We start from the raw sequence: 57671 nt of genomic DNA, 5'->3' as shown, positions 1-57671 counted from the left end.
GATGCAGAGTCGGGATTGGTTCATCACGTCCATGGTACCGCCGCCAATGTGGCCGATGTCACACAGGTCGCCGAGTTACTGCATGGCGAAGAAAACGCGGTTTATGCGGACGCTGGATACACCGGTGTCGAGAAGCGTGAAGAGCATGAAAATCGTGAAGTGATCTGGCAAATCGCAGCGCGCCGCAGCACCTATTCCAAGTTGAATAAACGCAGCCTGCTGTACAAAGCCAAGCGCAAGATCGAGTACTGCAAAGCTCAGACACGGGCCAAGGTTGAACATCCGTTTCGGGTGATCAAGCGGCAGTTTGGTTACGTTAAAGTGCGCTTTCGTGGATTGATGAAAAACACAGCTCAGTTGACCACGCTGTTCGCCCTGTCAAACCTGTGGATGGCTCGAAAACAGCTGATGGGTATGGACGAGTTGCGTGCTTAACACGGAAGACCAGACGAAATAGCCCTCAATACACGAAGCATCGGTCGTTTTTTGGCAAATAGCGGTGCGTCCCGAGGAAATTTCGACTTGCCGCCGCCGTGCGGCAAGTTGATCGGAGCATCCCTAGCGCCCGCTCAGGCCGAGCAGAAACTTAACGTCGTGTCCGGAATTAGTTGACCACTACAGAGTAGTCCAACTACGAGTAGTTTTATCAAAGCTTAGCTTTACCGCTCCGCCATTAGCTTTTGGACCATTAACTCACAGAAATAAAGCCCAAACCCTCACTAATCATTATTTCTTCTGGGATCTCGCCATAGACAAAAAGCTCATCCCCTAAATTTAAAATGGATAGGCGCGCGCCGTTATCAAATGAGAGCGCAATGCCTATCACTGCATCCTCCGCCGAGGACTGTACAAGCGAAGCTGAAACCAATCTCCTTCCCACAATATTGGAAAAACAAGGCTCATCAGAGATACGAAAAACATCTTGCCTACCGTATTCACCTAAGTCGCAACCAACAATAGGATCCAAAGAAAAACATAGCGAAGCTCCATCGCTCCCACAATAGAGCTTCCCAAGCTCCGCAACATTAAATTGAAGGCCAACCTCTTGAGGAGAAGAATCCCTCTCTGAAGCAAAGATATGGAATAGAGCATTTACTGAAAGCAGTTTCGTCCCCAGCACTGTCAGCAACCAGGAAATCATCAGCTCAGGAAGCCTCATTATCTGCCGCCTCCCTTCAGTGCGTTCTGCACAGATGTATTCTGAGTCACTCCATCCTTCAGGATCGTAACGAACGTCCCATCAGGTTTAGTAACAACTACATCATTACCCTTAATCCTGAAGAACACATCACCCCGTGCGCCATTTGCTCCTTGCCCTGCAAAAGTTCCAGGAATGACCTTTTCAGGGCTATTACCAACATCATGAATTTTATCGAGCACCATTTTACGGTCTGTAGGGCTGCCTGCATTGCCCCCAAAATCCTCAACGTGCTTACCAAGCTTCTTACCTAACTGCTTCGAGTCAACCTTAAATGAATAATAGGGGACAGACCACGTTTAATTCAAAATCCCAGCTAGAAAAACGTGGTCTGTCCCCTATTTACGCTCAGTAAGATTTGGAGCACTTACTGCTGCTTTTGCACCATCAAACCTTCGGCACTATTGAAAACAAGGCTCCACTCATTGAGTAACTGCCTATATAGCTCCTTGCCTTCTCTGAACTTCTTTTCAAGAAGGCAGAGTCCAACTCTCCAGGCTCTTGATCGCAATACCAATTGTCATAGGTCTGTTCGGGATACTCGTCAACCAGTTGATATACATCCCCTCCGAGCACTGGGAATCCTAAAGCTTCAAGCTCGTTAATGGCACGTACGGCTTCATCACGCTCCAAGGCCCAGTTCTTTACTCCCACACAACTCAGAGAAACCCCACAGTTTAGGATGGAGTCAATCTGCTCTGACCATATAACACTCATAGCTCACTGCCCCGGATTCGGCTTAAACAGACGATGATTAATTGTTCCATCCGGCTCCTTTATGAACTCAACAATAGGGGACAGACCACGTTTTAATCTAAACCCTGAGTGCGTCTCGGCCTACCAGGCTTTCCGGCAACCACCCTCCTCCCCAAAGCATTCGCCACTTCTGCCGCAAATCTTGGACTGCCTAGCGCATAATTACTATTCGTAGTGAAATAATAGGGGACAGACCACATTTAATCCAAAATCTCAGCCAGAAAACGTGGTCTTTACTCTATTCCCTTATGCCGACTGCCTCAGGCACCTGTAGCGATGCTCAAAGCGGCACTAGTGCCTGCGCACAACACGGGCGTCAAACAGGCTAAACTGCGCGTCCCTGCATTCAGTTAATAGTTTGCCCATGCGCCTATCTCGCTTTTTTATCGATGCCCCGCTCTCCATTGGCCAGCATGCGCTGCCTGAGGCGCAGGCTCATTACATCAGCCGCGTGCTGCGCCATGGCGTTGGCGATGCGGTGCAATTGTTCGATGGCAGCGGCAATGAGTTTCTTGGCGAGTTGATCGAGGTGGGCAAAAAGGCCGTCAGTGTTGAGCTGCGCCAGTGCATCGCAGGTCAGCCGGAGTCGCCGCTGAGCATTCATCTGGGTCAGGGGTTGTCCCGTGGCGAGCGAATGGATTGGGCGATCCAGAAAGCCACGGAGCTGGGTGCAACCGAGATCAGCCCGATCGTCAGCGAGCGGTGTGAAGTCAGGCTCAAGGATGAACGTGCTGACAAGCGCATGGCGCATTGGCGGCAAGTGGCGATTAGCGCTTGTGAGCAGTGCGGTCGCTCGGTGGTGCCGCTGATCCATCCACCCATCAGCCTGAATGACTGGCTGGCGCAGATAGATGCACAGCTGAAACTGGTGCTGCACCCGGTTGCAGAACCGCTGGAAAGCCACGCCAAGCCCCAGTCGCTGGCATTCCTGATCGGCCCTGAAGGCGGCTTGAACGACGCCGAGGTCGAGCAGGCTAAAGCCCAGGGCTTCCATGCGGCGCGTTTAGGTCCACGGGTATTGCGCACTGAAACGGCGCCTGTGGTGGCACTGAGTGTGGCGCAGCAATTGTGGGGCGATTTTTAAGCCCAGCGGCCCCAACGCAAAACGCCAGCTTGCGCTGGCGCCTGCAACGACCACTCAACCTAGATCAGGCCTGCGTCTTCCAGTAACTGCTCAAGTGCAATCAGGTCGGGGATCTTCAGCACATCATCGCCAATTTGCACCGCATCCAACTCCAGCGTGGCCAGGCTGGCGCCGGGCACTGTCACCAGGTCGTTGGCGACCTTTACCGAGCGCGGAATCCCCTGCACCAGCAGGGCGATAAACTTAACCTTGTCCCGGCCGCCGGCTGCGTTGATCACAGCCACCCGGGCGTTGCCGCCGATTTGCGCCTGGCCGTCACTGGCCGCTTCGAATGACAACAGCGGCAGACGCAGATCCCGCCAGTTGATCTGCCCCAAGAACCATGCTGGCATGCCTGCGCTGGTTTGGGGTGCGCGATAGGGGATCAACTCGGCAACCACTACGTTAGGCAATAGCAGCGTGCGGTCTGCCAGCGGGATAGCCAGGCATGTGAGGCTGGCGATGCTGTTTTCGATGGTTTGGCTCATGGATAGGTCCTGATCAGGCATTCGAATGGCGGCACTGCTCTGCCAGATGATTAACCAGCCCGAGCGCTAGTTCGCGCGGGTCGGCGCTGTAGTCGCTATACCCTCCCTCACGCAGGCTATCGGGCATGCTTGGGCACAGGCAAGTGTCGGCGCGCTGGGTCCAGACAAGTGCATTCTGGCGCTTGACGTATGCAGCGGCTGCACTGCCGTCGCTGCCCATGCCGCTAAAGACGATCACGCCGCACTGGTTGCCAAACTGCTGGGCCAGATTCAACATCATCTGGTCAATCGAAGGGCTGTAAGGCTCGGGCCAGGCACGCTGGGTAATGTGCATGGCGCCGTCGCCATCAAACTCAAGTTCACGGCTGATCGGCACAACTATCACTTCCCCGCAACGCACAGTGTCACCGTCCCGTGCCGGGTTGACATGCCATTGGCTGTGCTCCGTGGGGGTGGCCCCGCCCACCCGCCTGCGGCAATACCGACTCAAAACTGGCATCGATGTGCTGTGCGTATATGAATCCAATTGGCAAGCCGCCGGGTAGCGCATCCAGAAAAGCCTTCACCGCTGCCGGGCCACCCATTGATGCAGCCAACAGCCAGACCTGCCGCGCAGGCTCGCCAACAACCAGTTGCGTATTTGCCAGCGCTTGCGGCAGTTCCAGGCGTGTTGGACGCTGCGCCTCGGCCAGTAGCGCCTCAAGCGTAGGCCCGACCGCTTTTGACGGATCGCCCACCAGCTTCTTGAGCTTGGCAAACAGGCTGCGCTCCCAGCGCGGATAGTTCTCGGAGTGGCGCTCAGGCGCATGGCCTTCCCCAAACAGCACCGGAGCAGAGGTGGTTTCGAGCAGGTTATCGACCAATGGCGAGTCGTCCGACTGGGCCAGGTCCACCAGCCACAGGTCAGCCTCGCAGGCCTGCAACGCCTCTTCGTCAAGGCGCGCTGGATCACTGTTCATCACCACTTCATAGCCACTGCCCGCCAGCGCCTGCTGCAGCACATGGCGCTGCAGGGATGTATCGGCAATAACGGCGATGCGAGCGGTGGCTTTCTCGGGCATGTGCGCTTAACCAGCTGATTGATGCCAATAACGGCGATGCGAGCGGTGGCTTTCTCGGTCATGTGCGCTTAACCAGCTGATTGATGCTCTCAAGCAAGAGCGACTCTTGGTAAGGCTTGCCCAAGTACTCGTTGACCCCGATGCTCAGTGCCCGCTCACGGTGTTTTTCACCGGTACGCGAGGTGATCATGATGATCGGCAAGTCCTTGAGACGTGAGTCGTGGCGGACCAGGGTCGCCACCTCAAAACCATCCATGCGCGGCATTTCGATATCCAGCAGCATGATGTCCGGCTTGTGCTCTTGCAGCAGCGAGATGGCATCGACACCATCCTTGGCGGTCAGCACGTTCATACCGTTACGCTCAAGCAAGCGGCTGGTTACTTTACGCACGGTTACCGAGTCATCGACCACCATCACCAGCGTTGGCCGATCAGCTTCAATCTCCGCCTCGCTGGCTTTGTGGCTGACCAGGCGAGGTTGCATCTGGTTAAGCAGGTGGGCGTGCAACACACGGATGGTGGCCAGCAGGTCGAGAATAACCACCACGCGGCCGTCCCCAAGGATGGTCGCACCGGAAATACCGTGAACACCGGCAAATTGCGGACCGAGGCTTTTCACCACGATCTCACGGGAACCGGCCAGCGAATCAACCTGCACCGCGACCGTATGCTCGCTGGAGCGCACCAGGATCACCGGCAGCGGCAGGCTTTGCCCAACCAGTTTGGGTTGCTGGCCGTTGTTGAGCAGGTCACCGAGATAACGCAATTCGTAAGCCTGGCCCGCGTACTCGAAGCGTGGTGCATCCGGTGCGTAATAGGCCTCAAGTTCGTATGGCGAAACGCGCACGATACCTTCGATGGTGTTCAGCGGAATCGCGTAGAGATCCTCGCCGGAATACACCATCAATGCACGGTTGACCGACACGGTAAATGGCAGGCGAATCAGGAAGCTGGTGCCCACGCCCGGCGTCGAGTCGATACTCATCGAACCGCCGAGTTGCTTGACCTCCGAATGCACCACATCCATGCCGACGCCACGACCCGAGACTTGCGTAACCTTCTCAGCGGTGGAGAAACCCGCCTCGAGGATGAACTGCAAGACTTCGTAATCGCTAAGGTCGGAATCCGCATCCATCAGGCCGCGTTCGATGGCCTTACGACGCACCGCGTCGCGGTTGATCCCGCCACCATCATCGGTCAGGGTCAAGGCGATATCACCGCCTTCACGGCCCAGGTTCAGGCGAATGGTGCCTTGCGCGGGCTTGCCAGCTGCGCGGCGCGCATCGGCTGACTCGATACCGTGGTCCACGGCGTTACGCAACATGTGCTCAAGCGGCGCGACAATGCGTTCGAGAACGGTACGGTCCATCTCGCCATCGGCATTACCGACCACGAACTCAACCTGCTTGCCCAACTCGCCCGCTACCTGACGAACGATCCGCCGCAGACGCGGTATCAAGCGCTCGAATGGCACCATGCGCGTACGCATCAGGCCTTCTTGGAGCTCGGTATTGACCCGTGCCTGTTGCAGCAGCAGTGTCTCTGCGTCGCGGTTACGGGCGGCCAGGGTTTCTTTGAGGTCAAGCAAGTCAGACGCCGACTCGAACAAGGCACGCGACAAGGTTTGCAGCTGTGAGTGACGGTCCATTTCCAGCGGGTCGAAATCCTCGTAGCCGGAACGCTCAGCCTCGGCCTGATAACTGCTGAGGATTTGCGCCTGGGTTTCGGTATCCAGACGTCGCAACTGGTCACGCACCCGGTCAATGGTCGCTTCCATCTCGCTGAGGGTGAAACCAAAGTCACTGACCTGCTGCTCTACCCGGCCACGGAAAATCGAGGTCTCACCCGCCAGGTTAACCAGCCCCTCAAGCAGCTCGGCTGGCACCTTGACCAACTCCTGCGGAGCACGACGCGATGCGGCCTCCTGCGCAGCTTCCTGGGCGCGGCGAACAAAAGGCAAGACCTTGTTCACCAGTTCCTGGGCCGGCATGGCACTGGCAGCGACAATAGGCGCGGACAGGTTTGCCTGGTAATCCGCCACAGGTGCAGACGGCGCAGCCTCAACCGGAGCATCAAGGTGCTCATTGGCCAGGCGCTCACGCAACAGCTCGACTTCGTTGACCAGCCCTTCGTAACCCGACTGCACATCGAGGAAAATACTTTCTGGCCAAGGCGCAGGTTGTTGTTGCGCTTCGCTCAGATGCTGCTCGAGGTCGTGCGCCTGGTCGCCCAAGCGCTTCTGGCCCGCCAGGCGAGCACCGCCCTTGAGGGTGTGCAGGACACGCAGGATGTCATCAATGGCGCTGGAATCGTCACGGTTGACATCCCAATGGCCCACTGCAACTTCCATGGCTTCGAGCAGGTCGTCGGCTTCCTCGAGGAAGATATCGAGGATGTCCGACTCCTCTGCGGCATCGCTGGAGTCCTCAACCGCCTGCAGGTGAACGCTGGACGGCATGCTCAGCTGTTGGCCCGGATTGTTGCGGAACTGCTTGATGGCCTCGATCAACGCCTCGCCATTGGGCACGGGGCGCTGATCACGAACCGCTTCAAGCATGGCCGCCAGGCTGTCGTGGGCAAGTTGCAGCAAGGCAAATAGCTCAGGGCTCGCACGCAGGCGCCCGTCGCTCAGGCCTTCATAAAGAAATTCAAGCTCATGGGCAAGATCACCAACCTCTGCAATCTCGGACATCCGCGCGCCCCCCTTGAGGGTGTGCAGATCGCGCTGCAGAGATTCCAGCTCAAGGCTGTTATCGACATCGTTGATCCAACGCTGAAAGGCCGCAGCCGAACTGTCGAGCAGATCAAAACCTTCCTCAAGGAAAATCTCGACCAGCTCCTGGTCACGTTCGTCATTGAGCGGTGTTGGCAACACGGGCTCAGCGACGGGCTCGGCTGACATGCTCAGTTCAGGTAGCGGCTCGCCTTCATCCGGCACGGCATCAAGTGCTTCGAAATCCGCTTGTTCAGCCGCGACGTCCTCGCCTTGCGGCACTTGAGCATCAACTGGCTCGGCGTCGAGGGCCTGCTCAAGTGCTGGAGCTTCATCTTCTGGCTGATCGATCGCAGGCTGTTCAAACTCTTCGTCAAGTTCAGCCAACGGCATTTCGTTTTCAGGCTCGGCAGCTTCGCGGTCGTCGCCCACAGGCTCATCGAGCGGCTGGTTATCCGCGTTCGCCTGGTCACCACGAATAAAGGCGGCAATGGCAGCAATCAAGTCATCAGCCGGAGCGATATTGGCTCGGGCTTGCATTTGTTCGACTTGCACGGCCAACCGGTCGTGACTTTGCTGGAGCAAGCCGGTGAGTTCCGGTGCAACATCCAGCCGACCATCGAGCAGACGCTCATAAAGGGTCTCAAGCTCATGACCAAGATCGCCCACCGGCTTGATATTGGCCATGCGCGCGCCACCCTTGAGGGTATGCAGGTCACGATATAGCGCTTGCAGCGGCGTCTTGTCCTCAGGATTGGCCAGCCACTGGTCGAGCGAAACACTGGCGCTCTCCAGCAGGTCGACCGCTTCCTCCAGGAAGATCTCGACCATTTCACTGTCCAGGGCCTCATAGGCATTGGCATCGGCTGATTGCTCATCAAGCTCCTGCCCGGACGCTGTTTCAGCTGTGCTTGCAGGCAACTCGGTGTCTTCCGCCGGGTCGACAAAGCCGTCTTCAGCCGCGGCCTCATCTGCCTGCGACTGCAGCGCGGCAGTGGCGGCATCCAGTTCGACAATATCAATACCGTTGTTATCGGGGCTCGACAACAATGCCAGCTTGGACGGGTCTAGCGCCTCGCCAAGCAGGAGCCGCAGGGCTTCGACACGTTGCGGCTCGGCACTGACCTGCAATCCCGCTGCAACCTGGTCCATCATTCCGATCAGCGCTTCATGGGCAAGTTCTGCCTCGCTGAAGAAACGCTCGCTAACCGCCAGGCTGCCTTCCTCGACTGCGCCATACAGATCAAGCAATGCCTCGCACAGCTCATCGATTTGCGGCAACTCGGCCATTTCAGCGCCACGCCCGAGCATGGTCAGCTCATCAAGCAAGGCGCTGAGCTCCTGACGCTCGAACGGATGCTCGCGCCAGTTGCGCAACAGCTTCTCGGCATCGAGCAGGATGTCCATGCCTTCAGCCAGGAAAATGCTGATCAACTGGGGATCGCGCACCTCGCCCAACTCACTTTTGCGATTGCTTTCGGCCGTATCCAGGCGTTCCTGGTGCAGCTTTTGTACATCGTCGAGAAAGGCTTGCGCACCCGGCAGCACCGCCAGCGGATGTTCTTCAAGCTGGGCAAGCGCGAGGCGGAACAACTGTTCGGCGCGACGCAACAGGTCTGCCTCGGAGATATCCAGGGCGATCAGGTTGGTCTTGAATTCCTTGACCAGCTTTTCCAGCGGCGCTGCGATCTCGGCGACCGGCAAAATGCCCGCCATGTAGGCGCTGCCTTTAAGCGTGTGCAAGGCTCGCTGCAAATCATCGGTAACCGGCTGCGGCAACTCGCGCTCGCAATCCGCCAGGAAACGCAGCAAGGTCTCGAGGTGGGTTTCAGCTTCGCTGCGGAAGATATCCAGCAACTGCGGGTCGAGCATCTCATCGCGCTCGCCCGAGGCCGGCAGGACATCCGCTGCTGCAACGGATTCAGCGGGAGCCGTGGCCACGGACGGGCTAATACGTTGCCCCTTGGCCAGGGCATGGGCAGTCATTGCCAGCAGGTCGACATCATCACGCTGGCGCTGCGCCTTATTGGCATATTCGCTGACCAGTTCGGGGATCAGCTTGATCACCTCGCTGATTACCTGCTGCACATCCGCATCGGCTTCGATGCTGCCGTCCAACACTCGATTGAGCAGGTTTTCTACCGACCAGGCCAACTCGCCAATCACCAGAGCACGGACCATCCGGCCACTGCCCTTGAGCGTGTGAAAGGCCCGGCGAACCTCAATCAGGGCTTCCTTGTTCTGTGTATCGGCGCACCATTGCGGATAATACTCGGCGATGGTTTCGAGCACTTCACCGGTTTCTTCAATGAAGACTTCAGCCAGCTCGTCATCGAATGGCTCTTCATCGGCAGGTGGCGGCAACAAGCTCGGCGGCACATCGTGCGCAGGCGGATTAACCACCTGTGCGGGAGCTGCCATGACATCCGCGATGGACAGCGGTTTTTCAGCCTCGTCGCCTGAGGCTTGTTCAGGCTCGCTCAGGCTCGGCAGCTCAACGTCCGGCAGGCCCAATGCGGCGATATCTTCATCATTCCAGCTGGCTTGCGGCTCCAGGGAGTCGAGACTAAAGGCCTCAAGCTGCAAGTCTGGGTCATCCAGTGAAAATGCCGGGCTTTCATCCAACTGCATTGTTGGCAGTTGTTCATCGGCAGGCGCATCGGCTGGTTCGAACTCCAGCTCGCCAAAGTCAAAGTCGACCAACTCGATATCGTTTTCGCTGTTGTCCTCGACCGGCGTGATCTCGGCCAGGTCGAAGTTCAGCTCATCATTACTGGCCGATTCGAGATCAGCAAAGTCAGCATTCAAGTCGTCAGGCGCTGGCTCAGACTTTGGCGTTTCGGCATCGAGTTGCTGCTCGAGCGCCGTCTCGAAGCTGTCACTCGACAGGTCGATATCCAAGGGCACGTCTGGCTCGGCAATCGAATCAGCGCTGATTACCTCGATATCGTCCAGCGGGTTGGCCAAGGGCTCGAAATCAGTTTCGCCAAGGTCCAGGTCAAAATTTGGCAACGCGGATTGCGGGTCGGCTTCAGTGCTGGCATCGAGTTCAGGTGATGCTTGTGACTCGGGTTCTGCAAACGCCTGCGGCGCATCAGCCTCCTGAGGCTGGTCAAGAATCGACGCCTTTTCGTGCAGCGGATAACCCAGGCTCTCAAGGCTTTCTTCAGCCACGTCGAGAATCAAGTTGCCCTGGCTGGCGTGATCATCGCCCAAGCGCTCAAGGTAGTACTCGACGCTGGTAATCGCATCGGCCAAGGTGTCGAGGCTTTGCCAGTTAGGTACGGCCTTGCGCGCCAGCAGTTGTTCCTGAATGTAGCGGTTGCAGGCATTGAGCAGTTGCGCGGCGCGCTCCAGTGGAATCATCGCCAAGCCGCCGCGCACTTGCGTCAGCAGCTCAGGCACGCGGGCCAGGTGATCGTGATTCCACTGCGAGGCAATGAATTCGATAATCGCATCCTTGGCTTGCTCGAGGCCGGTACGCGCCTCCTTGATCACCAACTGGTGGATTTGCCCAACGTCGGTCGTTGGAAAATGGTTTTCTTCACTGGTGCCCTCTTCCGAGGGGCCAACCATGCCGGCCAGCGTCGCCTCGACATAGAGCAGCGCGCCCGCCACATCCATCAACACGGCATCGCTCGGCTCGCGCAAGCCTTGGGCCAAGCCTTGCACCACGGCAATCTGGTCGATAATGACCTTGCGCGGCTGGGCAAAGCCCAACACCGCCAAGGTGTCCGAGATCTGCTTGAGCGGCGCAAGCAGGGATTCCAGCTCGACAATTTGTACGCGGTCGCTGCGCACAAACAGATCAAGACTGTCTTTGACCCGAACCAACTCCTCACACAGCGCACCGACTACCGAACGCATGGCATTGCGATCCGGTCCTGCCAGGTTGGCACGTTCGGCGTCTACCGTTTCATCGTCTGGCAAGGCTTCATCCAGGCGATATTGTTCCTTCAACGCGGCTATGCGCGGGGTCTGGTTGTTGGCCTTGGCGACGTAGAACAGCAGGTTCTTGATCAACTCATCCGGCGCAGGCTGGTTGAACCCCTCCGCGCCCTGGCTCATCAAGCGCTTGAGTTCTTTATCGACCTCACGCAACAGGCCGCGTACCGAACTGCCATTGGCGATACTGCCGCTGGCCAGGCCTTCAACGACACCCGAAGCGGTCTGCCACAACGCGCCGAGCGGGGCGTCCTTGCACAAGGCTTCGAGGCGGGCAAATACCCGCGCCATGTAACCCAGGTTGGTTGGCAGGTCTTGGTTACGCAGCACCCCCACCAAGGCCATCTGCAGCATTTGCCGCAGCTTGCGCAGCAGGCCCGGCAACTCGGCGTTGTAGCGCTGGGCCAGCGACTCAATCGACAGCGCAGGCGCCCGCGAGGACATGTCCGGGGTGAACAGGCTGGTTTCCGAGAGCAGCTTTTCACCGCGCGCCGAACGCAGGTCATTGAGCAGAGGCAGCACGACCATTGGCAGGTCGCGACGCGCAGTCTGGATTCGGTCCAGATAAACCGGCATTTGCAAGATAGCCTGCATCAGCACTTCCAGGGCTTCACCCTGGTTGCCGACACGACCTTCCATCAACGCTTGCGAGAGGTGTTCCATCTCTTCCGCGAGCAGAGCCGCGCCGTGGAATTCAACCATCTGCAAGGTACCGTGCACCTGATGCACGTAGGTCAAGCAAAACCGCATGCGCGTTGGGTCTTGAGGGTTCTCTACGAACGACTCAAGCGCCTGACGTGCCTGCTTCAGGGTTTCTGCTACTTCGCCTTTGACCCACTCCAGGGCGACATAGTCGTGCCGATCACCCATAGTCACTCCGCTCATAACTTGCCCTTACGGGTAAACGCCAGAACTCGCTCGTCGGCGACCGGTATCAAATCCGGATGCTGCCAACCCGCCACTTCGCCAACTCCAATAACCAGCAGACCACCCGGTGCAAGGCGCTCTGCCAGGCAATTGAGGATCTCACGGCGACGCCAGCGACGAAAATAAATCAACAAGTTCTGACAAAAAATAACGTCCATACCGGCCATTGGCCCCTTTTCCAACTCCAGTACATTGAGCTTGGCGCAACATACTTGCGACGCCAGTTCCGGTAATACCTTGAAGCCGCCATCGGGCTCAGCGGAAAAATAACGCTGAGCTATATGCGCCTCTAACTGCTCAAGCTTGCGCGCCGCAAAACGCCCTTCACGGGCCTTGCTCAACGCGTTGAGGCTGATATCGGTGCCGGTCACCGCATAATGTGCAGGCAATCCGGCATCCTCCAGCACCTGGGCGGCAGTGATGGCCAATGAATACGGCTCCTCACCACTGGAGCAACCCCCGCTCCACAATTCCCATGGCTTCTTCAGCGGCTGCTGCAACCGAGATTGCAGGTAACGCTCAAGCACATCAAATGAGGCACGATGACGAAAAAACCGGGTCTCCTGAACCGTTAACCGATCCAGCAGCACAGACCACTCAACCGCGCCACGCGGGCCATCAGTCACCTGACGATAGTAGTCGGCGTATTCATTGACACCCAGCTCCCGCATGCGCGAACTCAGGTTGGTCTGCAAAAACGCCTTGCGCTGCTCCTGAATCACGACACCAGTACGATCTTCGAGCAGAACCTGCCAGCTGTGGAATTCGTCGTTAGACATTTCCAGGACTGGCTGCAAGGCCCACGCACCATGCGGGTTGTCGTGACGTTCGGTCATAATCCTGGGACTCCGGGCAGCGACCTTTGCAAGCCGCTGCGCAGCCATCGATTAAGCCTGCTCCCCTTCCGGCAAGGTAAAGCCGGATACCGACTTACGCATCTCACTGGCCATTTTCGCCAAGTTACCAATGCTCTTGGCGGTTGCGGTAGTACCGGACGACGTTTGCGAGGTGATCTCCTGAATCACGTTCATGGTGTTGGAGATGTGGCCGGCAGACGATGCCTGTTGGCGTGCGGCGTTGGAGATGTTCTGGATCAAGGCCGCGAGGGTCTTGGATACTTTCTCGATCTCTTCCAGTGCAACCCCGGCGTCCTGCGCCAGGCGTGCACCGCGCACCACTTCAGAGGTGGTCTGTTCCATCGAAATAACAGCTTCGTTGGTGTCAGTCTGAATCGTCTTAACCAGCGCCTCGATCTGCTTGGTTGCAGCAGATGAACGTTCTGCCAGACGCTGTACCTCGTCCGCTACCACGGCGAAGCCTCGGCCTGCGTCACCAGCCATGGAGGCCTGGATTGCAGCGTTAAGGGCGAGGATGTTGGTCTGGTCGGCAATGTCGTTAATCAGGCTAACGATGTCACCAATCTCCTGGGACGACTCACCAAGGCGCTTGATCCGCTTCGAGGTGTCCTGGATCTGCTCACGGATGTTATCCATGCCGGTGATGGTGTTGTGCACCACCTCGTTACCCTTGTTGGCAATGGCTACAGAAAGCTCCGCTACCGCAGAGGATTCAGAGGCGTTCGCCGATACCTGGTCAATCGACACCGCCATTTCGTTGATGGCCGCCGAAGCACCGGCAATTTCTTGCGCCTTGTGCTCGGAAGCCTCGGCCAGGTGCATTGCCGTTGCCTGGGTTTCCTGGGCCGCGCCTGCCACCTGTACGGCGGTCAGGTTAATGGTCGCAACCAGGTCACGCAGTTGGTCGATGGAGTAGTTGATGGAGTCAGCAATCGCACCGGTGAAGTCCTCGGTTACCGTTGCCGCCACCGTCAAGTCACCGTCGGCGAGGTCGGCAATTTCGTCGAGCAGTCGCAAAATCGCCGTTTGGTTACGATCATTCTTTTCAGCCGTTTCAGCCAGTCGGCGGTTGGTCGAACGGACCATCACGATACCAATCAGGATGATCGAAGCCAGTACCAGCAAACCCAGTACATAGCCCACCAGGGTATTGACCTGGCGGCTGTCGGCCAGGCCTTCAAAACCCAGAGACAGGTCCGAGGCTTTGTCGAGCAGGGTTTGCGAAACCGTAAAGATGGAGTTGGCCGACTCACGAACCTGGAACAGCTCTGGCGAGGTCTCGAGAATCTCGTCCACCGAACCCGATACGAATTCGAACAGCTCGGAAATCTCACCCAGACGATCCAGAGCTTCGCTGTCTTCCACCTTGGTGATTTCCATGGCGGCGTTGCCTTCGAGCATCGCATTCAATACGCGACCGAAGAGGCTGGCGTCACGACCGAAGGTGTCGGCGGCCTGCACCGAGTCCGTGTCACCGGCAAGTACCTTGTTCACCGAACCCAGGATACGTTCTGCCAACAGAGACTGGCGCTGGGCAACCGAAACCTGAGCAGCGGGCGCGCCACTTTCCAACAGGATGTCGACGACTTCTTCGTACTCGACCTGCAACTGTGGAATGGTTTCAGCCAGAGTCGCAGCTACCTGGTGCAGCGACAGAACCGTTTGCTCGCTGGCCAGGATGGAGTCGGTGTTTTTACGCAAGCTGTCCCAGTCCTTCTGCACAGCCGCCATTTGCGGCTGCACCAGCTCTGGAGCGGATGGCAAACCGCTTTCAGGGTTGCCATCGGTCAGGATTGCCCAGCGCTTCTGGAAGTCGTTGCGTGCATCACGCAACAAACCAAAGGCCTCGGGCGTACCCGTTGCTGCTTCCGTGGCGTTTTTCGCAATACGCTGGGACAGAACACGCAGCTCACCGGAGTGGCTGATGTATTCAGTATCGTAGTTGGACTGGGTGTTGATATAAGCAAAGTTAGCGAACAGCAATAAAACTGACACGATCAGGACGATAAACAGCCCCAAAATCAGTGTACTGCTCCGCGTACCCGCGAATAATTTGCCTGCATTTAGTTTTTTCATTATCTGGCCCCCGCCTGGACCGACCGCACTACGGTTCCCATATAACGCCAAAAGGCCGGCAAAGCCGACCCAACCGAAAATCTTATTAAAATGCTACCGCTAGAAAGTCTGGGTTCTGTGCCAGCGCAAATGGGCTGAACACCAACCAAGCTTGCTCACGTTGAAAGACGCCATGAATAAACGGCGCTACCGATGTTTCCAGTGGAGGCAGATCTTCGGAGAATGTATCCACCGAAAAGTGCTGCATACCAAAGACTTCATCGACCGTCAGGCCGGCAAAGATCTCTTGATGGTCCACCACCAACACCCGCCGCTGCTTGCGCAGTGGCGACAACTCATTACCCAGGAAACCACACAGGTCCATGACCGGAAGCAAGCGACCACGCACGTTTGCCACACCCTTGACCCAGCTCTTCACGCCTGGCAACAAGGTATAACGTGGTTCATGCAATACCTCACCGACCTCACCCATCGGTGCCACGAACAAACGCTCCCCCATCCGGAACCCGATACCACTCCACGTCTGCTGCGCGGTTTGCTGCATAGGCAAGCCAGCCGCAAGCGCACGACAGCGCTGGTCGATCTCGAGAAGTTTTTCAAAGGGTGTTTGTGCGTCGGACATGCCCACTGCAGCCTTTTGGTTAGAGTTTGCCTACTGGCGCGGAATTAACCGGCCAGCACAGCGTTCAGCGTTTTCAGCAGCGTGTCTTCATCAATCGGCTTGGTCAGGTAGTCTTTAGCGCCTTGGCGCTTACCCCAGACCTTGTCAGTTTCCTGATCCTTGGTGGTGACGATGATCACTGGAATGTGATTGGTGTCCGCATCCTTGGTCAATTGACGTGTCGCCTGGAAGCCGTTCAGCCCGGGCATCACGATATCCATCAATACCGCGTCTGGTTTTTCCTGGCGAGCCAGGGCAACGCCATCGGCGCCATTTTCCGCCTTCAATACTTCATGACCGTGCTTTTCCAGCATTGCGGTCAGCTTGTACATCTCGGTCGGCGAGTCATCAACAATCAGAATTCGAGCCATGGTGCGTCTCACTACTTAAAGGACATCGGTACGTATACGGATGTCAGGATGCTTGTTCCACCGGCATAAAGTCAGGCACATGGTTTTTGATCGCACCGAGCAACTCTTCCTTACTGAAGGGTTTGGTCAGGTATTGATCGGAGCCCACGATTCGCCCTTTGGCTTTATCGAACAGCCCATCCTTCGAGGACAGCATGATCACCGGCGTGGATTTGAAAGCGCTATTATTCTTGATCAGGGCGCACGTCTGATAACCATCAAGACGCGGCATCATGATATCGACAAAAATAATGTTCGGATGGGTATCGGCAATTTTTGCCAAGGCATCGAAACCATCTACTGCAGTAATTACATCGCAACCCACTTTCTTGAGCAGGGTTTCTGCGGTTCGACGAATCGTTTTCGAATCGTCAATGACCATTACTCTCAAACCCTCGGAATGCTGTTCCATGTTTGCCCTACCATCGCCTCGGTGAGTCATTATTTTTTCTGCTGGAGCCAGTTCAGCTCGACCGCCCATCTAATGATGTCGCGTCAAAACACAATAATCTTCAACCGCCCCGTCACCCTGATTTTGTCGGTGCCAGGCGGTTTATCGCGTGTGAGCAGTGCGGACACAGCCTTTGAACAGGCTCCTTAGATTGACGCCTGAACATCTGACGCCAATAGATTGTTACCCTGATCATTCGGCCTTTTTAGCACACTCTCCAGATGCAAGCTATAAGCTACCGACGCCTAAGGTTTTTTCCTTGAACGACTACACAATCAGCGCCAATTAAAGGCTCGTGTATAGTCTCCAACATCTTATTAACAGCTCACATTGTGACTTTACGGAGAAAAATACATGACCGTTCGTGTCGGCATCGTCATGGATCCTATCGCGCAGATATCTTTCAAGAAGGACAGCTCCCTGGCCATGCTCCTCGCAGCCCAGGCCCGTGACTGGTCGCTGTTCTACATGGAGGTCAAGGATCTGTACCAGGCCAAAGGCCAGGCCCGCGCCCGTGTTTGCCCGCTCAAGGTGTTTTACGACCCCGAGCACTGGTTTGAACTCGGCGCGGAACAAGACATGCTGCTGTCGGACCTGGATTTAATCCTGATGCGAAGGGACCCGCCGTTCGACAATGAATTCGTCTATGCGACCTATCTGCTGGAACAGGCCGAGAATGCTGGCAGCCTGGTGGTAAACCGCCCGCAAAGCCTGCGCGACTGCAACGAAAAGCTCTTTGCCACCCAATTCCCGCAGTTCACCCCGGAAACCATCGTCAGCCGGCGCGCCGACATCCTGCGCGAGTTTGCCCGCGAACAAGGCGACGTCATCCTCAAGCCCCTCGACGGCATGGGCGGCTCGATGATTTTCCGTCATCGCCAGGGCGACCCAAACCTGTCGGTAATCCTGGAAACGCTGACCGCACACGACACCCAGCAAATCATGGCGCAAGGCTATCTGCCTGCCATTGTCGATGGTGACAAGCGCATTCTGATGATCGACGGCGAACCGGTGCCCTACTGCCTGGCGCGAATTCCCGCAGCGGGCGAAACCCGTGGCAACCTGGCCGCAGGTGGACGCGGCGAGGCGCGCCCATTGAGCGCACGGGACCTGGAAATTGCCCAGGGCATCGGCCCTACCTTGCGTGAAAAAGGCTTGCTGTTCGTGGGCCTGGATGTAATTGGCGACAACCTGACCGAAATCAACGTCACCAGTCCAACCTGCATCCGTGAAATCGATGCAGCCTATGACACCAAGATCGCTGAACGGCTAATGGATGTCATTTCCGACAAACTCAAGGCCGGCAAATAACTTGAGCAACAAGCCCTGAATCGACGCACGCACCACCAGGATTCAGGGCTTGGGGGCCTTTTGGCACTGCCTCGCCTAGGCGTAAATTAAGTAGCACCAGCCAGGACACAAGTTTGAAGCAGGTAGCAGCTTTGCACTTGAAACTTGCAGGCCATGGCCTCTAGTCGGCAGACTGCGCGGCATTCCGAGCTGAACCTTATTTCATGAAATCACCAGCCAAGACCACAAACACACCTTCTTCTGCAGTCAAGCCAGCAGATCGACTGGGCTTCACGCTGTTCCTGGCAGCCGTGCTGCATATCGCGTTGATTCTTGGCTTGAGCTTCAGCCTGGCTGACCCGGTAACCATCAGCAAGACCCTGGAAATCACCCTGTCGACCTTCAAAAGTGAAGAAAAGCCCAAAGAGGCGGACTTCCTGGCCCAGGACAATCAGCAGGGCAGCGGCACGCTCGACCACAAGGCGGCACCGAAAACCACCGAACAGGCCCCCTTCCAGGACACCCAAGTCAAGCACGTGACACCCCCAGCGGCACCACAACCACCCCCAGTGCCCAAGCAAGAACCGAAAAAGGTCGTGGCCACCAAGAAGCCACAACCGCAGAAGGTCCAGGCCAAGCAGGAAAAGGTCAAGCAAGTCGAACCCACCCGCGAGGCGCCGACCTTCGACCGCGAGCAACTGAGCAGCGAAATCGCCAGCCTTGAAGCCGAGCTGGCACAAGAAGTCCAGCAATATGCCAAGCGACCCAAGATTGTGCGCCTCAACGCAGCCTCGACCATGCGCGACAAGGGTGCCTGGTACAAGGACGAGTGGCGCAAGAAGGTTGAACGCATCGGCAACCTCAACTACCCGGACGACGCCCGGCGCAAGCAAATCTACGGCAGCCTGCGCATGCTGGTATCGATCAACCGTGACGGCAGCCTGCATGAAGTGCTGGTACTGGAGTCGTCCGGCCAGCCACTGCTCGACAAAGCGGCGCTGCGAATTGTGCGACTGGCAGCGCCCTATGCGCCCTTCAGCGGTGACCTGGCAGATGTCGACCGCCTGGAAATCATCCGCACCTGGCGCTTTGAGCGCGGCGACCGTTTGTCGAGCAACTAGCCCTGGCAGGACTATTTACTCCATCTGCTGGTTTTTTATCGCCAGCCCATTGAGTAAATCCCTGTTTTGGCTTCCCGGCTCAGGTCGCAGGCTTTAAGCTAGCGCTCATGAAAGATGCCAGCCCTAGCTACCTCAAACATCAGTTGCTCATTGCCATGCCGCACATGGCCGATGAGCACTTTGCACAAACCGTCACCTATATCGTTGATCACAACGAGCAAGGCGCCATGGGCTTGGTGATAAACCGCCCAAATGGCCTTAACCTGGCGGACGTCCTCGAACAACTCAGCGAAGACAGCGAGCCACCGGCTATCTGCGAGAGCCTGCCGATCTTCAGCGGCGGCCCGGTACAGACTGACCGCGGTTTTGTCCTGCATCCTGCTGGCGACAGCTACCAAGCCACCCTTGAGCTTGGCGAACTGGGCCTGACCACTTCACAGGATGTGCTTTTTGCAATCGCCGCCGGTACCGGCCCTGACAAATACCTGATCACCCTCGGCTATGCCGGCTGGGATGCAGGCCAACTGGAAGCTGAAATCGCCGATAACGCCTGGCTGACCTGCCCGGCGACGCAGAACATCCTGTTCGACCTGCCCTATGACCAGCGCCTCAATGCCGCCGCATCGCAGCTTGGCATCAATTTGAGCCTGCTGACCTCACAAGCAGGCCATGCTTGATGGAGCCAACCTGTGACTAGCCCGAACGCGCTGCGTTTATTACTCGGTTTCGATTACGGCACCAAGCAGATTGGTGTGGCTGTCGGCCAGGTAGTTACTGGCCAGGCCCGCGAATTGTGCATTCTCAAGGCACAGAACGGCGTACCCGACTGGCAAAAAGTCGAAGCCCTGGTACGCGAATGGCAGCCCGATGCAATAGTGGTCGGCTTGCCACTGAACATGGATGGCAGCCCGAGCGACATGAGCGAGCGTGCTCAGAAGTTCGCGCGCCGCCTCCATGGTCGCTTTAATCTGCCGGTCCACACCCACGACGAACGCCTGACGACCTATGCGGCCAAGGGCGAACGCTTGCAGCAAGGCCAAAATAGCGGTTACCGCGAGCGCCCAGTGGATGCATTGGCGGCGGCACTGCTGCTCGAAGGATGGCTGCAAGAACATATTTCAGGCTGAGCCCGGCTCAGTGTCCAAGGAGCTTGTGATGAACCTACCCGATCCCGCCCAACTGCTGCCCGAAATGGCCAGCGCGCTAATCAGCCACCTGAATAAACGGCAGATCAGCACACCGCGCTTCATTGGTATCCGCACTGGCGGCGTGTGGGTTGCGCAGGCATTGCTTGAAACCCTCGGCAATGAAGAGCCACTGGGCATTCTTGATGTTTCGTTCTACCGCGACGATTTCACCCAGAACGGCCTGCATCCACAGGTCCAGCCTTCTGAGCTACCGTTTGAGATCGAAGGCCAGCACATTGTGTTGATAGACGACGTGCTGATGAGCGGGCGGACCATGCGCGCCGCCATGAACGAGCTGTTCGACTACGGTCGCCCGGCCAGTATCAGCCTGGTCAGCCTGCTCGACCTGGATGCTCGCGACTTGCCGATTCGCCCGGATGTGGTCGGCGCAACCCTGTCACTGCCTGGCGAGCAACGGGTAAAATTATCAGGACCGACTCCGCTCACTCTTGAGCTGCAAACGCTCACAAACTGAGACCCCTACCGCGATGACGCCGACAGAAGCCAAACGACCTCTGCAACTCAATGACCAAGGTCAGTTGCGCCATTTTCTTTCGCTTGATGACCTACCGCGTGAGCTACTGACCGAGATCCTCGACACCGCCGACTCATTCCTCGAAGTCGGTGCCAGGGCGGTGAAGAAAGTCCCACTGCTGCGCGGCAAGACCGTGTGCAACGTATTCTTCGAGAACTCCACACGCACCCGCACCACCTTCGAACTGGCGGCGCAGCGCCTGTCCGCTGACGTCATTACCCTGAACGTCTCGACTTCCTCGACCAGCAAGGGCGAGTCACTGTTCGACACCTTGCGCAACCTTGAAGCCATGGCTGCGGACATGTTCGTGGTGCGCCACGGTGACTCAGGCGCGGCGCACTTCATCGCCGAGCACGTGTGCCCGGACGTGGCCATTATCAACGGTGGCGACGGCCGTCACTCGCACCCGACCCAAGGGATGCTCGACATGATCACCATTCGTCGCCACAAAGGCAGCTTCGAGAATCTCTCGGTCGCCATTGTCGGCGATATCCTGCATTCGCGTGTCGCGCGCTCGAACATGATCGCCCTGAAGACCCTGGGCTGCCCGGATATCCGCGTAATTGCCCCGAAAACCCTGCTGCCAGTTGGCATCGAGCAATTTGGCGTGACCACCTACAGCAACATGGACGCCGGGCTCAAGGATGTCGACGTGGTGATTATGCTGCGCCTGCAACGTGAACGGATGCAGGGCGGGTTGCTGCCCAGCGAAGGTGAGTTCTACCGCCTGTTCGGCCTGACCGAACAGCGCCTGAAATTGGCCAAGCCCGATGCTCTGGTCATGCACCCAGGCCCGATCAACCGTGGCGTGGAAATCGAGTCAGCGGTGGCCGCCGGCCCGCAATCGGTGATCCTCAATCAGGTGACCTACGGCATCGCCATCCGCATGGCGGTGCTGTCCATGGCCATGAGCGGGCAAAACACTCAACGTCAACTCAACCAGGAATCCGAGGAGCAGAACTGATGCGTACCCGTATCCTCGGCGCCCGCGTAATTGATCCGAACAGCGGCCTCGACCAAGTCAGCGACCTGTTTATCGAAGGCGGCGTGATTACCGCCATTGGTGATGCGCCAGCGAATTTCAGCGCTGAACACAACCTCGACGCCAACGGCCTGGTTGCAGCGCCCGGCCTGGTCGACCTCAACGTGGCGCTGCGCGAGCCCGGCTACAGCCGCAAAGGCAGCATTGCCACAGAAACCCTGGCAGCGGCAGCCGGTGGCGTCACCAGCCTGTGCTGCCCGCCATTTACCAAGCCGGTACTCGACACACCGGCCGTGGCCGAGATGATCCTCGACCGTGCCCGTGAAGCCGGGCACACCAAGGTCTTCCCTATCGGCGCACTGAGCAAGGGCCTGGAAGGCGAGCAACTGGCCGAGTTGGTTGCATTGCGCGATGCCGGCTGCGTGGCATTCAGCAACGGCCTGGATTGCTTCCGCAACAGCCGTACGCTGCGCCGCGCCATGGAATACGCCGCCACATTCGACCTCACGGTAATATTTCACTCGCAAGACCACGACCTGGCCGAAGGCGGCCTGGCCCACGAAGGCGCAAGGGCCAGCTTCCTTGGCTTGCCCGGCATTCCCGAGACGGCCGAAACTGTCGCCCTGGCCCGCAACCTGTTGCTGGTTGAACAAACGGGCGTGCGCGCCCACTTCAGCCAATTGACCAGTGCACGTGGCGCGCAGCTGATTGCCGAGGCGCAAGCACGCGGCCTGAAGGTCACCGCCGATGTTGCGCTCTACCAGCTGATTCTTACTGACGAGGCGCTGCAAGGCTTCTCCAGCCTCTATCACGTGCAGCCGCCGCTGCGCACCGCAACGGATCGCGACGGCCTGCGCCAAGCTGTCAAGGATGGCACTATCCAGGCAATCTGCAGCCATCACCAACCGCACGAAGCCGACGCCAAGCTGGCGCCCTTCGGCGCGACAGAGCCGGGCATCAGTAGTGTCCAGCTATTGCTGCCCCTGGCCATGACCCTGGTGCAGGACGGCCTGATCGACCTGCCGACACTACTCCAGCGCCTGACCATCGGTCCTGCCACGGCCTTGCGCCTGCCGGCAGGCACCCTTGCCGTAGGCCAGGCGGCAGACATCCTGCTATTTGATCCTCAAGGGTCAACGCTGGCTGGGGAAACCTGGTTCTCGAAGGGCAGCAACAGCCCCTTTATCGGCCATTGCCTGCCGAGCGCGGTGCGCTACACCATGGTCGACGGGCATACCTGCTACCAGGCCTGACCGGTTGGCGGCTGCATGCCCGGCACATGCAGCCGCCATCACCCAACAAGCACACCAGCCTCTCGATAAAAACTGCCGCCGGGCAGTTTTTTGCTTTGTCTGCCCGACAATGCCAATAGCGGTCTAAGCTGAAACCTTATTCGAAAAACCGACTCTGATTTATTCATGGCGCAGCACGCCAGATCAATTATCGCCAAGCCAGCTTCAGGCTTCCCGGCCATGACCCGGCCAATTAATTTCCCAGCCAGCCGTAACCTTAGCCTTCAGCCAGCCTCAACAATGACCAGCCTAAACAGCGGAGACAAAAGTTGATGAGCAGCACACTAAGAGCCCTGAACCCAAAGCACACCCAAAACCAGTTGCTTGATCGCTACCTCGCCGTCAGGGGCCGTACCGAATCCTTGATCGCACCACTCAGCCATGAAGACATGGTGGTCCAATCCATGCCCGATGCCAGCCCGACAAAGTGGCACATCGCACATACAAGCTGGTTTTTCGAGACATTCCTGCTCGCCCCGCACCTGGTTAACTACGGTTTATTCGATCCCAGCTTCAGCTACCTGTTCAACTCCTATTACGAAGCCGTCGGCCCGCGCCATCCCCGCCCACAACGCGGCCTGATGACCCGCCCCAGCGCCGAGCAAGTGCTCGCCTACCGCAAGCATGTCGACCAACACATGGCCGAGCTGCTGCAAACCCCGCCGAGCCCTGCACAGCACAAGTTGATCGAACTGGGGCTGGCCCATGAAGAACAGCACCAAGAGCTGTTGTTGATGGATATTCTCCACCTGTTCAGCACCTCCTCGCTGAAACCGGTTTACGACCGGCGCTGGAATAAAACCTCCCGTGGGCGCAAGGGCCAGTTCAAGGCCCATGCCGGTGGCCTGGTCGAGATCGGCCACCAAGGCCAGGGCTTTGCTTTCGACAACGAAGGCCCCCGACACACCACCTACTTGCAGCCATTCGAGATCAGCGATCGCCTGGTGACCAATGCACAATGGCTTGAGTTCATGGACGACGGCGGCTATACACGGCCGGAGTTGTGGCTGGCTGAAGGCTGGGACACGGTACGCAGCCAGGACTGGCAATCACCGTTCTACTGGCAACCGAGCCAGGACGGCTGGAGCCAGATGACCTTGGGCGGCCTGGAGCCGGTGGATCTCGATGCGCCAGTGACCCATATCAGCTATTACGAAGCAGCTGCCTTTGCCTGCTGGGCTGGCGCCCGCCTGCCGACCGAAGCGGAATGGGAAGCTGCGGCCCAGTCGGGCCAGCTGCAACAGGTCGATGACATTGCCTGGCAGTGGACGCAAAGCCCTTACAGCCCCTATCCGGGCTTTCGTCCAGCGCCCGGCGCCGTTGGCGAATACAACGGCAAGTTCATGATCAACCAGATGGTCTTGCGTGGCGGTGCCAGTTTCACCAGCCCCGGCCATACCCGCCTGAGCTACCGCAATTTTTTCCACCCGGAAAAACGCTGGGTCCTGAGCGGACTGCGATTGGCGCGAGACAGCCACAAGCCACTGACTGACGAGCACAGCTCATTCCGGCGCGATGTACTCAACGGCCTGGCCGCAGACCACAAGAGCATACCGCCCAAATACTTCTACGATGCCGCCGGTTCAGCGCTGTTCGAGGACATCTGCAAAACCGCCGAATACTACCCAACCCGCGCAGAGACTCGTCTGCTGGGCGATGTTGCCGGTGAAATAGCCGCCACCTTTGCTCCCGGTAGCGCGCTGGTCGAATTTGGCAGCGGTGCCAGCGATAAAACCTGCCTGCTGCTTGATGCTGCCCCGCAGCTGGGTGCCTATGTGCCCATTGATATCTGCCCGGATGCCTTGCAACAAGCCGCGCAGCGCCTAGCCGAGCGCTATCCGGCCTTGCATGTCGTTCCTCAAGTCGGTGACTTCACCCGCACCCTGGCCCTGCCAGCAGCTATCAACCAACGTCCACGGATCGGTTTTTTTCCCGGCTCGACAATCGGCAATTTCAATCAGCAGCAAGCGGTAGCATTCCTCAAGTCGGCCAAAACCATATTGGGCAATGAGGCGCAATTTATTGTCGGCGTCGACATGGTCAAACCTGTCGATATCCTTGAAACGGCCTACGACGATGCGGCGGGGGGAACCCCCAGCTTCAATAAAAACCTGCTGGTGCGCATCAACCGTGAACTGGGCGCGGATTTTGACCTGAGCAACTTCGCCCACCAGGCGCTTTGGAACCCGGTAAAACAACGCATGGAAATGCACCTGCTCAGCCTGGTTCCTCAAACCGTGACCATTGCCGGCCAACGCTTCACCTTCGCCGAGGGCGAGAGCCTGCACACCGAAAACTCCCATAAATTCAGTGTCGAATCATTCACTGCAATGGCTGCAGAGGCTGGCTGGAATGTTGCCCAGCATTGGATCAGCGAAGCACCGCAGGTTGGCCTGTTCAGGCTCAGCCAAGCGGCTGGCTGAAGGCATAGAGCGCCCGATGGCAAACATCGGGCGGCTTGGCAGAGCCTGTATGGCAGGGCTCATCCTGCACCAAAAAAGATCAGCCTCCGGTAGCGCTGCCCTGGGCGGATACCTTTTGCGGCATGGCGTTTTGAGGTTCGCTTAAAACCGCCAGATACTGAATAGAATGCACGCCCATAAAATCCGGCAGCAAATGCTATTTGCCCAAGGCTCGCCCACAAACTTCGGGGCGAGCGATGCTAAAGTAGCCCGATAATTGCTTAAAAATGCCTGTACTGGCTTGAGGATGCTTTTGCCAGCGCTGGAACAACCCAAAAGGTGAATGTGTAATGAACCCAGTTTTGCGATCAGAGATTCAGGCAGCCTTGGCCATTGACCGAGGCATTATCGATGAGAGCAGCGCCAAAGCCGAAATCACTCGCCGCATCGAATTCATCAAGGGCGTACTGCGCAAATCTGGCGCCAAGGCCCTGGTACTGGGAATCAGCGGCGGCGTCGACTCTTCAACCGCCGGGCGCCTGTGCCAGCTGGCCGTCAGCGAAATGCGCGACGAGGGCCACGCCGCCAAGTTCGTCGCAGTGCGCCTGCCGTACAAGACCCAGGCAGACGAGCACGACGCCCAGGCAGCGCTGGGCTTTATCCAGCCGGACATGTCGACTGCCGTGAACATCGCCGATGCCGTCGATGGCCTGATGAACAGCATCCAGCTGGATGGCATTGAACCAAGCCCAAGCCTGAGCGACTTTGCCAAAGGCAACGTCAAGGCCCGCACTCGCATGGTCGCGCAGTACGCCATTGCCAATTTTGTCGGTGGCCTGGTTGTCGGCACCGATCACGCAGCCGAAGCGGTCATGGGCTTCTTTACCAAGTTTGGGGACGGTGCTTGTGACTTGGCGCCCTTGTCAGGCCTGACCAAGTGCCAGGTTCGCCTCCTCGCCCAACAACTGGGTGCGCCAGAATCCCTGGTGCACAAAGCGCCGACTGCGGATCTGGAAGAACTTGCGCCGGGCAAGCTCGATGAAGTTGCCTACGGCTGCACCTACATGGATATCGACAACTACCTGCTTGGCAAGCCAGTGTCTGATGCCGCCGCCGAAATCATCGAAGCGGCCTACCTGAAAACGGCGCACAAGCGCGAATTGCCGATCATCCCGACCTAAGTCCAACACTCGAGCCTCCCAATAAAGCCCGGATATTCCGGGCTTTATTGGTTTTGTCATCGACCGCGCTCGCTTTATGACGGTTTTGTTTCAATCCCCTGTTCAGCTATGCGATGCTGGCGTCATTGCCGTAAGCCAACTACAGCTTAAGTAACAACTAGAACGCGTACGGCACCGTCGGCTTGCCCATCAGGGTTTAAACAGCACAGGGAGCCAGCATGCTTACCCTGCTCAATTTATTATCTGCCGTGGCCTTGTTGATTTGGGGCACACATATAGTCCGAACCGGCATCCTGCGGGTTTACGGCTCTAACCTGCGCCGCGTAATCAGCCAGAGCATGTCCAGGCGCTGGCTGGCGTTTATCGCCGGGATAGGCGTCACCGCACTGGTCCAGAGCAGTAACGCCACCGCCATGCTGGTCACCTCCTTTGTCGGTCAAGGCCTGATGAGCCTGACCCCGGCGCTGGCAACCATGCTCGGTGCTGACGTCGGTACGGCCTTGATGGCGCGGGTGCTGACCTTTGATTTGTCATGGCTGTCGCCACTGCTGATCTTTATCGGCGTGATCTTTTTCCTGTCACGCAAGCAAACCCGGCTTGGGCAGATGGGCCGGGTCAGCATCGGGCTGGGATTGATTATTCTGGCGCTGCAATTGATCGTTGAGTCGGCGGCGCCGATCACACAGGCACAAGGTGTAAAAGTGATCTTTGCATCACTGACCGGCGACATTCTGCTCGATGCGCTGGTCGGTGCCCTGTTCGCAATGATTTCCTACTCCAGCCTTGCAGCCGTATTGCTCACCGCCACCTTGGCAGGTGCTGGCCTGATTGGCCTGCCCGTGGCCATCGGCCTGGTGATTGGCGCCAACATCGGCAGTGGCGTGCTGGCCTTTCTCAGCACCAGCATGCAGAACACGGCAGGCCGCCAGGTGGCGCTTGGCAGCCTGCTGTACAAGTTGATTGGCCTGCTACTGATTATCCCAGTGCTCGACCCGCTGGTGGCCTGGATCGACAGCCTCGACTTCAGCCATCAGGAAATCGTCATTGGCTTTCACCTGCTGTACAACACTGCGCGCTGCCTGCTGCTACTGCCCAGCGTGGGTCCAATGGCCAAGCTCTGCAGCTGGCTGCTCCCGCAAAAACCAGAAACCAATGGCGCGGCCAAGGCACGACATCTCGATCCAGCAGCGCTGGCCACCCCTAGCCTGGCGCTGGCCAATGCCGCGCGCGAAACCCTGCGCATCGGCGACTTGATCGACAATATGCTCGAAACCATGCGCGATGTGCTGCATAGCAAGCAGAGCGCTGTCAGCCAGGAGATACGCCGCCTGACCGACGACATTGACACGCTCTACAGCGCCATCAAGCTGTATCTGGCGCAGATGCCACGGGAAGACTTGAGCGACCAGGACAGCCGTCGCTGGGCAGAGACCATCGAACTGGCGATCAACCTCAAGCTCGCCAGTGACCTGATCGAGCGCATGCTGCGCAAGGTGCAGCAGCAAAAGACCTCGCAGCGCCGGTCATTTTCCGAGACAGGCCTGGAGGAGTTGGCGGGGCTGCATAGCCAGCTCATTGCCAACCTGCGCCTGGGCTTGTCGGTGTTTCTCAGCTCCGACAAGGAAAGCGCCCGCCAACTGCTTAAGGAGAAGCGCCGCTTCCGCGCCCAGGAGCGCCGCCTGGCCCACGCCCATGTCAGCCGGTTGCAACGCAAGATAGTGCAGAGCATCGAAACCAGCTCGTTGCACCTGGAGTTGATTGCCGACATGAAGCGCTTGAACTCACTGTTTTGCAGCAGCGCCTACGCCGTGCTGGAAACTGCCGATACCGGCGCGCTGGCGGTGGATGACCTTTCCGAAATCAAGCATACAACCTGAATACAGGGCCAGGCAGGTTAACGCCTGGCCCGTGCTCGTTTACTGGATATCATCTGGCTTGACGATGACCCAGTTCTTGTCCGCAGTGACCGGCAAACCTTCCTTGGCCTGCGCCTCGGCGTTGGTCTTAATCATGCCGTTGAGCTGGTTCATGTACTTGTCTTTGCGGTTGACCCAGAGGTGAATCCCGCCTTTGCTGACGTCGACGCCGTGAAACAGCATGTAGCCATCGCTGTCTGGGGTATCGCCAGCCACCAGGATTGGTTTTTTCCACTGGTCGATATAAGTCAGGATGGCGCCCTGCTTGCCTGCCATCCAAGTGGCTGGCGTCCATAGGTACGGGGTCAGTTCAAGACCGAGATTGGCCTGCTCATCATATGTGCCTGCGGCGACTTGCTTGCGTGCGGTCGTCAGCTCCTGGGTTTGACGATTCTTGAGCAGCAGCGAAACGCCGATTACGTTCTGCGGTTTGACCTTGTAGCCGTATTTTGGGTCTGAAGCGACCATGCGCACCAGCTCCTCTGATGCCGCGCTCACCACATACACCTCAATGCCGTTTTCCATCAGCTTGTTGTACAGCTCAACCTGACCGGCAAACACCTTTGGTGGCTAGACTTCAATGGTCTTGACCGTATCGCCATCGTAATAGGTGCTGGGAACGGGCTTGCCCGAGGCCATCATCTGGTCGACATAGCCCTTGAGCTCCTGCAGCGTGAAGCCGGAAAACACCTGCGCAACCCATGGATAACAAACCATGTCGTCCACTTCGCAAAGGCGATAGTAATAGCTGAACAGGCTTTCCTTGTGGTCAGCGGTGTCCTTGAACGGAATCAGCTTGAGGGAGGGATCGAGTTTTTCACGGGTGATCAGCCCTTTGTTCTCCATGAACGGCAGCAGCGACTCTTCCAGGTCGTTGCGGTAGCTGGTGTTATCCATGTCAAAGACAGCGTAGTTACCCTTGTTGGCATTCGCTGCAATCATGGCCTCAAGTTGCTTGGCTGCCGGTGCTGGCCAATGCTTGAGCTCGGTGGAGAACGCCTGGCCCGCTACGCCCAGGCTCAAACCCAGGCAAAGTGTAGCGGCCAGCAATTTTGGCGCGAGCTTCATAACGGTTCTCTCTTTTTAGTAGAAGAAACAACCGTAACAAAAAATTACCGAGAGGTTGGTGCATTAACGACCCGATGTACGCTGACGGCGCCACCTGGCCCCGTCAGCTGGGTGCAACGATCAGGCGCGGGAGGCGTTCTTCAGTGACACCTGAGTGTTGAGCGTCCAGAAATCATAGAGTACGCCGACAAAGAACAGGCCCCCGGTGAACAGGTAGATGATCCCTGTGATCCACTTACCCTGGTACATACGGTGCACACCGAAAACGCCGAGGAAGGTCAATAGAATCCAGGCGACGTTGTAATCGGTTTCGCCTGCGGTAAAACGCAGGTCAGCTTCCTTGTCCATGGCGGGGGTCAGGAACAGGTCTATGATCCAGCCGATAAACAGCAGGCCCAGGGTGAAGAACCAGATGGTTCCCGTTACAGGCTTGCCGTAATAGAAGCGATGGGCGCCAAGAAAACCGAAGATCCGTAATAGATAACCGATTGTCTTGCTGTGGGTGTCCTGTTGCTGCATAGCTGCTCGCCTCCTGCTTGCATGGAAAATATTAGGACAACCGCACGATGTGTTGAGTGCCACCGCACTGGATAAATTTTGCGCCCCCTTGCTAGCGGAAGCTGCGACCCGGGTTGTCGTCGTTGCTGACTTCCAATGACAAGCCCTGCGCCATGCTGGTCAGGTGATCGCCATCGGTTTCCGAACCGAGCTTGATCATCAGGCGCAGGTCGTTCGCCGAATCGGCATAGAGCAAGGCATCTTCGTAGGTGATTTCACCCTGGCTGTAAAGGTTGTACAGCGCCTGGTCGAAGGTCTGCATACCCTGTTCGGTTGAGCGCTTCATCAAGGCCTTGAGCTCGTGCACATCGCCTTTGCGAATCAGGTCAGCGGCCAGTGGCGTGTTGATCAGGACTTCAATTACCGCTCGCCGGCCTTTGCCGTCCGGGGTTGGAATCAATTGCTGGGCGACGATGGCCTTGAGGTTGAGCGACAAATCCATCCACACCTGGTTCTGCCGATCGGCCGGGAAGAAGTTGATGATCCGGTCCAACGCCTGGTTGGCGTTGTTGGCGTGCAAGGTGGCCAGGCACAGGTGACCGGTTTCGGCGAAGGCAACGGCATGGTCCATGGTTTCGCGGGTTCGCACCTCACCAATCAGGATCACATCCGGCGCCTGGCGCAGGGTGTTTTTCAGCGCGACCTCGAACGACTCGGTGTCGATACCTACTTCACGCTGGGTGACGATGCAGTTTTGATGCTGGTGTATGTATTCGATCGGGTCTTCGATGGAAATGATGTGGCCGCTGCTGTTTTTGTTGCGATAGCCAATCATTGCCGCCAGCGAGGTCGACTTACCGGTACCGGTCGCACCTACGAACAACACCAGGCCACGCTTGGTCATCGCCAGCTTTTTCAGGATTTCCGGCAACTGCAAGTCATCGAGCGTCGGGATATTGGTTTCGATCCGGCGCAATACCATGCCCGCCAGGTTGCGCTGGTAAAACGCACTGACCCGGAAACGGCCCACGCCACGGGCGCTAATGGCAAAGTTGCATTCGTGGTTCTCGGTAAACTCGCGACGCTGCTGTTCGTTCATCACCGCATGCACGGTTTCACGGGTTTGCTCAGGTGACATCGCGGTCTTGGTGATCGGCATGATCTTGCCGTTGACCTTCATCGACGGTGGAACGCCCGCAGTAATGAAAAGGTCAGAACCACCTTTCTCGACCATTAGGCGTAGCAGTTTTTCAAAGTCCATTGCTCTATCTCACCGTCACTGTCACGCGTGAACCCTTGATTTATATAGCAGCGCTGCGCGTGTGTCAGCACTGCTTTCGCTCTGCGCGGTACGCGCAACCCGAGCGGTTGGGCTGTTGCCAGTTAGAAGTTTTCCGGGGTTTTCGACTTCTCACGCGCGCTTTCGCGGCTGACCAAGCCTTTCGCCACCAAACCTTTAAGGCAGGCGTCGAGGGTCTGCATGCCCAGCGAGCCACCGGTCTGGATCGACGAATACATCTGCGCCACTTTGTCTTCGCGGATCAGGTTTCGAATCGCCGGGGTGCCGATCATGATCTCGTGCGCTGCCACCCGACCGCCGCCGATTTTCTTCAACAGTGTCTGGGAAATCACCGCCTGCAATGATTCCGACAGCATCGAGCGCACCATGGATTTTTCTTCAGCCGGGAACACGTCAACCACCCGGTCGATGGTTTTTGCAGCTGAGGTGGTGTGCAAGGTGCCGAACACCAAGTGTCCGGTTTCCGCGGCGGTCAGTGCCAGTCGGATGGTTTCAAGGTCACGCATCTCACCCACCAGAATGATATCCGGGTCTTCCCGCAGCGCCGAACGCAATGCTTCGGAGAAGCCCAGGGTATCGCGATGAACTTCACGCTGGTTGACCAGGCACTTCTTCGACTCATGCACGAATTCGATCGGGTCTTCGATGGTCAGGATGTGGTGATACTTGGTGGCATTGAGGTAATCGAGCATCGCCGCCAGGGTGGTCGACTTGCCCGAACCCGTTGGCCCGGTCACCAGAACCAGGCCACGCGGCACGTCGGTGATCTTGCGGAACACTTCGCCCATGCCCAGGTCTTCCATGGTCAGGACCTTGGAAGGAATCGTCCGGAACACAGCGCCAGCACCGCGATTCTGGTTGAAGGCGTTAACCCGGAAACGCGCGACACCCGGCACTTCGAACGAGAAGTCGGTTTCCAGGAACTCTTCGAAGTCCTTGCGCTGCTTGTCGTTCATGATGTCGTAGATAAGCGCATGCACCTGCTTATGGTCCAGCGCAGGCAAGTTGATGCGACGTACATCGCCATCAACACGAATCATCGGTGGCAGCCCCGAAGAAAGGTGCAAGTCCGAAGCCCCTTGCTTGGCACTGAACGCCAGCAGTTCTGTGATATCCATGTAACTCCCCAACAGGCTGCTTAAATAACGCTGCACCCGGTTATGCAGTGTTTAAATCAAATCAAACGGCTCAACCAGCACGCGTCGTTGCAGGCAGAATGACGCGCCCTGTCACGTTAGTTTTTCTCAACCAGCGGCCATTGACGTTAGAATGCCCCACACGCAGAGCGAACGGGCCACAGAGCGTAAGTAATGTCCACGATAGCAGAGAATATTGCAAAGGTCGGAACTCGGATCCGTGAGGCGGCGCAAGCCTGCGCACGTCAACCAGAGACAATTGGTTTGCTTGCAGTAAGCAAAACAAAACCAGCCAGCGCCGTTCGCCAGGCTTATGCCGCTGGTGTACATGACTTTGGTGAAAATTATCTACAAGAAGCGCTGGATAAACAGCACGAATTATCCGATTTGCCATTGATTTGGCATTTCATCGGCCCCATTCAGTCAAACAAGACCCGCGCCATCGCTGAAAACTTTGACTGGGTACATTCAGTCGACCGACTCAAGGTGGCACAACGATTATCGGCACAGCGCCCTGCGCACTTGCCCGCACTGAATATCTGCTTGCAGGTCAACGTCAGCCAGGAAGCCAGTAAATCCGGCTGCAGCCCTGAGCAATTACCGGCCCTGGCTGCGGCCGTGAAGGGGTTACCGAATTTGCAGCTAAGGGGACTGATGGCAATTCCAGAGCCAAGCGACGACCCGGCACAACAAAGCGCGGCATTTGCCTTGTTGCGCGAGCTGCAAGAAAGCCTGAATCTCGATCTCGACACATTGTCCATGGGCATGAGTCACGACCTTGAGGCGGCTATTGCCCAAGGCGCGACTTGGGTTCGAATTGGCACGGCGCTCTTTGGTGCCCGTGACTATCGTTCTGAATCAACACAGGAAACTTCGCTATGACTTCTCCTCGCATCGCCTTTATCGGCGCAGGCAACATGGCCGCCAGCCTTATTGGCGGCATGCGCGCGCAAGGCTTCGACGCCAGCGCCATCCGAGCCAGTGACCGCGGTGAAGAGCAACGCGCGAAAATTTCTGCCGAACACGGCATCAGCACTTTTGCCAGCAACGCCGAGGCCATTGAAGGTGCGGACGTCATAGTGCTGTCGATCAAACCGCAGGTGATGAAGGAAGTCTGCACAGACCTTGCCCAGCACCTGCAAGCGGGCCAACTGGTGGTTTCCATCGCCGCCGGCATCAACTGCACCAGCCTTGAAAGCTGGCTCGGCGAGCGCCCCATAGTGCGCTGCATGCCCAACACCCCGGCGCTACTGCGCCAGGGCGTCAGCGGCTTGTATGCCAATGCTCGCGTGAGCCCTGAGCAGAAAGACCAGGCCGAACAATTGCTGAAAGCCGTCGGCATGACCGTTTGGCTCGACCAGGAACAGCAAATCGATGCGGTAACCGCTGTTTCAGGCAGTGGCCCCGCGTATTTTTTCCTGTTGATCGAAGCCATGACGGCAGCGGGCGAAAAACTCGGCCCGCCGCGCGAAACAGCAGCCCAACTGACATTGCAGACAGCCTTGGGCGCCGCCCATATGGCCGTCGCCAGTGATGTAGACGCTGGCGAATTGCGGCGCCGGGTGACCTCGCCTGCTGGCACCACTGAAGCTGCAATCAAAACCTTCCAGGCTGGCCGTTTTGAAGCCCTGGTTGATGACGCATTACACGCCGCTGCTCGCCGTTCGGCCGAGCTGGCCGAACAGCTGGGCAAATAAGGAGCAAATAATGATTGGTCTGAACACCGCGGGCGTCTATATCCTGCAAACCATCGGCAGTTTCTACCTGTTGATCGTATTGCTGCGATTCATCCTGCAATTGGTCCGCGCCGATTTCTACAACCCGCTCAGCCAGTTTATCGTGCGCGCGACCCAGCCTTTGCTCAAGCCCATGCGCAAACTGATCCCGAGCATCTTCGGCCTCGACACCTCCTCGTTGATACTCGCCGTGATCGTCCAGTTCGTGCTGATGGAGCTAACCCTGATGCTGATGGGCTACGGCTTTGGCGCACCGCTGCTGGTATTGGTCTGGTCGATCATTGGCGTCACCGCGTTGTTTATCAAGGTGTTCTTCTTTGCCTTGATCATCAGCGTGATTCTGTCGTGGGTCGCCCAGGGTAGCCATAATCCTGCGGTTGAACTGGTGAACCAGATTTGCGAACCCCTGCTGATGCCTTTCCGGAGAATCCTGCCAAACCTTGGCGGCCTCGACCTTTCGCCTATCCTGGCATTCCTGGTGCTCAACCTGATCGACATGCTGGTTATCCACAACCTGGCGATCCAGACCGGCATGCTCTCGGGCCTCAGCCTGGCAATCTGACCCAGTCCATGCCCGTCCAACCGGCCTCATCCGCCCGGTTGGACGGGCAAAACGACCGTTTATAAATAGGCTAATTGACGATTCTTACAGTCCAGGCATAATGCCATCACTGCAAGGATTCAATACAAGTGAGTCGGCTTTCACATATCAGCTGAAAATGCCCGGCCTGGCTTGTAAAAATAGTCATAATGAATTGATAGCAAAGCCTACAGCTCGATGCGGGACGTGCTAGATGCTTCGATTCGTTAAAGGATGGAGTCAATGAGCATGGAACGTCTCACCCAGCAGATCGACGCCTATGTGGCGTGGAAGCGCGAGCTTATGCGTGAAATCACGCGTTATCGCAGCTGGCTCGAAGCCAATCGTTTAAACTCGGATAGCGTTGCCGCCAAACTTGAGCGCGCACTTCGGGTTTTGCGTACCGATCACATCACCCTGGCATTTGTTGGCGAGTTCTCACGCGGCAAGACCGAGCTCATAAACAGCCTGTTCTTCTCTTCTTATGGCCAGCGCATGCTGCCATCGCACGCCGGGCGCACCACCATGTGCCCAACCGAGCTGTTCTTCGACCCACGCTCCGAACATTCCTACATTCGGCTGCTGCCGATAGAAACCCGCGTCTCGGAAGCCAGCGTTGCCCAGTTCAAGCGCGCCCCGCGACATTGGGTGAACATCCCGCTGGATGTTACTGACCCGGGCAACATGATTGCAGCGTTCAACCAGGTGTCGAAAACCAAGCCGATGAAGGTTGAAGACGCCATCCAGCTGGGCTTCCATCCAGATACCCTGGAAAACAGTGACAAACCCGGCGTGGTCATGGTGCCGGCCTGGCGTCATGCCCTGGTCAATTTTGACCATCCACTGCTGCGCCAAGGCTTGCGCATTCTCGACACGCCCGGGCTGAATGCACTGGGCTGCGAACCAGAACTGACCCTGTCGATGCTACCCAGCGCCCAGGCAATCCTGTTCCTGCTGTCTGCCGACACGGGCGTAACCGCAAGCGACATGGCGGCCTGGCAACAACATATCCACCCGCTTGAAGAAGACAGCCACGCCAGCTTGTTCGCCGTGTTGAACAAGATCGACGTGCTCTGGGATGACCTGGCCGGCGAGACATTCGTGCAGAACAGCATCCGCCAGATCCAGACCATTACCGCCAGGCAACTTGGCATCAAGCCGGACGATATATTGCCGCTTTCGGCCAAGCAGGCGCTGTTGGCGAAAGTGCGCAAGGACCCGGCACTGCTTGCGCGTAGTCAAATGCATAACCTGGAAACATTGCTCTGCGAGCGCATCGTCAAGCAAAAAGAACGCCTGATCGAAGATCATGTGGTTAACCAGGTGCTGGGCCTGGTGCAAAACAGCCAGCACGTACTCAACTTGCGCCTTGAACAAGTGACCCAGCAGCAAGCCCTGCTTAACGCCCACCAGCAAGATAACGGCCAGATGCTGTTTGAGCTGACCGCCAAGACCAAGGAAGATCACAGCCAGCACCACAAGCGCCTGCTGGGCCTGAAAACCAATCAGCGACTGCTCAAGCGCCAGGGCGATATGCTTCGCGCTGCAGTGCGGCCCGAGCAGCTTGAAAAGCACATGGAGCGCGCGCGCAAGGAGCTGACCAGTTGCTGGACAACCCTTGGCATCAACCAGGCCATCCTGCATTTTTTCAGCTCAATCCAGAACGACCTGCACAGCCTGAGCTATGAAGTCGAAACCGCCAACACCATGGTCGCAGCGGTTTATCGCCGGCACAACGAAGAAAACCCGCTCAATGGCGTAGATGCACCGCAATTCAATGTTGAGCGCTATTGCCGTGAACTCAAGCAACTGCAGGTCAAGGCAGACCAGTTCCGCCTGCACTTGAAGTCCTTGTTGACCGAGCAGAAAAGCCTGGCGAGACGCTTTTTTGCCACGCTGGCCCAGGAAGTGGTCGGAATGCACCAGCGCCTGCGCCAGGATGCGGACCAGTGGGCCAACGATGCCTTGATGCCCCTGATGCAGCATACGCTGGAACACAAGCAGCTCCTTGAAACGCACATGTTGCGACTCAAGGCTCTGGCCCAGGAAAACCAGAAAACCCGCCAGCGCACTCAACAACTGGCCCGCTACCGCGCAGACCTGAGCGCACAGCTCAATGAAGCGGCGGACATGCTGCGCAACCTGCGCCGTCCTGCCCCCATCCAACGGCACAGCAAGGTCGTCAACCTCCCGCTTGCGGCACGCAGCATGAGCGCCAACGAATAAAGCGCCCCGCACCGGTTGACCGGTGCTCCAGGACGCACATCCACTTTTGTATCCGGGCTTTACTCAAAAGCTCATCGCACCGCCCCATCGCTTGCCGCAGGGGGCGGCGCTCTTTAGACTGCATGACTTTCTTTTCCAACTCTCAACTTTGCGAGCAGGGTCGATGTCGACTGCCTTTCCACAAGATTCTGTTGGCTTGGTGACACCCCAAGTACTGCATTTTGCCGAGCCGTTATCACTGGCTTCCGGGCGAACCCTTGCCAACTATGACCTGATATATGAAACCTACGGCGAACTCAACGCGGCGCGCAGTAATGCCGTGCTGATTTGCCACGCACTGTCCGGCCATCATCATGCCGCTGGCTATCACAGCGCTGAAGACCGCAAGCCCGGTTGGTGGGACAGCTGTATCGGCCCCGGCAAAGCCATTGATACCAACCGTTTCTTTTTGGTCAGCCTGAATAACCTCGGTGGCTGCAACGGTTCTACCGGCCCATCGAGCATCAATCCGGAAACTGGCAAGCCCTTCGGCGCCGATTTTCCGGTGATGACCGTCGAATGCTGGGTCCACAGCCAAGCCCGAGTGGCAGATGCGCTGGGTATCGAGCAGTGGGCGGGGGTTGTCGGCGGTAGCTTGGGCGGCATGCAAGCCATGCAATGGACCATCAGTTATCCTGAGCGCGTTCGCCATTGCGTCGCCATTGCCTCGGCGCCCAAATTGTCGGCAAAGAACATTGCTTTAAAGGAGGTCGCCTGCCAGGCCATTCTGACCGACCCTGAGTTTCATGGCGGCCACTTCCAGGAACAGGGCGTGATCCCCAAGCGCGGCCTGATGCTTGCGCGCATGGTTGGGCACATCACCTATCTGTCCGATGACGCCATGGGCGAGAAATTCGGGCGCGGCCTGAAAAGCGAAAAGCTCAATTACGATTTCCACAGCGTCGAGTTCCAGGTCGAAAGCTACCTGCGCTACCAGGGCGAAGAGTTTTCAGGACGCTTTGACGCCAACACCTATCTGCTGATGACCAAAGCGCTCGATTACTTTGACCCCGCCGCAGCAAATGACGGCGACCTGGCGAAGACCCTGGCGAAAGCGCAGGCGGACTTCTGCGTGATCTCATTCACCACTGACTGGCGCTTCTCGCCACAGCGCTCACGCGAGATAGTCGACGCCCTGACCTCCGCGCGGAAAAACCTGTGCTATCTGGAAATCGACGCGCCGCAAGGTCACGATGCGTTCCTGATGCCGATCCCGCGCTATCTGCAGGCATTTAGCAGCTATATGAATCGAATTACCTTGTGAGGCAGGCATGAGAGCCGATCTGGACATTATCCAAGACTGGATTCCCGCAGGCAGCCGCGTGCTTGACCTTGGTTGCGGCAACGGCGAGTTACTGGCCTGGCTGCGCGACAATAAGCAGGTCTTTGGCTACGGCCTGGAAATCGACCCCGACAACATTGCCGAATGCGTGGACAAGGGCGTCAATGTTATCGAGCAAGACCTCGACAAAGGCCTGGGCAACTTTGCCGATGGCAGCTTTGACGTGGTGGTCATGACTCAAGCGCTACAGGCCGTGCATTTCCCGGATCGAATACTCAAGGAAATGCTCCGCGTCGGCAAAACCTGCGTCATTACCTTTCCTAACTTTGGCCACTGGCGCTGCCGCTGGTACCTGGCCACCAAAGGCAGGATGCCGGTTTCCGACTTTTTGCCCTACACCTGGTACAACACGCCGAACATTCACTTCTGCACCTTTGAAGACTTCGAGCGCCTGTGCCTGGAACAGCAAGCGACCATTCTTGAGCGCCTGGCGGTTGATCGCGACCACCGGCACGGTTGGGCCAGTAAAATCTTGCCTAATCTGTTAGGTGAGATAGGCATCTATCGGGTCAGTGGTCATAGCGCCATGAACCGCACCAGCTGACTATTTGAAGGAGATTTCTTATGCGTCGCCTCATCGTATTACTCATGGCCCTGTGCCTGAGCCTGCCAGCCTTTGCTGAGCGCAAGAAAACCTATGGTGACCTGGACATTCTCTACAACGCCTTCAACTCCGGTTTCTTGAAGCCGGATATCGCCGCCGCCAACGGCCTGGTCCGCAGCAAAACCCAAGGTGTGGTCAACATTGCCGTGCTTAAAGCCGGCAAGGCCAGCGCCGCCAACGTAACCGGCTCGGTAAAGGACCTGCTGGGCAAGAACTACGCGCTGAGCTTCAAAAAGGTCAGCGAACCGGGCGCCATTTATTACCTGGCGCAGTTCCCTTTCGAACAGCGTGAAGTCTTGCGTTTCACCATTAATGTCACCGCAGGCGATGGCAAGGCGCACAGCTTCGATTTCAACCAGGAATTTTTCCCAGACGAATGATCCAGCTCAGTGAACTTGTACTGGCCAGCCATAACGCTGGCAAACTCAAAGAACTCCAGGCCATGCTTGGCGACGCTGTTCGTGTACGCTCTGTGGGTGAATTCAACGCCGTAGAGCCCGAAGAAACCGGCCTGTCCTTCGTCGAGAACGCCATTCTCAAGGCCCGTAATGCCGCGCGCGTATCGGGCTTGCCGGCGCTCGCCGATGACTCTGGCCTCGCCGTTGACTACCTCGGCGGCGCCCCCGGCATTTACTCGGCACGCTATGCCGACGGCCAGGGTGATGCCGCCAACAATGCCAAGTTGCTTGAGGCACTCAAGGATGTCGCTCCCGAACAACGCGGCGCCCAGTTCGTCTGTTGCCTGGCCCTGGTCCGCCACGCCGACGACCCGCTGCCGATCATCTGCGAAGGGCTGTGGCACGGGCGTATCCTGCCAGCGGCGCAAGGTGCCCATGGCTTCGGTTATGACCCCTTGTTCTGGGTGCCAGAGCGCGACTGTTCAAGCGCCGAGCTCACCCCTGCCGAGAAGAACCAACTCAGCCACCGTGCACGCGCCATGGCGCTGTTCAAGCAACGGCTGGGTCTATGACAACAGCGCCAAACGCTGGCCAGACCATCGCCAGCGACCGCAGCCATCATCGGGTTGAAGGCTTTGTATTGCCGCCACTGGCGCTGTATATCCACATTCCCTGGTGCGTTAAAAAGTGCCCCTATTGCGACTTCAACTCCCATGCAGCGGCGCCGAACCTGCCGGAGGAGGAGTACGTTGACGCCTTGCTGGCTGATCTCGACACCGACTTGCCTGCTGTGTACGGGCGAGAACTGACATCGATTTTCTTTGGCGGCGGCACACCGAGCCTGTTTTCAGCCAAGGCCCTCGGGCGTCTGCTGGAAGGCGTTGAACAGCGCATCAAGTTTGTCGACGGCATTGAGATCACCCTCGAAGCCAACCCCGGCACCTTTGAACAGGCCAAGTTCTCGGCCTACCGCAAGCTGGGGATCAACCGGCTATCGATCGGCGTGCAAAGTTTCCAGTCTGCCAAACTGCAAGCACTCGGCCGAATTCACGATGGCGATGAAGCCGTGCGCGCCGCCGATATGGCCCGAGCAGCCGGTTTCGACAACTTCAACCTCGACCTGATGCATGGCTTGCCGGATCAATCCATTGACGATGCCCTGGCTGACCTGCGCATCGCCATTGCCCAACAACCCACGCACCTATCCTGGTATCAGCTGACACTTGAGCCCAATACGGTGTTCTGGAACCAACCGCCAACCCTGCCCGAGGACGATACGCTCTGGGATATTCAGGAAGCGGGCCAGGCACTGCTTGCCGAGCACGGCTATGCACAATATGAAGTCTCAGCCTATGCCCAGCCTGGCAAGGCGGCGCGGCATAACCTGAATTACTGGAGCTTCGGCGATTTCATCGGAATTGGTGCGGGCGCTCACGGCAAGCTCAGCAGCCCCGATGGCATTATCCGGCGCACCTGGAAAACCCGCCTGCCCAAGGACTACCTCGCCCCAAACAAGCGCTTTAGTGCAGGCGAGCGCGTTCTCGTGCAGGATGAGTTGCCGTTCGAGTTTTTGATGAATGTATTGCGCCTTACCGAAGGTGTGGCCAGCGAGCTGTTCAGCCAGCGCACCGGCCTGCCGCTCAGCCTGCTAAGCGAGGCACGCAAAGAAGCGCAACAACGCGGCTTGCTGCAAGACAACCCTGATCGCCTGACTGCGACAGCAGAGGGCCAGTTGTTTCTAAATGACTTACTGCAACAGTTTTTGCCTTGATAGGCAGTTGATGAGCCTTTTGCTCTAAGGACACCGCATGGATCTGCTACTTGACCTAACCGCCACACTGTCACGCTGGAGTCGCAGCCACCTGTACGACATCTCGCTGGCGATCATGGCGACCTTGTTCGTACTCTTCGGCCCAGCCATCAATGCCTGGGTTCAGCGCAGCATTGGCGGCCTGAACTTTGTGTTCCGCACCATCATTTTCGTCATCGTCTGCGCCGTGGTGTATGGCTTGGCCATCGTATTTCTGACGCCTTACCTGAGCGCGGGCCTTGGCCAGTTCAACAACTACACACTGGCGCCAGTGCTGTTGCTGGTGTTCTTTTTGATCGGCGTGCTGGCTGACCGCAGCTAGCTGCAATGGTGGATGGAAAAACGCCATCCACCCTCCCCATGCGTTTAAAGGCGCTGCCAGCCTTCAAATACATAGGGCGGGGTTGTCTCGGTGGCAGGATGCGCCTCCCTTTAGACCACTTGCCATGCGGCGGCATCAAATTCAGGAAACCAGGCATCGCCGTCCGGGCTCAGATTGATCCGCGTCAGGTACATGCGCTGTGCCTGCTCAAGCCCCTGGGCATAGAGTTGCGCGCCGCCAATCAGCATCAACTCATCCACGCCCTGTTCGCGGGCCCAGGCATCGGCACGGGCCACCGCCGCCTCCAGCGAAGCAAAGACTTCGGCACCCTGAAGTTGCAAACCGCTTTGGCGGCTGACCACCAGGTTCAGGCGTCCCGGCAAGGGTCGGCCAAGCGAGTCCCAGGTTTTGCGTCCCATGATGATCGGCTTTCCCAGCGTCAGCGCTTTGAAGTGCTTCAGGTCAGCAGGCAAGTGCCAAGGCATTTGGTTATCGAGGCCAATCACGCGGTTATCCGCGAGCGCCGCAATCAGACAAAGAGGAAGAGTATTTTTCATGCGGGCGAGCATAGCAAAGCTTGGGCCCAGGGTGCGACAACGCGCGGCGCGTCTATAATCCAGACGGCTGTAAACAAAGGGTCACCAAGCCTGTTTCAGACTATCCTTCTAGCCTGCAACCCGTACAAGGACGACGCGCATGCCTGCACCCAACACTCTTCTCGCCGCCCACTCTCGCCTGGGCGCTTTAGCCTGCCTGCTTTGCTTGCCCTTTATGGCGGGCGCAGCGCCTGAGTCGCCCAGCCAAGAGCACACTGCCAAAGCGCAACCTTATCCGCTGGTCATCGGCCACCGCGGCGCCAGCGGCTATGTGCCCGAACACACGCTCGGCGCTTATGCATTGGCGGTCACCCTTGGCGCTGACTATATCGAGCCCGACCTGGTAATGACCAAGGACGGGCAACTGGTGGCGCGGCATGACAATGAACTGGGCTTGACCACCGATGTGGCGGATCACCCGGAATTTGCCGAACGCAAACGCAATAAAACAGTTGATGGCATCGCGCTAAATGGCTGGTTTAGTGAAGACTTTACCCTGGCTGAACTCAAGACCCTGCGCGCCATTGAGCGAATCCCCCACGTGCGTCCCGGCAATGCCCGCTTGAACGGCAGCCTGCAGATCCCGACGCTGCAGGAAATCATCGACCTGAGCAAAGACCTGCAACGCAGCCAGCAACGGCAGATTGGCCTGTATATCGAAACCAAGCACCCAAGCCACTTTCAGCAACAAGGCTTGAGCATGGAGAAACCCTTGCTGAAAATCCTCAGGGAAAACGGCTTGGATAGCGCCGAGGCACCGGTTTATATCCAGTCGTTCGAGGTCAATAATCTTAAACAGCTCAGTCGTGACAGCGATATTCGCTTGATTCAGCTATACGGCGAAGGCCAGCCCTTTGACCAGGTCAGCAGCGGCGGCAGCCTGACCTACGCGCAGATGGCAACGCCGCAGGGCTTTAAACAAGTTGCCGAATACGCAGTCGGCGTCGGTCCACACAAAAGCGCAATCATCCCGCTCGACAGCAAGGGCATGCTCGACCCAGCCAACGCCACCCGTTTTGTAGCCGATGCCCACGCCGCGAAATTGAAAGTTCATCCCTACACCTTTCGCGCTGAAAACAGCTTTCTGCCAGTGAACCTGCGCAAGGGTGATGACCCGCAAGCCCGGGGAGATATCGAGCAGGAAATAGATATATTCCTCGACACCGGTATCGACGGCCTGTTCATGGACCAGCCAGACATTGGCATCAAACTGCGCAAATAAACCTATGGAATAGTTCAAACAGCATTCAGCGGTTATGCTCAGCATTCACTCCTGAAGCGAGAAACCGCGTGACAGCTGCCCCCAATACGCTGAGCAAACTGCAAAAGCTCTGGCTCACCGAGACCATCCGCTTGCGCGAGGAGCACACCGGGCCGCTCGAAGACAGCGAAGCCAACCGCCGGGTGCAAATCAGCGGCGGTGACTTTGCCGAGCGCCTGCAACACCGTGCTTTATTGCTGGCCGAACGTGACGGCCAGCTACAAGCCTTGAGCCATTGGTACCAAGGCTCACGCCTGGCGGTCCTGGCCATGCTGGTATTGGCGGTGTTCAGCGGCATAGGTTTGAGCGTGGCAGCGCTCGGCGATGGCTTGCGCCCGGTCAACGTGTTCTGGGCGCTCGGCAGCATGCTTGGGCTTAACCTGCTGATGCTACTCGGCTGGCTGCTCGGACTTTTGCTTGCGGGCAATAGCGCCGGCGCACTGGGCCGCTTGTGGTTGTGGCTCAGCGAGAAACTGGCGCGCGATGCACAGGTGGCGCAACTGGCACCGGCCTTGCTCATTCTGCTGCAACGCCAACGACTCAGCCGCTGGGTGCTGGGCATCATGAGCAACGGATTCTGGCTGGTCGCGCTGATCAGCACGTTGTTGAGCATGTTGCTGCTGCTGGCCACACGACGCTATGGCTTTGTCTGGGAAAGCACCATTCTCGGCGGTGACACCTTTACCGCGCTGACACAAGGCATCGGCGCCCTGCCCGCGCTGTTTGGCTTCAGCTTGCCGGATGCCGAACTGATCCGCCTCAGCGGCGACAGTGCCATGCTCAGCGAAGCCGCCCGGCAAAGCTGGGCCGGCTGGCTGGTCGGCGTGCTGCTGATTTACGGCATCATTCCGCGCCTGCTGCTGACGCTTGCCTGCTGGCTACTCTGGCGCAAAGGCCGCGCCGACCTGAAACTCGACACCAACCTGCCCGGCTACAGCCTGCTGCGCGAACGGTTGCAACCAAGCAGCGAGCGCCTTGGGATAAATGACAGTGCGCCGGACGCCTTGTATCAGCCCGCGGCAGGTAACAGCATCAACACCAGCGAAGAAGCGGTGTTGATGGCCATCGAACTGGATACCCAGCGCCAATGGCCACCAACCAAGCTGCCCAAAAGCGTACGCGATGCCGGGGTGATCGACAGCCGCGAACAGCGCCAGCGCCTGCTCGATCAGCTGACGCGCTTCCCCCCGGCCCGCCTGGCGATTGCCTGCGACCCGCGCCGCTCGCCCGACCGGGGCGCCTTGAGCCTGCTCGGCGAACTAAGCCGCTGCGCGGGTGCCACACGCATCTGGCTATTACAGCCGCCAACAGGCGAGCCGCTTGACAGCAATCGCCTAAGCGACTGGCACAGGGCGCTAGACACCCTGCAACTGCAACACAGTGATTCAGCGCCGCTAAGCTGGCTGGAGAGCGGTCATGACTAAAAACAAGCCGCTGCGACTGGCCATCGTCGGTCACACCAATGTCGGCAAGACTTCACTGCTGCGCACCCTGACCCGTGACGTCGGCTTTGGCGAGGTATCACACCGCCACAGCACTACCCGCCATGTTGAGGGCGCACGCCTGTCCGTTGAAGGTGAGGCGTTGCTGGAGCTTTACGACACACCAGGGCTGGAAGACGCAATCGCCCTGCTCGACTACCTGGAACGTCTTGATCATCCCGGCGAGCGGCTCGATGGCCCGGCACGCCTGGAGCGTTTTCTGCAAAGTAGCGAAGCCCACCAGCGCTTCGAGCAGGAAGCCAAGGTACTGCGCCAGCTTCAAGCCTCCGATGCCGGTCTGTATGTGATTGATGCACGCGAGCCCGTCCTGGCCAAATACCGCGACGAACTCCAGGTGTTGAGCATGTGCGGACGCCCCTTGCTGCCGGTATTGAATTTTGTCGCCAGCACCAGCCATCGCGAACAGGAATGGCGAGAAGCACTAGCCCGCCTTGGTTTACACGCACTGGTGCGCTTCGACAGCGTGGCACCGCCCGTTGATGGAGAACGGCGCCTCTATGAAAGCCTGGGCCTGTTACTGGAAAAAGCGGCCCCTCAATTACAACGCCTGGTCGAGGATCATCAGGCCCAACGCGAAGCCCGAATACAGGCCGGCTTGCAGTTGATTGCCGACTTGCTGATTGATTGCGCGGCCTACCGGCGCAGCGTTGCGGCTGAACCGGCGCTTGAACAAGCGGCGATCCAGGCCCTGCGCGAAAGTATTTGCAAACGCGAACAGCGCTGTGTCGAAGACCTGCTCAAGCTCTATGCCTTCCGCAAAGATGACGCCAAGGCTGAAGACCTCCCTCTGCTTGACGGTCGCTGGGGCGATGACCTGTTCAACCCGCAAACCCTCAAGCAGTTGGGGATCAAGGTTGGTGGCGGCATGGCGGCAGGCGCGGCAACCGGTGCTGGGGTCGACCTGCTGGTTGGCGGCGTCACCCTGGGCGCGGCGGCGGCACTAGGCGCATTGATTGGCGGTGGGGCACAAACCTTGCGCGGTTATGGCCGACGCCTCAAGGGTAAGCTCAAAGGCGAGCGAGAACTCACAGTTGATGATGCCGTGCTGCGTCTTCTGGCCCTGCGCCAGCAACTGCTGCTGGGCGCCCTGGATGAACGCGGCCATGCGGCAATGAATGCAATCAAGCTCGCCGCGCCCCAGGACAGCACCTGGCGCCAGGGCAAACTACCCGAAGCCCTGCGCGACGCCCGCGCCTACCCGCAGTGGTCGAGCATTGATAATCGCAGTTGGCGCAACAACAGCGAACGCCGCGAGCGAGTCGAAGCACTGACCCAAGAGCTGCTTGACCAACGGATCAGCAGGGGCTGAAACAGGCAGCAGGCTACCCCAAATCGGCCCACAGCCTGTCTTGGGCGATTGGTGCGGCCCTGATCAATCGCCCAAAGCTGCCCAAGGATGTTTAACGCTCAGGCCCGCGAGGAGGTCAGGAACTAGTGATCCAGGTAAACATCCTTGAGGCGCTGCCACTCGTCACTGTTGGTGATGCGCAGGATTTCCTGGCTGATCGGCTCGCGGAACGGGCTGCCACTGGCGACGGCAAAGGCATATGACTGATTGTCAAAGGTGCCCGGCAGGTTGTCAAAACCACCGCCGTCCAACTCTGCATTGCGATACTGCAGGATCGGAAGGTCTTAGACAACCGCGTCAGTCTCACCCTCTTGCACCGAGCGCATTGCACTCAGCACATCCGGGTAGACGGTGTTGCGAATTCGTTGATTGGTCAGGTACTTCTCACCGACTGTGCCGCCGATTGTCGCTACATGCGCACGACGGAGGTCTTCAGAGCCCTTGATGCCACTTTGCAGATTACCGACGGTCAGCGCACTGGTGACCGCAGCAGTAAAGGTCGACACCATGATCAAGGCACTGAACATCCAGATGATGGCGATAACGCGTCCGCCAAGCGTCACCGGTGCTTTGTCGCCATAGCCAACCGTGGTCATGGTTACTGCTGCCCACCAGAAGCTATTGCCCAACCCTTGTGTTGTCTTGGCACCAAACTGGTCAGTGTTACGCCTACGCTCGAATATCCAGAGCAACGCACCGACCAGCAAAAACAAGCCAGCCAGGCCCAGCACCACGCTAGCAAACTGCCAGGACAGCAAGCCCTTGAGTGTTGCCCAGCCACTTTTGTCACCGCCGTGGGGCACCGCAATGGCCAACCCCGTTTGATAGATAGGGTGGGTAAAGTCAAGCTTGCTTTCGCGCTCGGCGGTCATGGTCAAGGCGCCAATAACCACATCGAGTTTACCTGCCTCAAGGCTTGGCAACAGCTCGCCAAACTGCATGGGCTCATATTCGAATCTATAGCCCAATGCCTCGGCCACATCATTCCAGAGATCGACACTTATCCCGTGCCACTCTCCATTGTCATCATGAATGACAAAGGGTGGAACCTCGCTTAGCCCCACGCGCAGAGTAGTTTTTCCAGGCTCATCCGCGACAGCTGAAAAGCTGTACAGACACAAAATAAACACTGCAACAATCCTATGCACCTCAACGCTCCATGCTTGGCAACAAAGGCAATAGGGTAACAAACTTTGGCCGCTACCCTGGCTTTGAGGCGCAATGGATCGTTTCACAGGCTTGGCTAGCATAGCCTGCAACCGCTCTGGCCCAGGCCATGACGAGCAACTACCCTTATGCGGCCTGAGTACCTGGCCAAGCACTTTCACCAAGCATTGCGGCAATGGTGCGCTCACCCAAACCCAACCCGACACTCATGCCTAGCCCGGTGTGCATCAGCACAGCCTGCACCCCTTCATCCACGCGAAGCACACTGAATGGTCCAGGCCCACGCGCGCCATAAACTCCTTGCCAACGCTCGATCACATCAATTGGCGCCCCCAAGGTATGCTCGGCCAGGCTGATCATTATTTGATCAACCGCTTCACTATTGAAGGGTTCGATGTCGCTGCCATAGACATGTGAATCACCAATGATCAGCTCGCCGTAGGGTGTCGGGCTGATCAGCAGGTGAATGCCATTGGCTTCCAGCTCCGGCTGCTGTTGGGAAATTTGCGCACGAATAGCATCCGCCTCAGGCAAGTCGGAAAATGCACCGTAATGCACACAGCTCAACCCGGTGAGTAATGCATGCTGCAACTGCAACGGTTGCTTCAAGCGCGCCCGCAACATCTGCAGGCCACACACCTGCGGCTTCAATTCACTGATTTGCTCAGCCAGCAGGGTTTGGAAATCGTGGCCTGAACAAACCACCACTCGCGGACTAGGGAAGACACCGCTGGTAGTTTTGACCATGCCAGGCTGAATATCCTGCACCAGGGTCGAAAAGTGAAACTCTACGGCATAGCGTTGTTGCAAGTGCTTAGCCAACTGCGGCATGGCTTCACGCGAATAGATCTGCTGGTCATCAAGACCATGCAAGGCTGCGCGATGATGTGCAAAGCGCCCGCCATATAAATCGCCCAGGGCCGAGCCACGCAGCAGTTCGACCTTGTACTCGTATTCGCGTGCACGGCCAGCGCAAAACGCTTCCAGCAGCGTTTCTTCGGCTTCGGTACGGGCAAAAAGCAACGAGCCTTGCTGCTTGATTGACAAGCCAGCTTCAGCCGCAAGACCGGCCCATAGGCCGCGACTCAAGCGGGCCAGATCGAGCATCGGCCCGGGGGCTTGGCCAGTCACCAGCGCTTGCCCGAAGTTACGCACTGAAGCGCCCAACGGCGTATGGCTACGCTCGAATACCTTGACCTTGAGGCCGCGTTTAGCTGCTGCATAGGCATGGGCCAGGCCCAGAATACCGGCGCCGACAACCAGCAGGTCGCAATCTTGCTGACTCATAAAAATCCTCAAACGCAGTGTTTAATTCACCCTGACTGGAAGAGCACGCCTTGCGGTCGCACCCGTCCAGCAGCGCTTTTACCCAATCAACCGCTCCACAAATCGAGCACCAGGCAGCGGCGATCTGGCTAGGCGCGCGGGCGCAGGCCACGGCCTGCCCCTGTCGCGCAACACCGCAAGAGCGTCGCTGCCGGCTGCATCACTGGGCAACAGGCTCTGATTTGCCGTCATAACGCTTGCGCCATTCTGCGAGGATCTTGTCGCGGTTCTCCGCAGCCCAGGCAAAGTCGTTCTTGATCAGGCGCTGCTCATAATCGGCAGGCAATTCCTGGAAGCGCTCAGCAATACCGGGCTGGGCAAGCACCGCGAAATTACTCTTGTACAGTTGCATGGCGTCGCTGCTGGCAGAAAAGTCAGCCAGCTTCTTGGCCGCTTCCAAGTGAGCGGTGCCTTTGATAATGCCGGTCGCCTCGATATCCCAGCCCAGGCCTTCCTTGGGCAGGACGATATCCAGCGGCGCCCCTTTGCGTTGCAATTGAACCGCCGGGTATTCGAACGAGATACCGATCGGGAACTCCCCAGCCGCCGCCAACTTGCAAGGCTTGGAACCGGAGTGGGTGTACTGGCCGATGTTTTGATGCAGGCGATCCATGTAGGCCCAGCCTTGTGGCTCACCAAAGGTCTGCAACCAGGAGCTGACATCCAGATAACCGGTACCGGATGAGGCCGGGTTGGGCATCACAATCTTGTCTTTGTAGATCGGCTTTGTCAGGTCTTCCCAGCTAACCGGTTTCGGTAGGTTCTGTTTTTCAGCCTCGACTGTATTGAAGCAAATTGTCGCGGCCCAGACGTCCATTCCGACCCAGGCTGGAGGGTTGGCCGCATCCCGGTAATTGGCGCTGATCTTGTCGAGCTGCGCGGGCGCATAGGCCTCCAGCATTTGCTGTTTGTCGAGTACAGCCAGGCTAGACGCCGCCAGCCCCCAGACAGCATCAGCCTGCGGCCGGGCTTTTTCTGCCAGCAGCTTGGCGGTGATGATGCCCGTCGAGTCACGCACCCATTTGATTTCAATGTCCGGGTTTTGCTTTTCGAACGCCTCTTTGTAGGCCTTGAGTTGTTCCACTTCGAGCGCGGTGTACACAGTCAACTCGGTCGCGGCAGTGGCGTGCAGGCTGAAACCGGCAATCAAGGCGGTCGCTAGAGCAGTACGTTTGAACATGTGAAGCTCCATTATCGAGGTTTTATGGGTTGGCAGAATCAGTTTTCATGACAGTCAGGCTGCACCGGCTAGCCTTAAAGCCGCACCAGCGGGGAGTGGCTTTGCATTGCGATCATCGGCCTTGCGCCAGGCTTGCGAACGCATCAGAACCCCCGGCGAGACAGTGGCCAAAAGCACCGACACGCCAGCCGAGGTCAGTAAAACCAGGGTCGACATCGCAGCCGCGCCGCCAACATTGCCTGCGTCATCCATGTTCAACACTGCAACGGCGGCGAGCATGCTGTCGGGGCTATACAGAAAGATTGCGGCTGACACAGTGGTCATCGCCGAGACGAACAAGTAGCGAATGATGTCGAGCAGGGCAGGCAGGCAAATCGGCAGGGTTACGCGCAGGTAATGCTTGGCCAGAGGCATTTTCAGCGACAGCGCAGCGGCTTCAAACTCACCGTCCAGTTGACGCAGTGCCGTGCTGGCGGTCATCTGCGCAGTGGTCAAGAAGTGCGCAATGGTGCACACCACGAGCAAGGTCAGGGTGCCGTACAAGCCAATGAGCGGGTTACTCGGCAGGTTGAAGAAAAATACGTAACCCAGGCAAAGTACCAACCCTGGCACCGCCATCGGAATAAAGCTGAGCATGCGCAGGATTTGCGTCAATGTGTTTTGCCGGGTTTTCTCCATCAGGTAGGCGCCAGTAAAAATCAGCAAGCTGCCAAATACCGCGCTACAGGTGGCAAGGATAAAGCTATTGCTGTACCCCGACCAACCGCCGGGCAGATCGGAAAAACTGTAGTGATCCAGCACCAGTGACAGGTTGTATGGCCAGAACTTGACCAGCGAGGAGAAAATCGCCATGCCAAATACCAGCAACAGCGCGGCGCACACCAGAATAACGATGCCCAGGAAAACGCTATCGCGCAGACGCGAGGGTTGCGGGTGATAGACCTGGGCGCGCCCGCTCATGCTGTCTCGCGAACGCCGGCGCAGCCACATGTCGACGCCAAAACTAAGCAGCGCCGGGATAAACAGGACCATGCCAATAAATGCACCACGGCCGAACTGTTGCTGGCCGACCACCGCTTTGTAGGCTTCAAGCGCCAGCACCTGGTAATCGCCACCCACCACCACTGGCACGCCAAAATCGGTAATGGTCAGGGTGAACACCAGGCAGAACGCTGCAAACACACCCTGGCGGCTGCCCGGCCAGGTGATGCTGCGAAATGCTCGCCATGGTGATGCCCCCATGCTCGATGCCGCATCAAACAGTCGGGCATCTGCCAGGGAAAGGGCCGAGATCAGGATCATCAATGCATGGGGGAAGGTATAAATCACCTCGCCCAACACTATTCCCCAGAAACCGTAGATGTTGTCGGCGAACAGCCCACGCAAGATGCCCTGGTTGCCAAACAGGTAGATCAAGGCAATGCCTGGCAGCATAGAAGGTGCCATCAGTGGCAGCAATGAAATCGCCCGCCACACGCCCTTGCCCGCTATCAGCGTGCGTTGCAGCGCATAGGCAAACAGATATGCCAGCGGTACCACGATCAGCGCCACAGTGGTCGACACGCTCAAGCTATTGAAGAGCAACCAGCGGAAGTTGGCGCTAGAAAACAGCTCATAGGCAGCGCCAAGGCCTCCCCCGTCACCACCGAAGCCGCGCCAGAGCATGGCCAGCAGGGGCAACAACACGGCAACGACCAGCAGCACCAGTAGCAAGCCTTTACCGCCCTCAATAAACAGGCGGTCAGCCCAGCCTGCATGGTTTTTGCCGACAACATGATTGCGCTGTGCAGGTGCTTGCAGATTGATATGCGGTTGCGCCGTCATGTTAAGCAAACACCTGCAGGCTGCTTGAAGGCAGCGCGACCCGAATATCCTGGCTCGCAAGGCGCGGCATGGCCTCCGGGGACAACTCGGCCTGCAGGGTCAGCCCCGGCAAATCCGTCAGCTCGAAATTCATTCGGCAACGGTTGCCCAGGAAGGTGACATCACGCATCTGTGCATGAAACTGATTGTCGATCCCTTCATGCGGGTTGATCACCACCGCTTCAGGGCGACAGAACAAACGCCCTTGTTGCAGCGCCTTAGCCTGTGGCAACTGCACCTGCAGCCCACCAACCCGGGCGCTGCCATCTTGACCGCAGGCAAATGGCAACCAGTTGCCCTGCCCCACGAACTCAGCAACAAAAGGTGTCGCGGGCTGGTTATAGATCTGTTGCGGCGTAGCGTATTGCTCGACATGCCCCTGGTTCATCACCGCGATTCGGTCGGCCATCAGCATCGCTTCATCTTGATTGTGGGTCACCATCAAGGTGGTCACGCCAAGGTTTTTCTGTAACTGACGCAGCTCGCCACACAGATGTTCACGCACCCGCGCATCCAGCGCCGACATGGGTTCGTCGAGCAACAATAGCGAAGGCTTGGGAGCCAGCGCGCGAGCCAGGGCAACGCGCTGTTGCTGGCCGCCGGAGAGCTGGCCCGGATACTTTTTCTCGCTGCCGAGCAGGCCAACCAGTTCAAGCATCTCGCTGACCCGTGCACGCACGACTTCACGGCTGTCGCCGCTTAAGCCGTAGGCGATGTTCTGCGCCACGCTGAGGTTGGGAAAGAGTGCGTAAGACTGGAACAGGATGCCGTAGTCGCGGGCTTGTGGCGGCAAGTTGGAGACGTCACGCGAGCCAATGACGATACTGCCGCGATCCTGCTTCTCCAGCCCGGCAATGCAGCGCAACAAGGTGGTTTTGCCGCAACCCGATGGTCCAAGCAGACACACCAGCTCCCCGGCCTCGACATCCAGAGAAACACCATCAAGCGCCTGGAAAGCGCCGAAACCCTTGTGGATACCGCGAACCTGCATATTGTGTTGAGTCATGTGCCACCTCACTGAGCAAATTGCTCGAATGAGGTTGATGCTAAACAAGCTATGCGAAGGCTTTATGGCAGTTAGGCAAAAGCTGCCAATAGTGGCATCGGTATATTTGGGAATGACTTGCCGTTTTCAGGATGCTGGCTGCTCAATCGCCAACAGTGGAGTGGGCCAGTGTCAGGAAAGCGGCGAGCAAGCGCGCCTGACGGCGCTCCTTGAGGCAATACAGATGCTCGCTGATCATGGGTGCCTGCTCCAGCTCGACCACCCGCAGATCAGGATGATCAGGCACTTCCTGGCGAGCAATCACACTGACACCGATATTGCGTACAACCGCTTCGCGAATCGACTCCCGATCACCAATTTCAAGCAACCTGGCAGCGCTGACATTGGCCCGCGCGAGCATTTCTTCAGTCAACACACGTGTGGTTGAACCCTGCTCGCGCATCAACAGGCAATTACTGGCCAAGGCATTCACGCTCACCCTCTGTTGTGCAGCCAGCGGGTGTTCGCGGTGCACCGCCAATACCAGCGGGTCCTGGCCAAGGGTCAGATGCGTCAGGCGAGCATCGGTGTTGAGCTGCGAAGACGCGGCCAGATCGACACGATAATCCTCCAGCGCCTCGATAACCTGCTGGGAATTGCCGATTTCCAGGCTGACTTCGACCTGCGGGTATTGCTGATGAAAGCGCTTGATCAGGTCGAGCATGTAATAGGGTGCGGTGGCGGCAAGGCGCAGTTTGCCTTGCGCCTGCCCGCAATTACGCAGGAAGAACTCGATATCGGCTTCCTCCTGCATCAGTTTCTTGACCCTTGGCAGCAGCTCTACACCTGCCTGCGTCAGGATCAAGCGCCGGCCGCCGCGATAGAACAACTCGACGTTGTACTGGCTTTCAAGGCTGCGGACTTGAGTGGTGATCGTTGGCTGGCTGAGGCCGAGCTTTTTCGCCGCCTGGGTAATGCTGCCCAGGCGGGCGACCATGTAGAAGGCCTTTAGCTCGGCGCTGTGCATCAGACCGCTACAGGCGCTTTGATATGGGGATGGGCTTCGTAACCCACCAGTTCGAAGTCTTCAAACTTGAAGGCGAACAAGTCGGTCACCTCAGGATTGAGCTTCATCTGCGGCAATGGCAGCGGCTCACGGCTAAGTTGCAGGTCAGCCTGTTCGATATGGTTGGCATACAAGTGGCAATCACCGCCGGTCCAGATGAACTCGCCGGGCTGCAAGCCACAGACCTGCGCCACCATCAAGGTCAGCAGCGCATAGCTGGCAATATTGAATGGCACGCCGAGGAAGATATCAGCCGAACGCTGGTACAACTGGCAGCTGAGCTTGCCGTCCGCGACGTAGAACTGGAACAGGGCATGGCAAGGCGGCAACGCCATCTGCTCGACCAGCGCCGGATTCCAGGCCGAAACGATCAGGCGGCGCGAATCCGGGTTGGTCTTGATCATCTCGATCAGCTTGCTGATCTGGTCAACCGATTCCCCGTTAGGCGCCGGCCAGTTACGCCACTGGTAGCCGTAGACCGGACCGAGATCGCCGTTTTCATCGGCCCACTCATCCCAGATGCGTACACCATTTTCCTTGAGATAACGGATATTGGTGTCGCCTTGCAAAAACCACAGCAGTTCGTGGATGATCGACTTGAGGTGGCACTTCTTGGTGGTCACCAGCGGGAAGCCTTCGGCCAGGTCGAAACGCATCTGATGGGCAAACAGGCTGTAGGTGCCCGTGCCGGTGCGATCACTTTTGAAGGTGCCGGTCTCGCGAACCAGACGCATCATGTCCAGATACTGTTTCATTGCACGGCTCCTTGGGCAGCTTGGCGACGGTAGGCGTATGCGATCAGCGCCATGCCGCCAATAATCATTGGCAGCGACAGAATCTGGCCCATGGTCAGCCAGCCCCAGGCCAAGTACCCCAACTGCGCATCCGGCACCCTGACAAACTCGACGATGAAGCGGAATATGCCGTAGCACATGGCGAACATCCCGGACACCGCCATGGTTGGCCGCGGTTTGCGTGAGTAGAACCACAGGATGGTGAACAGCGCCACGCCCTCAAGCGCGAATTGATACAACTGCGACGGGTGACGGGCAAGCTGCTGCGGGTCGGTCGGGAACACCATTGCCCAAGGCACGTCAGTGGCCTTGCCCCACAGTTCGGCGTTGATGAAGTTGCCGATACGCCCTGCACCCAGGCCAATCGGCACCAAGGGCGCAATAAAATCCATCAACTCGAAGAAGGTCTTGTTGTTGCGCTTGCCGAACCACCAGGCAGCCAGCATCACGCCGATAAAACCACCGTGGAACGACATGCCGCCCTTCCATACTTCAAGGATGAGCAGCGGGTTGGCAATATAAGCGGGCAAATCATAAAACAGCACGTAACCCAGGCGGCCACCCAGTATCACGCCCATGGCGCACCAGAACACCAGGTCTGAAAGTTTTTCCTTGTTCCAGGTCGGCGCAAAACGATGCAGGCGGCGCGAAGCCAACAGCCATGCACCGCCAATCCCGACCAGGTACATCAGGCCATACCAATGGATTTGCAGCGGCCCGAGGGAAATTGCAACCGGGTCGATCTGGGGGTAAGCCAGCATCAAAAAACTCCTAAGAAGGCGTTAAATCAGGAAATTCAAGCCCACGCAAAATAACAGCAGGGCAAATAAACGCTTGAGTACGACGGGTGATAAACGATGCGCCAAGCGCGCGCCCACCCGCGCAAAAAACATACTACTAACGGCAATACCGGCCAATGCAGGCAGGTAAACAAAGCCTGCGCTCCATTGTGGCAACTGCGCCTCGTTCCAGCCGATCCACATAAAGCTTATGGCACCCGCCAACGCAATGGGCAGGCCACAAGCCGATGAAGTTGCTACCGCCTGTTGCATGGGCACACTGCGCCACATCAAAAACGGCACGCTCAGCGAGCCACCGCCAATGCCGAAAATCGCCGACGCCCAGCCGATCACCACTCCCGCCACGGTTAATCCGGGCTTGCCTGGGACACCACGACTGGCCTTGGGTTTCAACCCAAGAATCATTTGCAGCGCAACGCTAATGGCAAACACCCCAATGATCTTCTGCAACAACGGCCCCTGGATCTTACTCGCAGTCAGCGCACCCAAGGCTGCGCCAAGCAATATACCCACAGCCATCCAGATAAACAGCGGCCAGCGCACGGCGCCCAGGCGATGGTGCTCGAGTACCGAGTTGATCGAGGTAAAGATGATGGTTGCCAGTGAGGTGCCCACCGCAAGGTGAGTCAAAACTTCCGGGGCAAAGCCATGGGCAGCAAAGCTGGCAACCAGCACCGGGACAATGATCAAGCCGCCACCGACACCAAACAGCCCGGCCATAACCCCTGCAGCAGCGCCAAGCACCAGATACAGCAGCAGCTCCATCACCACCCCCAAAAATAAAGGCGCATGGTAACGGATGCAGCAATTTGCCTCTACTCAAGAGCGATGGATGCCATGCCCGGCATTGCGTAAAGTGGCAGCAACATCAACCAAGGAAGAAATCATGTGCCTGATAACCCTTGCCTGGCGCCCCGGCCATGCCCAGCCACTGGTCGTTGCGGCCAATCGCGATGAGTTCTATGCGCGCCCCAGCGCAGCCCTGAGTCAATGGCACGACGCACCTGGGATATACGCCGGGCGCGACCTCGAAGCAGGCGGCACCTGGCTCGGCATTAGTGGTGATGGTCGTTTCGCCGCCCTGACCAATATTCGCAATATGCAACTGCCGGCGGGCCGGCGTTCACGGGGTGAGTTGCCCGCCAACTTCCTGCGCACCAGTCTGAGCGCCCGCGACTATATCGAAACCCTCAAGGTGAGCGCGGCGGATTATTCGGGATTCAATCTACTGGTCGGCGATGGTCAGCAGCTGTGTTATTTCAACTCGCACAGCGGCCAAGCCCAAACGCTTAGTGCCGGGGTTTACGGTTTATCCAATGCCGAGCTCGACAGCGCCTGGCCCAAGGTTGATTACGCCAAGCAGGCCCTTGCCCAGCAACTTGAGTCACCAAGACCCGAGGCTATGCTGGAGTTGCTTAGCGATAACCAGGTACCGAACGACAACGCCTTGCCTGACACCGGCGTCGGCATCGCCACCGAACGCCTGCTTGGTAGCGCATTTATTGCCAGCCAGACCTACGGCACCCGCGCCAGCACGGCATTGATCGTCCAGGCCGACGGTCATTGGCAGATGGTTGAACGCAGTTTTGGCACCCTTGGTGTGGCATTGGGCGAAGTCAGCCTGCAAGGCTGACTGTGGATAAGTGCCCAAGCCTGGCAACGGGCCAGGACTGGGTCTTATGCCTGAATATCCGAGGCGGGGTTGATCATTCGGCCCAAACCTAGGTTACGCAATGCCAGGTGCAGGGTACTGTCGATAACCTGCGGATTGTCGATGGTCATCACCTGCGCCAGCAGCTCGCGGGCCTTGGTCATGGTGATCTGGCGCAGCAGCCACTTGACCTTGGGCAAGTTGGTGGCGTTCATCGACAAGCTATCAAAGCCCATCGCCATTAGCAGCACCGCCGCGGCTGGATCACCGGCCATTTCACCGCAAATGCTCACCGGCTTGCCTTCGGCATGCGAGTCATCGACCACCTTGCGCAGCGCTTGTAAAACGGCCGGGTGGAAGAAGTCGTACAGGTCGGCAACCCGTGGATTGTTGCGATCCACAGCCAGCAAGTATTGTGTCAGGTCGTTGGAGCCGACAGAGAGGAAATCCACCTGCCGCGCCAAATCGCGGGTCTGGTACACCGCTGCCGGAATCTCAATC

The 57671-nt window shown here is 57.9% G+C and carries 48 protein-coding genes and 5 pseudogenes (2 of these 53 running past the window's edge); 26 read left to right on the top strand and 27 right to left on the bottom strand.

The annotated features are described in order from the left end of the window. A pseudogene (locus tag PSES9_RS23140) lies at nt 1–435 on the top strand (IS5 family transposase); its annotated part reaches 69 nt to the left of the window's first position; the annotation flags it as partial. Nucleotides 436–688: 253 nt separating this feature from the next. Here PSES9_RS23140 and PSES9_RS0107760 read toward each other — a convergent pair. The 3 genes from PSES9_RS0107760 to imm40 form a co-directional block, all read right to left on the bottom strand. Beyond that, the gene (locus PSES9_RS0107760; RefSeq protein ID WP_010485693.1) at nt 689–1159 is read right to left on the bottom strand and encodes a hypothetical protein; all 471 of its coding nucleotides are present in this window, start codon (nt 1157–1159) and stop codon (nt 689–691) included. Next, a complete protein-coding gene (locus tag PSES9_RS0107755; protein WP_029529433.1) occupies nt 1159–1383 on the bottom strand; it encodes a hypothetical protein in 225 nt (74 codons plus the stop codon). Before PSES9_RS0107755 ends, PSES9_RS0107760 begins: the two co-directional genes overlap by 1 nt. A 202-nt stretch (nt 1384–1585) precedes the next feature. Continuing rightward, nucleotides 1586–1915 (bottom strand): Imm40 family immunity protein, encoded by a 330-nt coding sequence (gene imm40, locus PSES9_RS23135; RefSeq protein WP_010485691.1) that lies wholly within the window; start codon nt 1913–1915, stop codon nt 1586–1588. Between the two features lie 403 nt (nt 1916–2318). Between imm40 and PSES9_RS0107745 the strand changes: the two genes are divergently transcribed. Further along, nucleotides 2319–3038: a 16S rRNA (uracil(1498)-N(3))-methyltransferase gene (locus PSES9_RS0107745; RefSeq protein ID WP_010485690.1), complete on the top strand. Its 720-nt coding sequence runs from the start codon at nt 2319–2321 to the stop codon at nt 3036–3038. A 59-nt stretch (nt 3039–3097) separates the two neighbouring features. Here the strand turns inward: PSES9_RS0107745 and PSES9_RS0107740 are convergent, their stop codons facing one another. The 8 genes and pseudogenes from PSES9_RS0107740 to pilG form a co-directional block, all read right to left on the bottom strand. After that, complete coding sequence (locus tag PSES9_RS0107740) at nt 3098–3565, bottom strand: chemotaxis protein CheW (protein ID WP_029529432.1); 468 nt, start codon at nt 3563–3565, stop codon at nt 3098–3100. Between the two features lie 13 nt (nt 3566–3578). Continuing rightward, a pseudogene (locus tag PSES9_RS23130) lies at nt 3579–4626 on the bottom strand (chemotaxis protein CheB). A gap of 58 nt (nt 4627–4684) precedes the next feature. Next, nucleotides 4685–12154, bottom strand: coding sequence for an Hpt domain-containing protein (locus PSES9_RS0107730; protein WP_010485686.1), 7470 nt, complete (start codon nt 12152–12154; stop codon nt 4685–4687). Between the two features lie 11 nt (nt 12155–12165). Further along, nucleotides 12166–13047, bottom strand: coding sequence for a protein-glutamate O-methyltransferase (locus PSES9_RS0107725; RefSeq protein ID WP_010485684.1), 882 nt, complete (start codon nt 13045–13047; stop codon nt 12166–12168). A gap of 51 nt (nt 13048–13098) precedes the next feature. Continuing rightward, nucleotides 13099–15144 carry a methyl-accepting chemotaxis protein gene (locus PSES9_RS0107720; protein ID WP_010485682.1) on the bottom strand — a complete coding sequence of 682 codons (2046 nt, stop codon included), beginning with the start codon at nt 15142–15144 and terminating at the stop codon, nt 13099–13101. Between the two features lie 85 nt (nt 15145–15229). Further along, entirely contained in the window at nt 15230–15766 is a 537-nt protein-coding gene (locus PSES9_RS0107715) for a chemotaxis protein CheW (RefSeq protein WP_010485680.1), read from the bottom strand. Between the two features lie 44 nt (nt 15767–15810). Continuing rightward, nucleotides 15811–16176, bottom strand: coding sequence for a twitching motility response regulator PilH (gene pilH, locus PSES9_RS0107710; protein WP_010485677.1), 366 nt, complete (start codon nt 16174–16176; stop codon nt 15811–15813). A gap of 43 nt (nt 16177–16219) precedes the next feature. Then, entirely contained in the window at nt 16220–16627 is a 408-nt protein-coding gene (gene pilG, locus PSES9_RS0107705; protein ID WP_010485676.1) for a twitching motility response regulator PilG, read from the bottom strand. A 393-nt stretch (nt 16628–17020) separates the two neighbouring features. Here pilG and gshB point away from each other — a divergent pair, with 393 nt between their 5' ends. The 10 genes from gshB to PSES9_RS0107650 all read left to right on the top strand — a co-directional run bounded on the left by gshB (nt 17021) and on the right by PSES9_RS0107650 (nt 28533). Beyond that, entirely contained in the window at nt 17021–17977 is a 957-nt protein-coding gene (gene gshB, locus PSES9_RS0107695; RefSeq protein WP_010485675.1) for a glutathione synthase, read from the top strand. Nucleotides 17978–18180: 203 nt separating this feature from the next. Beyond that, the gene (locus PSES9_RS0107690) at nt 18181–19077 is read left to right on the top strand and encodes an energy transducer TonB (protein ID WP_010485674.1); all 897 of its coding nucleotides are present in this window, start codon (nt 18181–18183) and stop codon (nt 19075–19077) included. A gap of 107 nt (nt 19078–19184) precedes the next feature. Next, entirely contained in the window at nt 19185–19754 is a 570-nt protein-coding gene (locus PSES9_RS0107685) for a YqgE/AlgH family protein (RefSeq protein ID WP_010485673.1), read from the top strand. Between the two features lie 12 nt (nt 19755–19766). After that, nucleotides 19767–20204 carry a Holliday junction resolvase RuvX gene (ruvX, locus tag PSES9_RS0107680; protein ID WP_010485670.1) on the top strand — a complete coding sequence of 146 codons (438 nt, stop codon included), beginning with the start codon at nt 19767–19769 and terminating at the stop codon, nt 20202–20204. 28 nt (nt 20205–20232) lie between these two features. Beyond that, the gene (pyrR, locus tag PSES9_RS0107675) at nt 20233–20739 is read left to right on the top strand and encodes a bifunctional pyr operon transcriptional regulator/uracil phosphoribosyltransferase PyrR (protein WP_010485669.1); all 507 of its coding nucleotides are present in this window, start codon (nt 20233–20235) and stop codon (nt 20737–20739) included. 13 nt (nt 20740–20752) lie between these two features. Further along, the gene (locus PSES9_RS0107670) at nt 20753–21763 is read left to right on the top strand and encodes an aspartate carbamoyltransferase catalytic subunit (RefSeq protein ID WP_010485667.1); all 1011 of its coding nucleotides are present in this window, start codon (nt 20753–20755) and stop codon (nt 21761–21763) included. Next, complete coding sequence (locus PSES9_RS0107665) at nt 21763–23034, top strand: dihydroorotase (protein WP_010485665.1); 1272 nt, start codon at nt 21763–21765, stop codon at nt 23032–23034. Before PSES9_RS0107670 ends, PSES9_RS0107665 begins: the two co-directional genes overlap by 1 nt. Before the next feature lie 311 nt (nt 23035–23345). After that, nucleotides 23346–25496: an ergothioneine biosynthesis protein EgtB gene (egtB, locus tag PSES9_RS0107660; RefSeq protein WP_010485664.1), complete on the top strand. Its 2151-nt coding sequence runs from the start codon at nt 23346–23348 to the stop codon at nt 25494–25496. Between the two features lie 329 nt (nt 25497–25825). Continuing rightward, on the top strand, nt 25826–26656 hold the full coding sequence (gene nadE / locus PSES9_RS0107655; protein WP_010485662.1) for an ammonia-dependent NAD(+) synthetase: 831 nt from the start codon (nt 25826–25828) through the stop codon (nt 26654–26656). A 218-nt stretch (nt 26657–26874) separates the two neighbouring features. After that, nucleotides 26875–28533, top strand: coding sequence for a Na/Pi cotransporter family protein (locus PSES9_RS0107650; RefSeq protein ID WP_010485660.1), 1659 nt, complete (start codon nt 26875–26877; stop codon nt 28531–28533). Between the two features lie 39 nt (nt 28534–28572). On the opposite strand, the pseudogene PSES9_RS23125 reads toward PSES9_RS0107650, so the two are convergent. The 4 genes and pseudogenes from PSES9_RS23125 to pilT form a co-directional block, all read right to left on the bottom strand. Further along, nucleotides 28573–29640, bottom strand: a pseudogene (locus tag PSES9_RS23125) (haloacid dehalogenase-like hydrolase). 120 nt (nt 29641–29760) lie between these two features. Beyond that, on the bottom strand, nt 29761–30159 hold the full coding sequence (locus PSES9_RS0107640) for an NINE protein (protein WP_010485659.1): 399 nt from the start codon (nt 30157–30159) through the stop codon (nt 29761–29763). 91 nt (nt 30160–30250) lie between these two features. Next, the gene (locus tag PSES9_RS0107635) at nt 30251–31399 is read right to left on the bottom strand and encodes a PilT/PilU family type 4a pilus ATPase (protein WP_010485657.1); all 1149 of its coding nucleotides are present in this window, start codon (nt 31397–31399) and stop codon (nt 30251–30253) included. Between the two features lie 122 nt (nt 31400–31521). Continuing rightward, nucleotides 31522–32556, bottom strand: a complete 1035-nt coding sequence (gene pilT, locus PSES9_RS0107630) for a type IV pilus twitching motility protein PilT (protein WP_010485655.1) — start codon at nt 32554–32556, stop codon at nt 31522–31524. Between the two features lie 192 nt (nt 32557–32748). On the opposite strand from pilT, the gene PSES9_RS0107625 reads away from it, so the two are divergent. From PSES9_RS0107625 to PSES9_RS0107580, 10 genes are all read left to right on the top strand, one after another. Next, nucleotides 32749–33456: a YggS family pyridoxal phosphate-dependent enzyme gene (locus tag PSES9_RS0107625; protein WP_010485653.1), complete on the top strand. Its 708-nt coding sequence runs from the start codon at nt 32749–32751 to the stop codon at nt 33454–33456. Beyond that, nucleotides 33453–34271, top strand: coding sequence for a pyrroline-5-carboxylate reductase (gene proC / locus PSES9_RS0107620; protein WP_010485651.1), 819 nt, complete (start codon nt 33453–33455; stop codon nt 34269–34271). The genes PSES9_RS0107625 and proC overlap by 4 nt, the downstream gene beginning before the upstream one ends. Nucleotides 34272–34281: 10 nt before the next feature. Next, complete coding sequence (locus PSES9_RS0107615) at nt 34282–34872, top strand: YggT family protein (RefSeq protein WP_010485649.1); 591 nt, start codon at nt 34282–34284, stop codon at nt 34870–34872. Nucleotides 34873–35133: 261 nt separating this feature from the next. Then, entirely contained in the window at nt 35134–37116 is a 1983-nt protein-coding gene (locus PSES9_RS0107610) for a dynamin-like GTPase family protein (protein WP_029529430.1), read from the top strand. A gap of 163 nt (nt 37117–37279) precedes the next feature. Continuing rightward, nucleotides 37280–38419, top strand: coding sequence for a homoserine O-succinyltransferase MetX (gene metX / locus PSES9_RS0107605; protein ID WP_010485645.1), 1140 nt, complete (start codon nt 37280–37282; stop codon nt 38417–38419). A gap of 7 nt (nt 38420–38426) precedes the next feature. After that, nucleotides 38427–39041 (top strand): methionine biosynthesis protein MetW, encoded by a 615-nt coding sequence (gene metW / locus PSES9_RS0107600; protein ID WP_010485643.1) that lies wholly within the window; start codon nt 38427–38429, stop codon nt 39039–39041. 20 nt (nt 39042–39061) lie between these two features. After that, nucleotides 39062–39481 carry a DUF4426 domain-containing protein gene (locus PSES9_RS0107595; RefSeq protein ID WP_010485641.1) on the top strand — a complete coding sequence of 140 codons (420 nt, stop codon included), beginning with the start codon at nt 39062–39064 and terminating at the stop codon, nt 39479–39481. Continuing rightward, nucleotides 39478–40071, top strand: coding sequence for an RdgB/HAM1 family non-canonical purine NTP pyrophosphatase (rdgB, locus tag PSES9_RS0107590; protein ID WP_010485639.1), 594 nt, complete (start codon nt 39478–39480; stop codon nt 40069–40071). The genes PSES9_RS0107595 and rdgB overlap by 4 nt, the downstream gene beginning before the upstream one ends. Continuing rightward, nucleotides 40068–41270, top strand: coding sequence for a radical SAM family heme chaperone HemW (hemW, locus tag PSES9_RS0107585; RefSeq protein WP_010485637.1), 1203 nt, complete (start codon nt 40068–40070; stop codon nt 41268–41270). The genes rdgB and hemW overlap by 4 nt, the downstream gene beginning before the upstream one ends. Nucleotides 41271–41307: 37 nt before the next feature. After that, nucleotides 41308–41631 carry a DUF3392 domain-containing protein gene (locus PSES9_RS0107580; RefSeq protein ID WP_010485635.1) on the top strand — a complete coding sequence of 108 codons (324 nt, stop codon included), beginning with the start codon at nt 41308–41310 and terminating at the stop codon, nt 41629–41631. Nucleotides 41632–41675: 44 nt separating this feature from the next. On the opposite strand, the pseudogene PSES9_RS23120 reads toward PSES9_RS0107580, so the two are convergent. Next, nucleotides 41676–42188: pseudogene (locus tag PSES9_RS23120) on the bottom strand (dihydrofolate reductase). Nucleotides 42189–42402: 214 nt separating this feature from the next. Between PSES9_RS23120 and PSES9_RS0107570 the strand changes: the two are divergent. The 3 genes from PSES9_RS0107570 to PSES9_RS0107560 all read left to right on the top strand — a co-directional run bounded on the left by PSES9_RS0107570 (nt 42403) and on the right by PSES9_RS0107560 (nt 46299). Further along, entirely contained in the window at nt 42403–43449 is a 1047-nt protein-coding gene (locus tag PSES9_RS0107570) for a glycerophosphodiester phosphodiesterase (RefSeq protein ID WP_238530378.1), read from the top strand. A 68-nt stretch (nt 43450–43517) separates the two neighbouring features. Next, complete coding sequence (locus PSES9_RS0107565; protein ID WP_010485630.1) at nt 43518–44912, top strand: DUF2868 domain-containing protein; 1395 nt, start codon at nt 43518–43520, stop codon at nt 44910–44912. Continuing rightward, on the top strand, nt 44905–46299 hold the full coding sequence (locus PSES9_RS0107560) for a DUF3482 domain-containing protein (RefSeq protein ID WP_010485628.1): 1395 nt from the start codon (nt 44905–44907) through the stop codon (nt 46297–46299). The genes PSES9_RS0107565 and PSES9_RS0107560 overlap by 8 nt, the downstream gene beginning before the upstream one ends. 122 nt (nt 46300–46421) lie before the next feature. Here PSES9_RS0107560 and PSES9_RS25000 read toward each other — a convergent pair whose 3' ends face one another. From PSES9_RS25000 to PSES9_RS0107515, 10 genes are all read right to left on the bottom strand, one after another. Next, entirely contained in the window at nt 46422–46589 is a 168-nt protein-coding gene (locus tag PSES9_RS25000) for a hypothetical protein (RefSeq protein ID WP_010485626.1), read from the bottom strand. 33 nt (nt 46590–46622) lie between these two features. Next, nucleotides 46623–47468, bottom strand: a complete 846-nt coding sequence (locus PSES9_RS23115; RefSeq protein ID WP_010485624.1) for a transporter substrate-binding domain-containing protein — start codon at nt 47466–47468, stop codon at nt 46623–46625. A 163-nt stretch (nt 47469–47631) separates the two neighbouring features. Next, nucleotides 47632–48792: a TIGR03364 family FAD-dependent oxidoreductase gene (locus tag PSES9_RS0107550; protein ID WP_010485622.1), complete on the bottom strand. Its 1161-nt coding sequence runs from the start codon at nt 48790–48792 to the stop codon at nt 47632–47634. A 199-nt stretch (nt 48793–48991) separates the two neighbouring features. After that, nucleotides 48992–50011 carry a putative 2-aminoethylphosphonate ABC transporter substrate-binding protein gene (locus PSES9_RS0107545; RefSeq protein ID WP_010485621.1) on the bottom strand — a complete coding sequence of 340 codons (1020 nt, stop codon included), beginning with the start codon at nt 50009–50011 and terminating at the stop codon, nt 48992–48994. A 54-nt stretch (nt 50012–50065) separates the two neighbouring features. Beyond that, nucleotides 50066–51835 (bottom strand): putative 2-aminoethylphosphonate ABC transporter permease subunit, encoded by a 1770-nt coding sequence (locus tag PSES9_RS0107540; RefSeq protein WP_010485619.1) that lies wholly within the window; start codon nt 51833–51835, stop codon nt 50066–50068. 1 nt (nt 51836) lies between these two features. Further along, a complete protein-coding gene (locus tag PSES9_RS0107535) occupies nt 51837–52880 on the bottom strand; it encodes a putative 2-aminoethylphosphonate ABC transporter ATP-binding protein (protein ID WP_029529428.1) in 1044 nt (347 codons plus the stop codon). Between the two features lie 142 nt (nt 52881–53022). Beyond that, nucleotides 53023–53886 (bottom strand): LysR substrate-binding domain-containing protein, encoded by an 864-nt coding sequence (locus PSES9_RS0107530; RefSeq protein WP_010485616.1) that lies wholly within the window; start codon nt 53884–53886, stop codon nt 53023–53025. Next, complete coding sequence (locus tag PSES9_RS0107525; RefSeq protein ID WP_010485614.1) at nt 53886–54680, bottom strand: thymidylate synthase; 795 nt, start codon at nt 54678–54680, stop codon at nt 53886–53888. The genes PSES9_RS0107530 and PSES9_RS0107525 overlap by 1 nt, the downstream gene beginning before the upstream one ends. Continuing rightward, nucleotides 54677–55480, bottom strand: a complete 804-nt coding sequence (gene lgt, locus PSES9_RS0107520) for a prolipoprotein diacylglyceryl transferase (protein WP_010485613.1) — start codon at nt 55478–55480, stop codon at nt 54677–54679. Before lgt ends, PSES9_RS0107525 begins: the two co-directional genes overlap by 4 nt. Nucleotides 55481–55501: 21 nt before the next feature. Then, the gene (locus PSES9_RS0107515; protein WP_010485611.1) at nt 55502–56284 is read right to left on the bottom strand and encodes a sulfite exporter TauE/SafE family protein; all 783 of its coding nucleotides are present in this window, start codon (nt 56282–56284) and stop codon (nt 55502–55504) included. A gap of 121 nt (nt 56285–56405) precedes the next feature. Between PSES9_RS0107515 and PSES9_RS0107510 the strand changes: the two genes are divergently transcribed. Next, nucleotides 56406–57152: an NRDE family protein gene (locus PSES9_RS0107510; RefSeq protein WP_029529427.1), complete on the top strand. Its 747-nt coding sequence runs from the start codon at nt 56406–56408 to the stop codon at nt 57150–57152. 44 nt (nt 57153–57196) lie between these two features. Here the strand turns inward: PSES9_RS0107510 and ptsP are convergent. Beyond that, a pseudogene (gene ptsP / locus PSES9_RS23110) lies at nt 57197–57671 on the bottom strand (phosphoenolpyruvate--protein phosphotransferase); it runs 1805 nt beyond the window's last position.

It is taken from the genome of Pseudomonas sp. S9 (assembly GCF_000222125.1).
In the GTDB taxonomy this organism is placed as follows: domain Bacteria; phylum Pseudomonadota; class Gammaproteobacteria; order Pseudomonadales; family Pseudomonadaceae; genus Aquipseudomonas; species Aquipseudomonas segetis.
Note: the sequence above shows the minus strand (reverse complement) of the source record. Positions and strands in the feature narration are given on the sequence as shown.

What these genes read in the sequence shown, in the direction of transcription:
- pyrR (WP_010485669.1), top strand. Translation starts at nt 20,233, where the DNA reads ATGAACCTACCCGATCCCGCCCAACTGCTGCCCGAAATGGCCAGCGCG.
- PSES9_RS0107760 (WP_010485693.1), bottom strand. Translation starts at nt 1,159, where the DNA reads ATGAGGCTTCCTGAGCTGATGATTTCCTGGTTGCTGACAGTGCTGGGG.
- gshB (WP_010485675.1), top strand. Translation starts at nt 17,021, where the DNA reads ATGACCGTTCGTGTCGGCATCGTCATGGATCCTATCGCGCAGATATCT.
- PSES9_RS0107595 (WP_010485641.1), top strand. Translation starts at nt 39,062, where the DNA reads ATGCGTCGCCTCATCGTATTACTCATGGCCCTGTGCCTGAGCCTGCCA.
- PSES9_RS0107535 (WP_029529428.1), bottom strand. Translation starts at nt 52,880, where the DNA reads ATGACTCAACACAATATGCAGGTTCGCGGTATCCACAAGGGTTTCGGC.
- PSES9_RS0107730 (WP_010485686.1), bottom strand. Translation starts at nt 12,154, where the DNA reads ATGGGTGATCGGCACGACTATGTCGCCCTGGAGTGGGTCAAAGGCGAA.
- PSES9_RS0107740 (WP_029529432.1), bottom strand. Translation starts at nt 3,565, where the DNA reads ATGAGCCAAACCATCGAAAACAGCATCGCCAGCCTCACATGCCTGGCT.
- PSES9_RS0107545 (WP_010485621.1), bottom strand. Translation starts at nt 50,011, where the DNA reads ATGTTCAAACGTACTGCTCTAGCGACCGCCTTGATTGCCGGTTTCAGC.
- PSES9_RS0107530 (WP_010485616.1), bottom strand. Translation starts at nt 53,886, where the DNA reads ATGCACAGCGCCGAGCTAAAGGCCTTCTACATGGTCGCCCGCCTGGGC.
- metW (WP_010485643.1), top strand. Translation starts at nt 38,427, where the DNA reads ATGAGAGCCGATCTGGACATTATCCAAGACTGGATTCCCGCAGGCAGC.
- PSES9_RS0107670 (WP_010485667.1), top strand. Translation starts at nt 20,753, where the DNA reads ATGACGCCGACAGAAGCCAAACGACCTCTGCAACTCAATGACCAAGGT.
- PSES9_RS0107510 (WP_029529427.1), top strand. Translation starts at nt 56,406, where the DNA reads ATGTGCCTGATAACCCTTGCCTGGCGCCCCGGCCATGCCCAGCCACTG.
- PSES9_RS0107525 (WP_010485614.1), bottom strand. Translation starts at nt 54,680, where the DNA reads ATGAAACAGTATCTGGACATGATGCGTCTGGTTCGCGAGACCGGCACC.
- PSES9_RS0107540 (WP_010485619.1), bottom strand. Translation starts at nt 51,835, where the DNA reads ATGACGGCGCAACCGCATATCAATCTGCAAGCACCTGCACAGCGCAAT.
- PSES9_RS0107625 (WP_010485653.1), top strand. Translation starts at nt 32,749, where the DNA reads ATGTCCACGATAGCAGAGAATATTGCAAAGGTCGGAACTCGGATCCGT.
- PSES9_RS0107665 (WP_010485665.1), top strand. Translation starts at nt 21,763, where the DNA reads ATGCGTACCCGTATCCTCGGCGCCCGCGTAATTGATCCGAACAGCGGC.
- PSES9_RS0107515 (WP_010485611.1), bottom strand. Translation starts at nt 56,284, where the DNA reads ATGGAGCTGCTGCTGTATCTGGTGCTTGGCGCTGCTGCAGGGGTTATG.
- rdgB (WP_010485639.1), top strand. Translation starts at nt 39,478, where the DNA reads ATGATCCAGCTCAGTGAACTTGTACTGGCCAGCCATAACGCTGGCAAA.
- egtB (WP_010485664.1), top strand. Translation starts at nt 23,346, where the DNA reads ATGAGCAGCACACTAAGAGCCCTGAACCCAAAGCACACCCAAAACCAG.
- PSES9_RS0107755 (WP_029529433.1), bottom strand. Translation starts at nt 1,383, where the DNA reads ATGGTGCTCGATAAAATTCATGATGTTGGTAATAGCCCTGAAAAGGTC.
- proC (WP_010485651.1), top strand. Translation starts at nt 33,453, where the DNA reads ATGACTTCTCCTCGCATCGCCTTTATCGGCGCAGGCAACATGGCCGCC.
- PSES9_RS0107615 (WP_010485649.1), top strand. Translation starts at nt 34,282, where the DNA reads ATGATTGGTCTGAACACCGCGGGCGTCTATATCCTGCAAACCATCGGC.
- imm40 (WP_010485691.1), bottom strand. Translation starts at nt 1,915, where the DNA reads ATGAGTGTTATATGGTCAGAGCAGATTGACTCCATCCTAAACTGTGGG.
- hemW (WP_010485637.1), top strand. Translation starts at nt 40,068, where the DNA reads ATGACAACAGCGCCAAACGCTGGCCAGACCATCGCCAGCGACCGCAGC.
- PSES9_RS0107720 (WP_010485682.1), bottom strand. Translation starts at nt 15,144, where the DNA reads ATGAAAAAACTAAATGCAGGCAAATTATTCGCGGGTACGCGGAGCAGT.
- PSES9_RS0107745 (WP_010485690.1), top strand. Translation starts at nt 2,319, where the DNA reads ATGCGCCTATCTCGCTTTTTTATCGATGCCCCGCTCTCCATTGGCCAG.
- PSES9_RS0107550 (WP_010485622.1), bottom strand. Translation starts at nt 48,792, where the DNA reads ATGAGTCAGCAAGATTGCGACCTGCTGGTTGTCGGCGCCGGTATTCTG.
- PSES9_RS0107690 (WP_010485674.1), top strand. Translation starts at nt 18,181, where the DNA reads ATGAAATCACCAGCCAAGACCACAAACACACCTTCTTCTGCAGTCAAG.
- PSES9_RS0107685 (WP_010485673.1), top strand. Translation starts at nt 19,185, where the DNA reads ATGAAAGATGCCAGCCCTAGCTACCTCAAACATCAGTTGCTCATTGCC.
- pilH (WP_010485677.1), bottom strand. Translation starts at nt 16,176, where the DNA reads ATGGCTCGAATTCTGATTGTTGATGACTCGCCGACCGAGATGTACAAG.
- lgt (WP_010485613.1), bottom strand. Translation starts at nt 55,480, where the DNA reads ATGCTGGCTTACCCCCAGATCGACCCGGTTGCAATTTCCCTCGGGCCG.
- PSES9_RS0107650 (WP_010485660.1), top strand. Translation starts at nt 26,875, where the DNA reads ATGCTTACCCTGCTCAATTTATTATCTGCCGTGGCCTTGTTGATTTGG.
- PSES9_RS0107715 (WP_010485680.1), bottom strand. Translation starts at nt 15,766, where the DNA reads ATGTCCGACGCACAAACACCCTTTGAAAAACTTCTCGAGATCGACCAG.
- metX (WP_010485645.1), top strand. Translation starts at nt 37,280, where the DNA reads ATGTCGACTGCCTTTCCACAAGATTCTGTTGGCTTGGTGACACCCCAA.
- PSES9_RS0107570 (WP_238530378.1), top strand. Translation starts at nt 42,403, where the DNA reads ATGGCGGGCGCAGCGCCTGAGTCGCCCAGCCAAGAGCACACTGCCAAA.
- PSES9_RS0107725 (WP_010485684.1), bottom strand. Translation starts at nt 13,047, where the DNA reads ATGACCGAACGTCACGACAACCCGCATGGTGCGTGGGCCTTGCAGCCA.
- nadE (WP_010485662.1), top strand. Translation starts at nt 25,826, where the DNA reads ATGAACCCAGTTTTGCGATCAGAGATTCAGGCAGCCTTGGCCATTGAC.
- PSES9_RS0107635 (WP_010485657.1), bottom strand. Translation starts at nt 31,399, where the DNA reads ATGGACTTTGAAAAACTGCTACGCCTAATGGTCGAGAAAGGTGGTTCT.
- PSES9_RS0107560 (WP_010485628.1), top strand. Translation starts at nt 44,905, where the DNA reads ATGACTAAAAACAAGCCGCTGCGACTGGCCATCGTCGGTCACACCAAT.
- pilT (WP_010485655.1), bottom strand. Translation starts at nt 32,556, where the DNA reads ATGGATATCACAGAACTGCTGGCGTTCAGTGCCAAGCAAGGGGCTTCG.
- pilG (WP_010485676.1), bottom strand. Translation starts at nt 16,627, where the DNA reads ATGGAACAGCATTCCGAGGGTTTGAGAGTAATGGTCATTGACGATTCG.
- PSES9_RS0107610 (WP_029529430.1), top strand. Translation starts at nt 35,134, where the DNA reads ATGAGCATGGAACGTCTCACCCAGCAGATCGACGCCTATGTGGCGTGG.
- PSES9_RS0107640 (WP_010485659.1), bottom strand. Translation starts at nt 30,159, where the DNA reads ATGCAGCAACAGGACACCCACAGCAAGACAATCGGTTATCTATTACGG.
- PSES9_RS0107580 (WP_010485635.1), top strand. Translation starts at nt 41,308, where the DNA reads ATGGATCTGCTACTTGACCTAACCGCCACACTGTCACGCTGGAGTCGC.